Annotated in this window: 69 protein-coding genes (1 of these 69 cut by a window edge); 46 read left to right on the forward strand and 23 right to left on the reverse strand. The window is 39.1% G+C overall.

The window, feature by feature from the left end; all coding sequences use genetic code 11:
* Window positions 1-533 precede the first annotated feature (533 nt).
* The 6 genes from FHR85_RS10670 to FHR85_RS10695 all read left to right on the forward strand — a co-directional run bounded on the left by FHR85_RS10670 (window position 534) and on the right by FHR85_RS10695 (window position 5596).
* On the forward strand, window positions 534-902 hold the full coding sequence (locus tag FHR85_RS10670) for a DUF4181 domain-containing protein (protein ID WP_167263051.1): 369 nt from the start codon (window positions 534-536) through the stop codon (window positions 900-902).
* Window positions 903-1301: 399 nt separating this feature from the next.
* Window positions 1302-3119: a ribosomal protection-like ABC-F family protein gene (abc-f, locus tag FHR85_RS10675; RefSeq protein ID WP_167263053.1), complete on the forward strand. Its 1818-nt coding sequence runs from the start codon at window positions 1302-1304 to the stop codon at window positions 3117-3119.
* Between the two features lie 123 nt (window positions 3120-3242).
* Window positions 3243-3413 carry a hypothetical protein gene (locus FHR85_RS10680; RefSeq protein ID WP_167263055.1) on the forward strand — a complete coding sequence of 57 codons (171 nt, stop codon included), beginning with the start codon at window positions 3243-3245 and terminating at the stop codon, window positions 3411-3413.
* A 271-nt stretch (window positions 3414-3684) separates the two neighbouring features.
* Complete coding sequence (locus FHR85_RS10685) at window positions 3685-4527, forward strand: alpha/beta fold hydrolase (protein WP_167263057.1); 843 nt, start codon at window positions 3685-3687, stop codon at window positions 4525-4527.
* Between the two features lie 56 nt (window positions 4528-4583).
* A complete protein-coding gene (locus tag FHR85_RS10690; protein WP_167263059.1) occupies window positions 4584-5069 on the forward strand; it encodes a hypothetical protein in 486 nt (161 codons plus the stop codon).
* A gap of 125 nt (window positions 5070-5194) precedes the next feature.
* Window positions 5195-5596, forward strand: a complete 402-nt coding sequence (locus FHR85_RS10695) for a group-specific protein (protein ID WP_167263061.1) — start codon at window positions 5195-5197, stop codon at window positions 5594-5596.
* A gap of 47 nt (window positions 5597-5643) precedes the next feature.
* On the opposite strand, the gene FHR85_RS10700 is transcribed toward FHR85_RS10695, so the two are convergent.
* The 4 genes from FHR85_RS10700 to FHR85_RS10715 all read right to left on the reverse strand — a co-directional run bounded on the left by FHR85_RS10700 (window position 5644) and on the right by FHR85_RS10715 (window position 8279).
* Window positions 5644-5859, reverse strand: a complete 216-nt coding sequence (locus FHR85_RS10700) for a hypothetical protein (protein ID WP_167263063.1) — start codon at window positions 5857-5859, stop codon at window positions 5644-5646.
* A gap of 190 nt (window positions 5860-6049) precedes the next feature.
* Window positions 6050-7069, reverse strand: coding sequence for a type II toxin-antitoxin system antitoxin DNA ADP-ribosyl glycohydrolase DarG (darG, locus tag FHR85_RS10705; RefSeq protein ID WP_167263065.1), 1020 nt, complete (start codon window positions 7067-7069; stop codon window positions 6050-6052).
* A gap of 15 nt (window positions 7070-7084) precedes the next feature.
* Complete coding sequence (gene darT, locus FHR85_RS10710; RefSeq protein ID WP_167263067.1) at window positions 7085-7714, reverse strand: type II toxin-antitoxin system toxin DNA ADP-ribosyl transferase DarT; 630 nt, start codon at window positions 7712-7714, stop codon at window positions 7085-7087.
* 175 nt (window positions 7715-7889) lie between these two features.
* Window positions 7890-8279: a YhjD family protein gene (locus FHR85_RS10715; protein WP_167263069.1), complete on the reverse strand. Its 390-nt coding sequence runs from the start codon at window positions 8277-8279 to the stop codon at window positions 7890-7892.
* A 153-nt stretch (window positions 8280-8432) separates the two neighbouring features.
* Here FHR85_RS10715 and FHR85_RS10720 point away from each other — a divergent pair, with 153 nt between their 5' ends.
* From FHR85_RS10720 to addA, 3 genes are read left to right on the forward strand one after another with little or no spacing between them, the layout of a single operon-like run.
* Window positions 8433-9080, forward strand: coding sequence for a TVP38/TMEM64 family protein (locus FHR85_RS10720; protein ID WP_167263071.1), 648 nt, complete (start codon window positions 8433-8435; stop codon window positions 9078-9080).
* Window positions 9081-9095: 15 nt separating this feature from the next.
* Window positions 9096-12590, forward strand: coding sequence for a helicase-exonuclease AddAB subunit AddB (gene addB / locus FHR85_RS10725; RefSeq protein ID WP_167263073.1), 3495 nt, complete (start codon window positions 9096-9098; stop codon window positions 12588-12590).
* Window positions 12591-16352: a helicase-exonuclease AddAB subunit AddA gene (addA, locus tag FHR85_RS10730; protein WP_167263075.1), complete on the forward strand. Its 3762-nt coding sequence runs from the start codon at window positions 12591-12593 to the stop codon at window positions 16350-16352.
* Window positions 16353-16429: 77 nt separating this feature from the next.
* Here addA and FHR85_RS10735 read toward each other — a convergent pair whose 3' ends face one another.
* The gene (locus FHR85_RS10735; protein ID WP_167263077.1) at window positions 16430-16630 is read right to left on the reverse strand and encodes a hypothetical protein; all 201 of its coding nucleotides are present in this window, start codon (window positions 16628-16630) and stop codon (window positions 16430-16432) included.
* A 142-nt stretch (window positions 16631-16772) separates the two neighbouring features.
* Between FHR85_RS10735 and FHR85_RS10740 the strand changes: the two genes are divergently transcribed.
* From FHR85_RS10740 to FHR85_RS10755, 4 genes are all read left to right on the forward strand, one after another.
* Window positions 16773-18644 (forward strand): heavy metal translocating P-type ATPase, encoded by a 1872-nt coding sequence (locus FHR85_RS10740; RefSeq protein WP_167263079.1) that lies wholly within the window; start codon window positions 16773-16775, stop codon window positions 18642-18644.
* A 194-nt stretch (window positions 18645-18838) separates the two neighbouring features.
* Window positions 18839-19990, forward strand: coding sequence for a DUF418 domain-containing protein (locus FHR85_RS10745; RefSeq protein WP_167263081.1), 1152 nt, complete (start codon window positions 18839-18841; stop codon window positions 19988-19990).
* Between the two features lie 73 nt (window positions 19991-20063).
* On the forward strand, window positions 20064-20342 hold the full coding sequence (locus FHR85_RS10750; RefSeq protein ID WP_167263083.1) for a hypothetical protein: 279 nt from the start codon (window positions 20064-20066) through the stop codon (window positions 20340-20342).
* Between the two features lie 13 nt (window positions 20343-20355).
* Entirely contained in the window at window positions 20356-20601 is a 246-nt protein-coding gene (locus tag FHR85_RS10755) for a hypothetical protein (protein ID WP_167263085.1), read from the forward strand.
* Window positions 20602-20874: 273 nt separating this feature from the next.
* Here FHR85_RS10755 and FHR85_RS10760 read toward each other — a convergent pair whose 3' ends face one another.
* Window positions 20875-21879 (reverse strand): ABC transporter substrate-binding protein, encoded by a 1005-nt coding sequence (locus tag FHR85_RS10760; protein WP_167263087.1) that lies wholly within the window; start codon window positions 21877-21879, stop codon window positions 20875-20877.
* Window positions 21880-22062: 183 nt separating this feature from the next.
* Between FHR85_RS10760 and FHR85_RS10765 the strand changes: the two genes are divergently transcribed.
* Genes FHR85_RS10765 through FHR85_RS10780 form a run of 4 tightly spaced genes read left to right on the forward strand, consistent with a single transcriptional unit; the run spans window position 22063 to window position 25751 of the window.
* Complete coding sequence (locus tag FHR85_RS10765) at window positions 22063-23061, forward strand: FecCD family ABC transporter permease (protein ID WP_167263089.1); 999 nt, start codon at window positions 22063-22065, stop codon at window positions 23059-23061.
* Complete coding sequence (locus FHR85_RS10770; RefSeq protein WP_167263091.1) at window positions 23054-24106, forward strand: FecCD family ABC transporter permease; 1053 nt, start codon at window positions 23054-23056, stop codon at window positions 24104-24106. Before FHR85_RS10765 ends, FHR85_RS10770 begins: the two co-directional genes overlap by 8 nt.
* A 24-nt stretch (window positions 24107-24130) precedes the next feature.
* The gene (locus FHR85_RS10775; protein WP_167263093.1) at window positions 24131-24964 is read left to right on the forward strand and encodes an ABC transporter ATP-binding protein; all 834 of its coding nucleotides are present in this window, start codon (window positions 24131-24133) and stop codon (window positions 24962-24964) included.
* Window positions 24936-25751 (forward strand): IucA/IucC family C-terminal-domain containing protein, encoded by an 816-nt coding sequence (locus FHR85_RS10780; protein WP_167263095.1) that lies wholly within the window; start codon window positions 24936-24938, stop codon window positions 25749-25751. Before FHR85_RS10775 ends, FHR85_RS10780 begins: the two co-directional genes overlap by 29 nt.
* A gap of 287 nt (window positions 25752-26038) precedes the next feature.
* Here the strand turns inward: FHR85_RS10780 and FHR85_RS10785 are convergent, their stop codons facing one another.
* On the reverse strand, window positions 26039-27229 hold the full coding sequence (locus tag FHR85_RS10785; RefSeq protein ID WP_167263097.1) for an ornithine--oxo-acid transaminase: 1191 nt from the start codon (window positions 27227-27229) through the stop codon (window positions 26039-26041).
* 178 nt (window positions 27230-27407) lie between these two features.
* On the opposite strand from FHR85_RS10785, the gene FHR85_RS10790 reads away from it, so the two are divergent.
* Together FHR85_RS10790 and FHR85_RS10795 are read left to right on the forward strand one after the other, a co-directional pair.
* The gene (locus FHR85_RS10790; protein ID WP_167263099.1) at window positions 27408-27800 is read left to right on the forward strand and encodes a YisL family protein; all 393 of its coding nucleotides are present in this window, start codon (window positions 27408-27410) and stop codon (window positions 27798-27800) included.
* 61 nt (window positions 27801-27861) lie between these two features.
* Window positions 27862-29277 carry an alpha-amylase family glycosyl hydrolase gene (locus FHR85_RS10795; RefSeq protein ID WP_167263101.1) on the forward strand — a complete coding sequence of 472 codons (1416 nt, stop codon included), beginning with the start codon at window positions 27862-27864 and terminating at the stop codon, window positions 29275-29277.
* Between the two features lie 255 nt (window positions 29278-29532).
* Here the strand turns inward: FHR85_RS10795 and FHR85_RS10800 are convergent, their stop codons facing one another.
* A complete protein-coding gene (locus tag FHR85_RS10800; RefSeq protein ID WP_167263103.1) occupies window positions 29533-30399 on the reverse strand; it encodes a DegV family protein in 867 nt (288 codons plus the stop codon).
* A gap of 90 nt (window positions 30400-30489) precedes the next feature.
* Here FHR85_RS10800 and FHR85_RS10805 point away from each other — a divergent pair, with 90 nt between their 5' ends.
* On the forward strand, window positions 30490-31344 hold the full coding sequence (locus tag FHR85_RS10805; RefSeq protein WP_167263105.1) for a YitT family protein: 855 nt from the start codon (window positions 30490-30492) through the stop codon (window positions 31342-31344).
* Between the two features lie 49 nt (window positions 31345-31393).
* Window positions 31394-32293, forward strand: coding sequence for a BsuPI-related putative proteinase inhibitor (locus FHR85_RS10810; RefSeq protein ID WP_167263107.1), 900 nt, complete (start codon window positions 31394-31396; stop codon window positions 32291-32293).
* A 42-nt stretch (window positions 32294-32335) separates the two neighbouring features.
* Here FHR85_RS10810 and FHR85_RS10815 read toward each other — a convergent pair whose 3' ends face one another.
* Window positions 32336-32599, reverse strand: a complete 264-nt coding sequence (locus FHR85_RS10815; RefSeq protein ID WP_167263109.1) for a NifU N-terminal domain-containing protein — start codon at window positions 32597-32599, stop codon at window positions 32336-32338.
* A gap of 98 nt (window positions 32600-32697) precedes the next feature.
* On the opposite strand from FHR85_RS10815, the gene FHR85_RS10820 reads away from it, so the two are divergent.
* The gene (locus FHR85_RS10820) at window positions 32698-33162 is read left to right on the forward strand and encodes a hypothetical protein (protein ID WP_167263111.1); all 465 of its coding nucleotides are present in this window, start codon (window positions 32698-32700) and stop codon (window positions 33160-33162) included.
* Here the strand turns inward: FHR85_RS10820 and dat are convergent.
* The 13 genes from dat to FHR85_RS10880 all read right to left on the reverse strand — a co-directional run bounded on the left by dat (window position 33159) and on the right by FHR85_RS10880 (window position 42705).
* Entirely contained in the window at window positions 33159-34016 is an 858-nt protein-coding gene (gene dat / locus FHR85_RS10825) for a D-amino-acid transaminase (protein ID WP_167263113.1), read from the reverse strand. The genes FHR85_RS10820 and dat overlap by 4 nt on opposite strands.
* A 201-nt stretch (window positions 34017-34217) precedes the next feature.
* The gene (gene phnE, locus FHR85_RS10830) at window positions 34218-35015 is read right to left on the reverse strand and encodes a phosphonate ABC transporter, permease protein PhnE (protein ID WP_167263115.1); all 798 of its coding nucleotides are present in this window, start codon (window positions 35013-35015) and stop codon (window positions 34218-34220) included.
* The gene (gene phnE, locus FHR85_RS10835) at window positions 35015-35836 is read right to left on the reverse strand and encodes a phosphonate ABC transporter, permease protein PhnE (protein WP_167263117.1); all 822 of its coding nucleotides are present in this window, start codon (window positions 35834-35836) and stop codon (window positions 35015-35017) included. Before phnE (FHR85_RS10835) ends, phnE (FHR85_RS10830) begins: the two co-directional genes overlap by 1 nt.
* Window positions 35817-36605, reverse strand: coding sequence for a phosphonate ABC transporter ATP-binding protein (phnC, locus tag FHR85_RS10840; RefSeq protein WP_167263119.1), 789 nt, complete (start codon window positions 36603-36605; stop codon window positions 35817-35819). The genes phnE (FHR85_RS10835) and phnC overlap by 20 nt, the downstream gene beginning before the upstream one ends.
* Window positions 36606-36709: 104 nt before the next feature.
* The gene (locus FHR85_RS10845; protein WP_167263121.1) at window positions 36710-37606 is read right to left on the reverse strand and encodes a phosphate/phosphite/phosphonate ABC transporter substrate-binding protein; all 897 of its coding nucleotides are present in this window, start codon (window positions 37604-37606) and stop codon (window positions 36710-36712) included.
* A gap of 252 nt (window positions 37607-37858) precedes the next feature.
* Window positions 37859-38059 carry a DUF3813 family protein gene (locus tag FHR85_RS10850; protein WP_167263123.1) on the reverse strand — a complete coding sequence of 67 codons (201 nt, stop codon included), beginning with the start codon at window positions 38057-38059 and terminating at the stop codon, window positions 37859-37861.
* Entirely contained in the window at window positions 38059-38184 is a 126-nt protein-coding gene (locus FHR85_RS14515; protein WP_279588360.1) for a hypothetical protein, read from the reverse strand. Before FHR85_RS14515 ends, FHR85_RS10850 begins: the two co-directional genes overlap by 1 nt.
* Before the next feature lie 181 nt (window positions 38185-38365).
* A complete protein-coding gene (locus tag FHR85_RS10855; RefSeq protein WP_167263126.1) occupies window positions 38366-39199 on the reverse strand; it encodes a Cof-type HAD-IIB family hydrolase in 834 nt (277 codons plus the stop codon).
* A 227-nt stretch (window positions 39200-39426) separates the two neighbouring features.
* Complete coding sequence (locus tag FHR85_RS10860; RefSeq protein WP_167263128.1) at window positions 39427-40629, reverse strand: tyrosine-type recombinase/integrase; 1203 nt, start codon at window positions 40627-40629, stop codon at window positions 39427-39429.
* Between the two features lie 13 nt (window positions 40630-40642).
* Window positions 40643-41146: an ImmA/IrrE family metallo-endopeptidase gene (locus FHR85_RS10865; RefSeq protein ID WP_167263130.1), complete on the reverse strand. Its 504-nt coding sequence runs from the start codon at window positions 41144-41146 to the stop codon at window positions 40643-40645.
* A gap of 88 nt (window positions 41147-41234) precedes the next feature.
* On the reverse strand, window positions 41235-41633 hold the full coding sequence (locus FHR85_RS10870) for a hypothetical protein (RefSeq protein WP_167263132.1): 399 nt from the start codon (window positions 41631-41633) through the stop codon (window positions 41235-41237).
* 13 nt (window positions 41634-41646) lie between these two features.
* Entirely contained in the window at window positions 41647-42243 is a 597-nt protein-coding gene (locus FHR85_RS10875; RefSeq protein ID WP_167263134.1) for a hypothetical protein, read from the reverse strand.
* A 69-nt stretch (window positions 42244-42312) separates the two neighbouring features.
* Window positions 42313-42705 carry a helix-turn-helix domain-containing protein gene (locus FHR85_RS10880; protein ID WP_341770962.1) on the reverse strand — a complete coding sequence of 131 codons (393 nt, stop codon included), beginning with the start codon at window positions 42703-42705 and terminating at the stop codon, window positions 42313-42315.
* Between the two features lie 149 nt (window positions 42706-42854).
* On the opposite strand from FHR85_RS10880, the gene FHR85_RS10885 reads away from it, so the two are divergent.
* The 16 genes from FHR85_RS10885 to FHR85_RS10960 all read left to right on the forward strand — a co-directional run bounded on the left by FHR85_RS10885 (window position 42855) and on the right by FHR85_RS10960 (window position 51368).
* Window positions 42855-43094 carry a helix-turn-helix transcriptional regulator gene (locus FHR85_RS10885; RefSeq protein ID WP_167263139.1) on the forward strand — a complete coding sequence of 80 codons (240 nt, stop codon included), beginning with the start codon at window positions 42855-42857 and terminating at the stop codon, window positions 43092-43094.
* Window positions 43095-43319 (forward strand): hypothetical protein, encoded by a 225-nt coding sequence (locus FHR85_RS10890; RefSeq protein WP_167263141.1) that lies wholly within the window; start codon window positions 43095-43097, stop codon window positions 43317-43319.
* Between the two features lie 4 nt (window positions 43320-43323).
* Entirely contained in the window at window positions 43324-43635 is a 312-nt protein-coding gene (locus FHR85_RS10895) for a helix-turn-helix domain-containing protein (RefSeq protein WP_167263143.1), read from the forward strand.
* A 53-nt stretch (window positions 43636-43688) separates the two neighbouring features.
* Complete coding sequence (locus tag FHR85_RS10900; protein WP_167263145.1) at window positions 43689-44213, forward strand: helix-turn-helix transcriptional regulator; 525 nt, start codon at window positions 43689-43691, stop codon at window positions 44211-44213.
* A gap of 13 nt (window positions 44214-44226) precedes the next feature.
* The gene (locus FHR85_RS10905; RefSeq protein ID WP_167263147.1) at window positions 44227-44421 is read left to right on the forward strand and encodes a hypothetical protein; all 195 of its coding nucleotides are present in this window, start codon (window positions 44227-44229) and stop codon (window positions 44419-44421) included.
* Window positions 44421-44681: a hypothetical protein gene (locus FHR85_RS10910; protein WP_167263149.1), complete on the forward strand. Its 261-nt coding sequence runs from the start codon at window positions 44421-44423 to the stop codon at window positions 44679-44681. Before FHR85_RS10905 ends, FHR85_RS10910 begins: the two co-directional genes overlap by 1 nt.
* 95 nt (window positions 44682-44776) lie before the next feature.
* Window positions 44777-46759: an AAA family ATPase gene (locus FHR85_RS10915; protein WP_167263151.1), complete on the forward strand. Its 1983-nt coding sequence runs from the start codon at window positions 44777-44779 to the stop codon at window positions 46757-46759.
* The gene (locus FHR85_RS10920; protein ID WP_167263153.1) at window positions 46760-46951 is read left to right on the forward strand and encodes a hypothetical protein; all 192 of its coding nucleotides are present in this window, start codon (window positions 46760-46762) and stop codon (window positions 46949-46951) included.
* Window positions 46944-47861: a recombinase RecT gene (locus FHR85_RS10925; protein ID WP_167263155.1), complete on the forward strand. Its 918-nt coding sequence runs from the start codon at window positions 46944-46946 to the stop codon at window positions 47859-47861. Before FHR85_RS10920 ends, FHR85_RS10925 begins: the two co-directional genes overlap by 8 nt.
* Window position 47862: 1 nt before the next feature.
* On the forward strand, window positions 47863-48564 hold the full coding sequence (locus tag FHR85_RS10930) for an MBL fold metallo-hydrolase (RefSeq protein WP_167263266.1): 702 nt from the start codon (window positions 47863-47865) through the stop codon (window positions 48562-48564).
* Between the two features lie 16 nt (window positions 48565-48580).
* On the forward strand, window positions 48581-49303 hold the full coding sequence (locus tag FHR85_RS10935) for a DnaD domain-containing protein (RefSeq protein ID WP_167263157.1): 723 nt from the start codon (window positions 48581-48583) through the stop codon (window positions 49301-49303).
* A gap of 15 nt (window positions 49304-49318) precedes the next feature.
* The gene (locus tag FHR85_RS10940) at window positions 49319-50116 is read left to right on the forward strand and encodes an ATP-binding protein (protein WP_167263159.1); all 798 of its coding nucleotides are present in this window, start codon (window positions 49319-49321) and stop codon (window positions 50114-50116) included.
* A complete protein-coding gene (locus tag FHR85_RS10945; protein WP_167263161.1) occupies window positions 50109-50285 on the forward strand; it encodes a hypothetical protein in 177 nt (58 codons plus the stop codon). The genes FHR85_RS10940 and FHR85_RS10945 overlap by 8 nt, the downstream gene beginning before the upstream one ends.
* Entirely contained in the window at window positions 50286-50810 is a 525-nt protein-coding gene (locus FHR85_RS10950; RefSeq protein WP_167263163.1) for a RuvC family protein, read from the forward strand.
* 150 nt (window positions 50811-50960) lie between these two features.
* On the forward strand, window positions 50961-51185 hold the full coding sequence (locus FHR85_RS10955; protein WP_167263165.1) for a hypothetical protein: 225 nt from the start codon (window positions 50961-50963) through the stop codon (window positions 51183-51185).
* Between the two features lie 15 nt (window positions 51186-51200).
* Complete coding sequence (locus FHR85_RS10960) at window positions 51201-51368, forward strand: hypothetical protein (protein ID WP_167263167.1); 168 nt, start codon at window positions 51201-51203, stop codon at window positions 51366-51368.
* A gap of 41 nt (window positions 51369-51409) precedes the next feature.
* On the opposite strand, the gene FHR85_RS10965 is transcribed toward FHR85_RS10960, so the two are convergent.
* Complete coding sequence (locus tag FHR85_RS10965) at window positions 51410-51574, reverse strand: hypothetical protein (RefSeq protein WP_167263169.1); 165 nt, start codon at window positions 51572-51574, stop codon at window positions 51410-51412.
* Window positions 51575-51668: 94 nt separating this feature from the next.
* Between FHR85_RS10965 and ssb the strand changes: the two genes are divergently transcribed.
* The 8 genes from ssb to terS form a co-directional block, all read left to right on the forward strand.
* Window positions 51669-52124 (forward strand): single-stranded DNA-binding protein, encoded by a 456-nt coding sequence (ssb, locus tag FHR85_RS10970; RefSeq protein WP_167263171.1) that lies wholly within the window; start codon window positions 51669-51671, stop codon window positions 52122-52124.
* A gap of 146 nt (window positions 52125-52270) precedes the next feature.
* The gene (locus FHR85_RS10975) at window positions 52271-52441 is read left to right on the forward strand and encodes an XtrA/YqaO family protein (RefSeq protein WP_208379668.1); all 171 of its coding nucleotides are present in this window, start codon (window positions 52271-52273) and stop codon (window positions 52439-52441) included.
* A complete protein-coding gene (locus FHR85_RS10980) occupies window positions 52438-53235 on the forward strand; it encodes a DUF5677 domain-containing protein (protein ID WP_167263175.1) in 798 nt (265 codons plus the stop codon). Before FHR85_RS10975 ends, FHR85_RS10980 begins: the two co-directional genes overlap by 4 nt.
* 96 nt (window positions 53236-53331) lie before the next feature.
* Window positions 53332-53499 carry a hypothetical protein gene (locus FHR85_RS10985; protein ID WP_167263176.1) on the forward strand — a complete coding sequence of 56 codons (168 nt, stop codon included), beginning with the start codon at window positions 53332-53334 and terminating at the stop codon, window positions 53497-53499.
* Window positions 53492-53902: a helix-turn-helix transcriptional regulator gene (locus tag FHR85_RS10990; protein WP_167263178.1), complete on the forward strand. Its 411-nt coding sequence runs from the start codon at window positions 53492-53494 to the stop codon at window positions 53900-53902. Before FHR85_RS10985 ends, FHR85_RS10990 begins: the two co-directional genes overlap by 8 nt.
* A gap of 198 nt (window positions 53903-54100) precedes the next feature.
* Window positions 54101-55360 (forward strand): hypothetical protein, encoded by a 1260-nt coding sequence (locus tag FHR85_RS10995; protein ID WP_167263180.1) that lies wholly within the window; start codon window positions 54101-54103, stop codon window positions 55358-55360.
* A 55-nt stretch (window positions 55361-55415) separates the two neighbouring features.
* A complete protein-coding gene (locus FHR85_RS11000) occupies window positions 55416-55730 on the forward strand; it encodes a hypothetical protein (RefSeq protein WP_167263183.1) in 315 nt (104 codons plus the stop codon).
* Window positions 55731-55791: 61 nt separating this feature from the next.
* A protein-coding gene (gene terS / locus FHR85_RS11005; RefSeq protein WP_167263184.1) for a phage terminase small subunit crosses the window boundary here: on the forward strand, window positions 55792-56167 show its 5' portion. The gene runs 278 nt beyond the window's last position; only the first 376 of its 654 coding nucleotides appear in the window; the start codon lies at window positions 55792-55794; the stop codon falls past the right edge of the window.

A 56167-nucleotide genomic window follows, 5' to 3' on the forward strand; every position in this document is an offset into this window, starting at 1 on the left:
TACCAAGGAAATCCTTGAATTATAGAACGCCTATTGAGTGTTTCATGGATCACGTCGATGACAGTATGTTGTCTCGCTTAATTTGACAAATGAATATTAATATGATTTATCTTAATAAAAAAGGGGGGGATTATCTTGTTTACTAAGAGAAATTCTTTAATTTTGAGCATCATTGTATTTGTTTTAAGCATCTTAGTCATAAGCTCCAGTCCGAATTTCATCGCAACAGGACTACTTGTGATTGTTTCAGTCCTACTATTTTGTAATTATTTAAGGTTAAGGTTTGGCCTTAAAACCGCAGAACTTGCAGGTGTTTTTATTGTAGCTATTATTATCATATTTTCACTTTTTATATTAGTGTTATTGGCCGTGTTAAAATCCAATATGCAATGACGTATTTTGTGTTCAATATAACGATCATTAAACCACTTGATATTAGTTCAGGTTATCAATAAAAATCTAATAGAGATAAAGGGTTTATTGAGTATTACATAGATTATGAAAATAAGTTTTTAAAGTAAGGTTGTATTATGATGATACCTATTTTCTTCATTTTAATTTGTATCCTTATATTAGATCAGCTTATAAATAAAAATCTAATAAAAAGGAATAGTATTGAACAAACTGCTTCACGAAGTAAATATGTAAATAAGATCCATAAATATGGTGAGTTGATACTTTATGGGGCAACGATGATTGTGATGGTGTTATCAGTAATAGAGTTTTATTACCTTAGATTACTCATTTTTATTGGTCCAGGTATTACCTTTGCGTTTCGCACCATAATGAAATGGAAATTTACTAATCAAGATAAAACATATCTGCTAAGTGCAGTAACTTGTGGATTATTTATGATTGGCTCAATTGTGTATGGAGTGTTTGAGTACAATTTAATTGTTTAGAACCATTCTAGAAGCCTTGAACTTAAAATAATATTAATATGCTAAAAATTGAGTGATTTTTTACATAAAATCAAGTTGTTAGTTTGAGGAGTAGTTTTTAATACGTTTAGTTCAACCTAGTTTCTACTTGCTCTTCACACATGTATCAAGATATGGTAATCTTAGCTTAATTCAAGGAGGTATCGACAATCAAAATGGACAATTCCCTTATTTTTGCGTAATTAAATTTATTCAAAAAGTCTTTTGCCACGAGCAAAAGAAGGGGATACGTGTGTCTATTTTGACGGTTACTATAAAATAATCATTCCTTTTCGTCATATTGCTATATGATGGAAGAGTTTGTAACGGCACAGGGACCCTTCCTCTGTGCTTTTTTTGTGGCGAAATTGGAGTGATGTTATGTTTGTCATAAAAGCTGAAAATTTAACAATGGAAAAAGGTGTTCGGAAGTTATTTGAAGGCGTAACGTTTGATATTTTACCGAATGAACGTGTTGCCTTATTAGGCATGAATGGTGTAGGAAAGACGAGTTTGATTAATGGACTGCTTGAACTTGAGCCTATAGCTGAAGGTGACATTTATTATGGTGTAGACTGGTCGAATATTGGTTACATGGTTCAAGCGGAAGAAAGTCATACGGATTTACAACTCAGGAATTGGGTTGTAAGCGAACACCCTAAAGAACAACTAAGAAGAACGCTTATTCAATTAGAAAATCAATTAGAAAAAGATCCGAGCGATGCAGCTATTTTGAAAGAATATAATGAGGCAATATCACAGTATTTAGAAGTTGATGGCTATCAATGGGAAATGGAGATTGAAAGCAGATTATTAGAAATGGGATTAATAGAAGAAACATGGCATATACCTTTTAAACAACTGAGTGGTGGCCAAAAAACGCGGGCTAAACTTGTGAAGCTTATGCTTGAAAATCCACAGTTTATTATTCTTGATGAGCCAACTAATCATTTGGATTTAGAAACGATCGATTGGTTAGTTAAATGGTTGCAAGCGTTTCAAGGCACGGTTTTATTGGTTTCTCATGAACGTGAATTTATAGATCGGGTTGCAACGACAACTTTTGAATTAACACCTGAAGGACTGACCAGATATGAAGGTGGATACAAGGAATATGAGGCTCAGAAGGAAATCGAAGAAAAAACGCGAAAACAGCAATATGAGAATCAGGAAAAAGAACGACGGAAACTCAAAGAATTGATCCAACAATATAAAGGTTGGCATGCAAGTGCTAATGCTAAAGCCAGTGTCCGTGACCCATATGCGCAAAAGAAAGCGTCTAAGCAAGCATCAAAGCTTAAAGCAAAAGAGAGTGCATTAGAGCATTTGGAAAAAGAAGCAATTCAAAAACCAAAGCAACCAAGCAGAATAAATACACAAATACATTCAAGTGAGTTTACTGGTAAACGCATGGTTCACGTTGATCAGGTGTCTAAGTCATATGACGATAAAACCGTTTTAAAAGATGTGAACTTAGATATATTGAAAGGTGACCGTATAGGTGTGGTAGGTGCTAACGGCAGTGGGAAGACGACTTTGCTAGAATTAATATCTGGTCTTAGTGAGGGTGATCAAGGCGCCATTCATTATAATCCTCAGGTGAGTATCGGGCAATTTTTCCAAGAGTTCGAACAACTAAACGAGCAGAATACGATATTAGATGAAATCATGGAGCTTCCTAATATGAATCAAACTGATGCTCGTACGATCTTGGCATGTTTTTTGTTTAGAAGAGAAGAGGTTTTTAAAACGATTGGTAACTTGAGCGAAGGGGAAAAAGGGCGCGTCGCTTTTGTGAAGTTGTATTTTTCGGATGCTAATTTGTTAATTTTAGATGAGCCTAATAATTATTTTGATATTTCATCGAGAGAAATTATTGAAGATGCTTTAGTTAACTATCCGGGCTCTATCGTATTAGTGACTCATGACCCGTACTTGTTGCGAGCGATTTCGAATAAAATTATTTCATTAGAACAACAAACGATCCAAGTTTTCAATGGGACATATGGTGACTGGGTGAACCACGTTAATGTTGAATCAGAAGAGCAACAGCTGTTAAATCAATTAGCAGAATTGGAAGCGAGGTATTCTCAAGGCTTGCTTGAAGAGTTTGAGTCATCACAACAAGAAGAGGAGAAGGTTGAAGCATTAAAGGATTTGAAGGCTGAGATAGAGTGGTTGAAAGAACAAATTGGTTAGAAGAGTAACAATTGATTTAATATGGCTATATAGGGAAATAATTAGTGGGATGTGGTTTTAGATGTTTCATACAATGAAAAGCCACTTCCCGTATTGCTATGAATAGATTGGAGGTGCTCCCTGATGTCCAATCCTGATAAAATCATCAAAGAAATTGATATGTTGAATGAGGTGGATCGTCAGATAGTTCTTAGGAAAATCAAGGAGAAATATATGATGCAGGATAGTATCTTATTAAATAATAATTATGACTGGTGGGATAATGAAGCAGACGAAATCTATAATGACATGTAGGTTGATGAATCATATCTCTCCACCTTCTGCTGGTGGGGCATATCGATGTGACCTTGTTTTTACAACTTCCCGTTCGGCTTCATTTTCTTGTTCTTTTATAAGTGGGACTGCATGTATGGAAGTTGTCTCTCTCTTTTTATCTTGCTTGAAAACCCAAGTTACGAATAGTATCTTATTATGATTATAAGTAAGTCTTTATGTTGGCAGGTTTTTCCTCAGTCTGTATTGAATCACTATAATATTAGTTCATTTGTCTAAAGGGGATTTGAATATGTGGGATCAACAATTTGTTCATACAGAAAGAGGCGAGTTTGAGGTTTTCACTCAAGGAACTGGTGAGCCACTTTGTGTTACACATTTATATAGTGAATTTAATGAACTGGGGAGTTATTTTGCTGATGCTTTTGTAAATGATTTCAAGGTTATTTTAGTAAATTTAAAAGAAGCAGGTCATTCTTGTAGAGCTAATACTGATGCAGAATTGAGTATGAAAGAAACGGTTAAAGACTTAGATGCGATTAGAGATGCATTGAATTATAAGTCGTGGGGATTTGCGGGTCATTCAACTGGAGGAATGCTAGGATTAGTTTATGCTCTAAGTTATCCTGATTCCCTAACAAAGTTATTAATTGGTGGAGCAACTGCAACCAAAGCGTATATGAACCATGAGGGAAGCATGTATTCATCCAATAGTCCCTTAAATAATAAATTAAAAGAAATCTTTTCAGTATTAAAATCTCCTGATTCGACTAAAGAAGAACGAAGAGAGGCTAGTAGAGAATGGGGTAAGATGTCCCTGTATAATCCTGATCGCTGGGATGATTATTTTTCAAAACCAAGTAGTGGAAAAGTTGTTCAACAAAGATTAGATTACTTTTCATTTAAGGAATTACCAGATTACGAAATTCAAGATCAGTTACATACTATTTCAGTTCCTTCTATTGTGTTTTGCGGGAGATATGATGCGCAGTGTCCGGTAGTTTTTTCTCAAGAAATTAGCAAAGGATTGCAAAATTCAAAGTTGTATGTTTTTGAAAAAAGTAACCACTTTCCCTTTGTAGAGGAAAAAGATCATTTTGCAGATATGGTTATAGATTTTAAAAGGCTAGAGTAGTTTTAAAAATTAACTAATTGTGAGTTAAAATTGTGGCATAAAAGGAGTGATTGAAGTTGATGAAGTTTGTAGTGTCGTCATTGCTAATTTTTGTGTTGTTGATTGGGATTATATTAGGATTCAGTCAAGTTAGTGCAGATGAAGAAAAACAGGTGAGTGATTATCAGACCATAGAACAATTAACGAGTTATAAAAACAAGCCTTTAGAAGATTTTGTTCCTACTCAACACAAGGCATCAAAAGGTATGATTACCCATCCAGAACATGATTCTGTTGACGAATTCATGGAAAGTTTGAAGCGTGGCGTTAATGGTAAAGAAGATTATGCTAAAAAAGAAAGAGATTTAAAAGGACATATTGGGGATTCTGCTTATAATTATGCTGAATACTTCTTAGATCAGACAAATGAGCATGATGATTTATTAAAAGGTTTATTAGAAAAAGCTCAACCGTTACATGGAACAGGAGTTCATTCATTAACAGATGAAGAATTGAATCAAGTGTTTAATGAACTGAAAGAGTATGTGAATAGTTATGACTAAGCCTGAGAATTCGGGCCTGTTTTCGTTGTGAATAATGAAAAATAACTCAGATTAGTTATAATGATTCTTTTAAGTAGTCCTATCATTATTAAAACTGTTTTAATTGGTCGAAGGGGAATAAACTAATGAAAAAGTTTTATGTCGCATCAAGTTTTAAAAATAAAGATGCAGTCCGTTTAGTTAGTAATAAGTTAATCAATAAGGGCTTTGTTCAAACTTATGATTGGACGAAAAATGAGAGAGCTTCAACTTTTGAGGATTTAATGGATATAGGGCAAAAAGAAAAAGATGCTGTGATGGAAGCAGATTTCATTATTGTGTTATTGCCTGCAGGAAAAGGGAGTCATATTGAGTTCGGGATCGCACTTGGACAAGGGAAAAGAATTTATCTTTATTCATCAGACGAATCAGTCAATCATCTTGAAACAACAAGTACGTTTTATCATTTATCTGAGGTAGAACAATGTGTTGGGTCTATTGATGATTTAATAGAAACTGTAACAAATAGCCAAGCGTCATTTGACTAATGAGGTGCGTTGGACATCAAAAAGATGGTTAATTTTATTTGGGCTTATCACAAGCCTCCAGGTCCGCCGCTTGCTGGTGGGCCATTTCGACGTGATCTTGCTTTTTCAACTTCTCGCTCGACTTCTTTTTCGTTTTCTTTTTCTTGCTGGGTTTTCAGGTGATGTGGTTTCGTGTAGCGCTTTTTCTGCTTTCGTTTATCTAGAATGATCATAAGTGCAATGGCTGCGACTAGGAATAAGCCCCATAAGATGTTGGATAACATACAATCCACCTTTATACCTTGACATATCAATAAGAAATAGTAACCCCTACTGATTGAACTTAGTAGGGTGATTTAGCCCCTGACTAGAGGGGCAATGTGTGACTTTAAACCTTTAAGAGAATTATAAGATTGTTCGTGCTAGAAGTAAAATATTGATGGTGTATTAGTGATGCGTATGACAGAGTTAACTTTATACTTCCAACCGTCTAAGGTGTTCTGCTGCTTTTAAAATATGCTTCTCAGGAAACAGATTTCTTTTTCGTTCGTTCCAATTGTGTACTTCTGTTATGAGTGCTTCTGTTGTCGTTGGGTTCACTGTTTTATGGATCCAATCAACTGTGGCTAATAACTCCATTCCATAAGGGTTTTCAAAACCATTTATGATATGACGTAATTTTTCAAGTCTCATAGTGTACTCAGTGTTTTTTTCTAAAAATTCATATGCCTGTTCGCTAGCTGAATTGATAAGGTGAATTTCTGCATCTCTGCTACGGTCACCATATCCTCGAATGAAATGACCTTCTAATCTCTGCAAAACGAAATTTAGATTTTCGGCGTAAGGTCCATATTTCCCTTTAACAAAGTTTAGATTCAATGGTTCGCCGACTTCTTGTAAAAAGTAAGCAATCTTTTGTGCTTCTAAGAGTGTCAAACGATAATCAGGTTCTTTATAATTATTTAATGAAGCAAGCAATAGTGCTCTGGCTTCTGTCATTTTAGGTTGCTTAGTGCCTATCTTCATATTTTCTGGGGCAGGACTCCCAGCTGGTTCATAGACATAAACTTCAATCGGTATATCTTGAAAGGCATTTTCTATTAATGGTTTTACTTCTGACCATTCTAGTCCGCCATTACCACACCCGAGGGGAGGAAGTGCTATGGACTGTATGTTTAATTCTTTAATTATTTTCACAAGATCATTTAATCCTTCTGTTATATAATTAATTTTTGATTTTTCTTTCCAGTGCTTTTTGGTAGGAAAGTTTATAATATATTTCGGTCCTATTATTCCGTGAGTAGGTACTACATGCATGTAACCAATATTGATTTGGCGGTTTTTGCATGCTTTCTCATATTCACGAAATACTTCAGGGAAAGCTTGTTTAAATTGTAATGCAATTCCTTTACCCATTACTCCAACTGTATTAACAGTGTTCACAAGTGCTTCCGATTGATCTTCTAATAAATTTCCTTTTTTATACTGAATCATTGCTTCCACCTCCCATTAAAAATAAAATTCTGGTTTTATAAGTACGGTCATATCTTCTTTGTGTTCTTGTAATATGTTATTCACTCTGTTTTTCATGTCGCTGTTAAATACCCCGATCCCTAGAAATGATTCGAGTTCAACAGTTTGATGTACCAAAAATTCAGCTTGACGCCGCCATTTGCGGTCAGGGAATTCATCTGTATCATGCCAATAAGTGTTTTCCATGACGTCCCAATCGATTTTATCAAGGTCATTTAAATCATTATAGAAATCGGTTAATGCCATAATAGCGTGCCCATTTGTGAAAACAAACTTTTTATTTGCCTGAATTATTTTTTCTGTGTCAGTAACAAAATAAATGATATCACTTTGTTCACCTTCAAACCCTTCAACTCTATTATTCTTTATAGCATAAAGCATTGGTGAACGAGGAGCAAAATAAAAAGGCACATAATCGTGTAATCTTCCGAAAGGAGATGCATTCACCGATGTAGTTGAACGTCTGTCTTGAATTCTTTTGTGGGCAATGTCAGAGTGTGAAAATTCTCCATCTTTCACAAGGGAATGAGCCAATATTTGTCCGCTTTTTAGTATTGAAGGAAGGTTTTTGTAGCTTGTAATATGGTATAAAAGTTTTCTTTCCATAAATCTACTCCAACTTTATATAATAATAAATACTGTAGTATAAAATTAATAACTAATTAAAAAGTCTTCCTTCATTATAACATTTTGCAAGGTTAAAACATAAACAGAGCGCATCTTTTAGTATTAAATATTCAAAAGAATATAATTTGTGAAGTCAATCCGTTTCATATCATCTTCATGCAAAATCTGGCGCGGGTTTGGTAACGCTTGTTGTGATGTCGTACATGAGTTCATTTAGGATGTTTTCGACTTTTTTGCGGACGGCGGGGTTGAAGTAGCGCCGTTCTTCTTCGTAACCACGGGCCAGGAATAAATAGGTTGAAAAGGTGTCGTTTTTTTCGATGAAGACGACGTCGATTTTTTTCTGGTCCATGGTTTTGCGGAGTTCGCGTCGTTCGGTGCGGGCTTGGTGGATCATGCGCCGCAGTAGTTCTAGATATGGTTCTTTGATTTTATATGGGCCGTTTTCAACGGAGCGAATATCTTGTTCTAAGACGACGATGGTCATGGATAAGAATAAATAACGTGATGCCATGCGTCCTTCTTCTTCATTTAAATAAGGCATGTCGATCCCTCCAGTTGCATTTATCGAACGTTTGTTCTATTATATGAAATAACCTTATAAAAATCAAATCCTTAATGACAAATTGGTAAAAAAGTAGGCAAACGGGTGATTTTTTTATAAAATGAAGGGAGAGATTTAGAAGGAGTTAATGCTATGAATGATGATGCAACGAACCTCGATGAACTAAAGGATTTAATATCAGATAATGTTATTGGTGGATTTATAATTCGTTTGCTTGAATTCTACGGTAGTTTTGGCCCGCTTCCGGGGGTATTATTACCGTTTATTGAAGCGTTTTTACCCTTTTTGCCGAACTTAGTATTTATATTGGCTAACTCGATTGTGTACGGGCTTGTTTTTGGATTTTTATATTCATGGATTGGTGCGTCGGTCGGGGCGGTTGTTGTTTTTATCCTTGTGCGTAAGAGTGAGCGGTTTAATTGGGTACGACGAATTAAGTACCAGCGCCATATTCAGCGGATTACGAATTTTTTCGACCAACGCGGATTTGGACCAATGTTCTTATTGTTATGTTTCCCATTTTCACCGTCAGCATTAATTAATGTGGTGGCGGCGTTCACGAAAATGTCGTTACAATCGTTTGTTTTAACGGTGGGGCTTGCAAAGGCAGTGATGATTTTTTCAGTGTCGTATGTTGGTGATAGCTTGGCATCGTTTGCGACTGAGCCGATTAAAACAGTTGTTGTAGGTATTGTCGTTGGGCTGTTTTGGTTGATTGGGAAGTTTATTGAAAAACGGATCACGTCGAAAGCGGACCGTGATGATGGTGAGACGAATTAAAAGGGGGAGACGCGTGTGGCCTTACAATTTATCTTGGGACGAGCCGGTGCTGACATCGGCTCGTATTGTTTAGAGGAAATCGAGGAGGCCCTGCAGCATGATCCCGCGGGAGATCCGATTTTGTATATCGTGCCGGATCAGATGGCGTTTCAGCAGGAGTATGGGCTGTTGAGTGAGAGTGATTTGCCTGGGTCGATGCGGGCGCAAGTGTTTAGTTTCTCGCGACTAGCTTGGTATGTGTTTCAGGCGGTCGGTGGAGGCACGAAGCCGTTTATTACATCGACTGGGATTCAAATGTTGCTTCGGAAAATTGCGGAGGAGCATGAACAGTCGCTCGAAGCGTTTCAAAAGGCGATGGATAAGCAAGGATTCATCGATCAACTTGAGGCGATGATTACAGAATTGAAGCGTTATCGAGTGACCCCAGAGTCGCTGAATCGAATGGTCGAGGAATTGAATCAGAGTGCGCATTTGACGCCGAGTGAAGCGGCGCTAAAACGTAAGCTGGATGATTTGTTGTTGATTTATGACAAACTTGATCAGCAGTTGGCAGGGCATTACGTTGATAGTGAGGATCAGCTGGAGATTATGGTTGAGAAAATCGCGACGACGAATGTGTTACGCGATGCGACGATTTATATTGATGGGTTTCACCGGTTTACGCCGCAAGAGTATTACGTGATTGAAGCGCTCATGCGCCATGCGAAAGATGTGAAGATTGCCCTTACATATGATGGACGCGGGCAAGGTTTGGGCGAATTGGATTTATTTTATCAGACGAAAACGACGTATGAGACGTTGACGGAGATTGCTGAGCAGGCGGAAATCCCGGTACGTGAGCCGAAGATGCTTTATCCTGATGAGCGACGGTTTCAAAATAATCCAGCGATGAATCATTTGGAACGTCATTTTACCGATCAACCAGCACCCGTTTATGAAGGGGAAGCGCCGATTCAAATTGCTGAAGCGGTGCATCCACGTGCGGAAGTTGAAGGTGTGGCGCAAGAGATTGTGCGGTTGACGCGTGAAGAAGGTTATCGTTATCGAGATTTGGCTTTGTTAATCCGTGATGACGCGACGTATCATGATTTGATCGAAACGATTTTTCAAGATTACGGGGTGCCGGTCTTTTTAGATGAGAAGAAAACAATGCTCAATCACCCGTTTATTGAGTTGATTCGAACAGGGCTTGAAGTAATCGACCGTGATTGGCGTTATGATGCTATCTTTCGTTTGCTTAAAACTGGATTCATTCAGGCAACGGATGAGACGTATCCCCTAACGCAAGATGCGATTGATTCGCTTGAAAATTATGTGCTGGAATATGGTGTTCGGACGCGGGATGCGTGGCTTTCGGACCGTGATTGGCGTTATCAGCGGATCTTCGGTTTAGACCAACGTTCGCAGACGGATGAAGAACGCGAAATCGAACGGCAAATGAATGCGTATCGTAAGCAAGTGGTCGATGCGCTTAAAGATTTTGACCGTGATGTGCGTGAGGCTGAGACGGTTGGTGCGACGTTAGAAGCGGTTTATACGTGGCTTGGACGAATTGGTGCGCCTGAGCGATTAGAAGCGTTGCGTGACGGGTTTGACGATGACGGTGATGTGGAAACGGCACGCGAGCAGGAGCAGGCGTGGCAAGCAGTCATGCAGTTGTTTGATGAAATGGCAGACATGCTTGGTGATGAAGAGATGTCGTTACCGTTATTCCGAGATGTGTTGGATGCGGGGCTTGAGACGTTAGAGTTTTCCCATGTGCCGCCAACGATTGATCACGTCATTGTTGGTAATGTCGAGCGTTCAAGGATTGCGAATGTGAAGGTGAGCTTTTTACTTGGTGTAAATGATGGCGTTTATCCAATGAAGCCGCCACAAGAAGGACTCGTGTCGGATGATGAGCGGGCGTGGTTAGAAGAGCGAGGTCTATTGCTGGCTGACCCTGCTGAACGTGTGCTGTTGGATGACCGTTTTTATATGTATCTGGCGTTTACGCTTGCGAGTGACCGAGTTCATGTGAGTTATGCGCTCAGTGACGAAGAAGGAAAACAGAAGATGCCAGCTGCAGTTGTGAAGCAGTTGAAAACGATGTATCCGCAGGCGCGTGAGACGTTATGGCTTGATGATGAAGATCACGAGGATCCGTTAAGGTTCGTGACAAATCCAGAAAAAACACGGTCGATTTTAACAGCTGAGTTGTCGAAGTATTTACGCGGTTATCCGATTGATCGCGTGTATTGGGATGCGCTTCATTGGTTTATGGCACATGAGTCAGCTGATGACACGGCGCGGCAAATTTTAAGCGGATTATTTTACCGAAATGAACCAGAGTCATTAGGCAGTGATACGGCGAGTGCGATGTTTGATCAGACGATGAAGTCGAGTGTATCACGACTTGAGACGTATCATCAGTGTGCGTATCATTATTTTGCCAAATATACACTTGGGCTTGAAGAGCGGCCACTTTATCAATTGGAGGCACCTGATATTGGGCAGTTGTTCCACGAATCGCTCCGGTATATTACGGAGTGGGTGTTCGCGGAAGGGCGAGCGTTTTTCGATTTAACGAATGACGATATTATTCAGTATGCGCGCCGAGCGGTTGAGCAGTTAGCGCCGCTATTGCAGCATCAGATTTTGTTCAGTTCGAATCGTTATCAGTATATTTTGCGCAAGTTAGAACATGTCATTATTCGGGCAACGACGGTCTTAGCACGGCAAGCGAAGCAGTCGGATTTTCAGCCGGCAGGAATTGAGCTTGGTTTCGGTCAAAAAGAAAAGCTCCCACCGCTTCAGCTCGATTTAATGGATGGCTATCAGCTGGAGTTAAATGGCCGGGTGGACCGAGTTGATCAAGCAGAGATCAATAATCAGCTGTATTTACGTGTGATTGATTATAAATCGAGTGCGAAGGATTTGAAGCTCGTTGATGTGTATTATGGTTTGGCGCTGCAGATGTTGACGTATTTGGATGTCGTGCTGACCTATTCGGATCGTTGGTTGAATCAGCAAGCGGAACCAGCAGGCGTCCTGTATTTCCACGTGCATAATCCGACGTTGAATGATGGTGATTTGAAGGCGTTTGATGATGACGCGGTTGAAGATGCGTTATTGAAAGAATATAAGATGAACGGTTGGTTGTTAGGAGATGAACAGGTAGCCGGAGCGATGGACCGATCACTTGAGACGGGGACGTCGAAAATTGCGCCGTTTGGTGTGAAGAAAGATGGCTCGTTTAATGCGAGTTCGAAAACGGTGGATGAGTCGTTGTTTCGCTATATGAATCAATATGTGCGCGGGTTGATGCAACAGGCGGGTAGTCAGATTGTAAGCGGTGATGTGTCACTTAATCCAGTTCAGACGAAGGATTATACAGCGTGTACGTTTTGTCCGTATCGATCGGTTTGTCAATTCGACCCGACGCTTGAAGAAAATGATTTTGTTCGGATTAAAGATGAGAAAGATGATGCGATTTTACAGCGTATGATGGCGCGAGAGGAGGATGCTTAAATGGCATGGACAGAGGAACAGTCGTTAGCAATTCATGAAGACGGGCGTGATATTCTCGTGTCGGCTGCGGCCGGTTCGGGTAAGACAGCGGTACTAGTCGAGCGGATTATTCAAAAGATGGTGCGCGACGAAGATCCGTATAATATTGATGAGATGTTAGTCGCGACGTTTACGAATGCTGCAGCACAAGAGATGAAGACGCGTGTTGGTCAGGCACTTGAGCAGGCTTTAGAAAAGCATCCGAACTCGCATCATTTGAAGAAACAGATTGCGCTGTTGCAGCGGGCTAATATATCGACGTTGCACGCGTTTTGTATGGATGTGACGCGTAAATATAGTTATGAGCTTGATATAGACCCGAGTTTTCGGATTTTGGATCAAATTGAAGCCGATATGTTAAAGCAAGATGTCCTGCAAGATGTATTTGAACGTTGGTACGGTCAAGAAGGAGAAGAGCAAGAGGCGTTTTTCCGCTTTGTCGATAGTTTTTCAGGCGACCGAAATGATGAAGCAGTTGAATCACTTGTCTTACATGTGCATGAATTTGCGTTGCAAAATCCGAAGCCGTTTGCATGGTTGGAATCACTCGTTGAGGCCGTTGATGTAAGTGATGAGACGACGCTTGATGAGTTGAAATGGATGCCGTACGCACGGTTTGATATTCGTGAGGCACTTGAAGCAGCGGTTTTTGATATCAAGCAGGCGATGGATGTCGCGCAAGATGTGAATGGTCCGGAGCACTATCTGGAGACGCTTGAGAGCGATTTGGAACAAGTAAATGCGATGTTAGATTACGCAGATGCGCCTTGGGAAGCATTGCGTGATGTCGTGTTAGAACGGCAGAAGTTTCAGACGTTATCTCGGAAGAAATTTGAGTGCGATGAAGATTTAAAAGAGCGCGTGAAAGATATTCGTAAGCGTTATAAAGATAAAGTGTCGGCGATGATTAGTCGTTGGTTTGAGCGAAAGCCAGAATCATTGATCAATGATTTACGCCAGTTAAAGCCTCATCTAGAGCAATTAGTCGAGCTAGTGAAAGACTTTCATGCTTCACTTGATGCAGAGAAGAGAACGCAGGCAGTGCTTGAGTTTTCGGATTTAGAGCATTATTGTTTAGAGGTTTTAATGAAAGAGGGTTCGACGATGGATGCGCTTGAGCCATCAGATGTGGCGAAGCAGTATCAAGCGCAATTTCGTGAAGTGTTGATTGATGAGTATCAAGATACGAACCAAGTGCAAGAGACGATTTTGCAGTTGTTAACAGGTGATGACTCGAATCATTTATTTATGGTTGGCGATGTGAAGCAAAGTATTTACGGTTTCCGTCACGCGGAGCCGACCTTGTTCATGGAGAAATATCGCGCGTTTCAGGCGGATGATGGCGATGAACTACGTATTGATTTGGCACAAAATTTCCGGAGTCGGCATGAAGTGTTAGCGGGGACGAACTATATTTTCCGGCAGTTGTTAGATCCGCAAGTCGGTGAGATGGATTATGAGCCGGAAGCGGAATTGATTTATAGTAACCGAGTTTACGAGACGCTCACGGAGACAGATGTGGACACAGAGATGCATGTATTATCGCGTGAAGCGGATGATGAAACGGATCCGGATGACGAGTGGCAGTATTTAGAGAAAGCGCAGATCGAAGCACGGGCGTATGCGAAGAAGATTCAATCTTGGCTTGGCACGGATGGTAGTGAGCCGATGCAAGTGATCGATAAAGAAACAGAGAAACCTCGCCCTGTTCGCTATTCAGATATTGTGATTTTGATGCGGTCGAAGACGTGGTTCGGAACCGTCGTTGAGGAATTAAAACAGCTTGGGATTCCTGTTTATGCTGATTTGTCATCAGGTTATTTGGAAGCAATTGAAGTCCAAGTGATGCTTAATGTGCTTAAGGCAATTGATAATCCGAAGCAAGATATTCCACTTGCTAGTGTCTTGAAATCACCGATTGTCGGCTTAAACGAAGATGAACTGGCGCAGATTAGGTTGCACGGCCGGAAAGTGAGCTTTTATGAAGCGGTCAAACAGTATATGAGAGCGGGTGAGGACCGTGATTTAGTGAAGCGGTTGGAACGCTTTTTCGGACTGTTTGAGGCTTGGCGTGAGGAAGCGACTTATGGCGCATTGTCGCAATTGATCTGGCGTGTATATCGTGAGACAGGATATTACGAATTTGTCGGGGGCACACCTGGTGGTAAGCAACGTCAGGCGAATTTACGCGCGCTTTACGATCGTTCTCGTAGTTATGAAAAGTCGGCTTATCGCGGGTTGTTCCGCTTCTTACGTTTTATTGAAAAGATGGAAGAGCGCGGTGAAGATCTAGGCGCGGCGCGTGCGTTAGGTGAGCAGGAAGATGTTGTGCGCCTTATGTCAATTCATACGAGTAAAGGCCTAGAGTTTCCGATTGTGATTTTAGGCGCGGCCGATAAGCAATTTAACACGCAAGATTATAAGAAACGCTATTTATTGCATAAAGATCTAGGCTTAGGTGCCAAATATTTAGACTTGGATAAACGGATTATGTATAAGACCTTTCCGTTTGAGGCTATGTCAGTTGCGATGAAACGCGAGATGTTAGCTGAAGAGATGCGGATTTTGTATGTCGCGTTGACGCGGGCGAAAGAGAAATTAGTCGTGGTTGGAACAGTTGGAGATGTTTCGAAACGCTTGGAGAAATGGCGTGAAGTGAGTGAGCACCCGAATTGGGTGTTGCCCGCGCATATGCGAGCGGATCAGGCAAATTACATGAACTGGGTCGGCATGGCGCTTGTTCGTCATGAAAAGGCAGATGAATTGCGTGAGGGTCCCGTATCTAATCGTGTGCCTGAGGTAATTCAGGCAGATGATTCGTCGTGGCGTGTCGTAGTTGAGCATGCATCGGCTTATGAAGATCCGGAATGGGTAACGGTTGAACGGAATGATGCGCTTGAACGTGCGATTACCGATTGGGACCGTGATGCGATTGAGACGCCATCTGAGTCATATGCGGAAGTGGACCGACGCCTTCAGTATGCTTACCCGTATGCAGGAAGTGTGTCACGCCGGGCGAAGCAGACTGTGACGGAGTTGAAGCGAATCAGACAAGAAGCGGATGCTTATAGTGCGACAGATTTTATCAGGAGTCGTAGTGGTTCTGGTGCTGGAAACGGAAGTGGGGCATCATCGCTTGAAAGGCCGCGTTTTATGAAAGAAGATGCGACAACGCTTACGAAAGCTGAAATTGGTAGTGCGATGCATACGGTGATGCAGCATTTACTGTTTGAATCAGCTTGGGATGAAGCTTCATTAGAGGAGTTCGTGTCAGGGCTAGTATTTCGTGATATTTTAACGGAAGAAGAAGCTGAGGCCATTGATTATGATGCGATTTTACAACTAATGGCGACTGAGATAGGCAAGTCGTTACAGCAGTCGGCAGATATTCGGCGTGAATTACCATTTACGATGGAATTGTCAGCTCAGGAAGTTTATCCAGAGTGGGATGACCCGACGGATGAAAGCGTATTGATTCAAGGTGTGATCGACTGCTTGTTTGAAGTTAACGGGCAGTGGTACTTATTAGATTATAAAACCGATACAGTGAATGGTGAAGTAGATGAAAAAGTTCGCGAACAGTTAGCCAGTCGCTACGCCGTTCAAGTCGACTTGTACCGACGAGCGATCGAGTCGATTTGGCAGATTGAACTTGCTGGCGTGTATTTATACTTCTTTGACCAAGCATTTGTTGTGGATATGACCGAAAGAGAGCACTTCTGATAGTCAGAAGTGCTCTCTTTTTTGTTGGTGTGAAACGGTCATTTGCTTGATCATCAGTTCATATTTTAATTGAGATTCTATTTCTGATTGGATTTCGGGGTGAGGGCGTTAATAATACCAAGCAGTAGGCCGATCACAATCATGCCATATGTAATAAATGGAGCGATACTCGTTTCATATAGTGTAGGAATCCACGGTTGATCACCGAAATAATTGATCGCAAGGCCATGTAAGATGCCGCCTACAATTAGTGAAAATTCGATTAAATTAGGTTTCAAAACGATCATCCTTTAATATGATTTAGTTAGAGTATATCGTGACTTGATTAAAGTGACAAATTAATTGGAATAGGAAATAATCTATGATACTATTATTTATAATGATTCTAAATTGATATAAATTATAAATAGAGGTGAGAAGATGGCGCAAAAGTTACGGCAGCATCGTGAAATAATCATGGCTTTACTTGGTGGAGTATTGCTTGTCATCGCGTTTTTATCAGAATCTTGGGGAAGTCCTGCTTTGACGGCGGTGCTATATTTATTAACATTTGCAGTCGGTGGCTATTATAAAGCGAAAGAAGGTATTTTGGATTTAATCTATGATAAATCGTTGAATGTAGAAATTTTAATGATCATTGCAGCACTTGGGGCAGCATCGATTGGCCATTGGCATGAAGGTGCGATTTTAATTTTCATCTTTTCAGTTAGTGGTGCGATGGAAACTTATGCGAATCAAAAGAGTGAGCGTGACTTGTCAACATTGGTGGAAATGGCACCAGATAAAGCCAATCGATTGAATAATGATGATTCCGTAACCGTTGTTGCCTTAGAGGATTTAAATGTAGGTGATCGTGTCCTCGTTAAAGATGGTGAACGAGTGCCGGTGGATGGCGTGATTCTAAGTGGGCAAACAACAGTAGATGAGTCGCCCATTACAGGGGAATCGATGCCTGTTGATAAAGCCTCAGGGGATGATGTTTTTAATGGCACAATGAACGGAACAGGATCTGTTGTGGTTGAGATGACAAAGCCGAATGAGGATTCGCTTTTTCAGAAGATGATTCGACTTGTTGAAGAAGCGAAGGAAAATCGACCGCCGACGCAGCAATTAATTGAGAAGATAGAAGGCCCTTACGTGGTGACAGTGCTTGTGGTTGTTGGCTTGATGTTATTGTCACCGTTTGTATTCGGTTTTAATTTTGAAGATGTATTTTATCGTGCGATGGTGTTACTTGTCGTTGCTTCACCGTGTGCGGTTGTCGCATCGATTATGCCGTCATTATTGTCAGCAGTGAGTACGGGGGCTCGTAAAGGTGTCCTGACAAAAGGTGGCGTTTATCTCGAACAATTGTCGAAAATGGCGGTTGTCGCATTGGATAAAACAGGGACGATTACGAAAGGCGAACCCGTTGTAACGGATTTTATGACGGCTGATGGGTTTGATGATCGTGATGTGTTGCGTCATATTGTCGCAATTGAAAATCAATCGAGTCATCCACTGGCTGAAGCGATCGTACACTATGGTGATACTTATAATGTCCATGCCGATTTGGAAGTTGCTTATACTGAGAGCATCACAGGTCACGGCATTCAAGCAGGCGTGGCTGATGAGACTTGGTATGTCGGGAATGAAACGTTAATTGATAGATTAGGCCTAGTAAAAGATGATTTTCTAAACAGGAAAAAGACATTACAACAGGAAGGTAAAACGGTCATGTTTATCGCCAATGAGAAGGTGATAGCAGGTATGATTGCGGTGAAAGATGAGATTAGACCAGAAGCTAAGCAATTAATCGAAACCTTGAATGAACGTGGCGTTAAAACGGTTATGATTACGGGTGATAACGATCAAACAGCACAGGCAATTAGTAAGGAAGCAGGGATTCATGAGTGGATTAGTGAATGTTTACCTGAACAAAAAGTACATGAAGTCGAACGGTTGCGAGACACATATGGCTCGATTGCGATGGTCGGCGACGGCGTGAACGATGCACCAGCGATGGCAAAAGCTGACGTCGGAATTGCGATGGGCTCCGGTACAGATGTCGCAATTGAAACGTCGGATATTGTTTTAATGAATAATGAACTGAAAAATATTTCGATGACTTTTAAATTGTCGACTCGCTTGAATCGTATTGTGAAACAAAATCTTGTATTCTCTGTTACGGTGATTTTACTACTGATTGTCGCAAACTTTTCGCAGGGGCTGACCTTACCATATGGTGTCGTGGCACATGAAGGCAGCACAATTCTCGTCATTTTAAATGGTCTGCGTTTATTAAAAGAATAAGAGATTAAGGGTTGGATAATAGGAGACGTTTGATTTCAAGTTTTCCATCGACTAGTTAAGGGATTCCATCGAGTTATGGATGTTTACCATCGACTTCAAATCGTTTTCCATCAAGTTATGCTAATTTACCATCATTTAGTCAGTTATTGGTAATGTCGTGTTATAATGAACTCAAAAAAAGGGGAGCGAAAGTTATGGAAGCGACGGGGAAACGTATTCAGGCGATTGATGCGATTCGAGGGTTCGCATTATTTGGGATTTTAATGGTCAATGTGCTGTCATTTAACTCACCCCATTTTTTGTATGGTGGAATTGATCGGTTTTATGATGGTGCAGGTAGTGGTTGGATTTTGGCAATCATTGATATGTTGTTCCAAGCGAGTTTTTATCCATTATTTGCGTTGTTGTTTGGACTTGGTCTCGCGTTGATGGCGAGGCGTCTTGAAGAGCGACAACCTGATCAGACGAAAAAGGTGCTTACGAGGCGAATGTTAGCTCTTGGATTATTTGGTTTATTACATGGGCTGCTTATTTGGTATGGCGATATTTTGTTAACGTATAGCATTGTCGGTTTATTAACCATTCCATTAATACATAAATCAATTCGCACGCTTGTCACGTGGGCTGTCTCGATGCTGGGTAGTATCACCATTTTAATGACGCTTATGAACTATGGCATGCGTGATTATTTAAGTACCTACCGTGATTCGCTTGCTATTCATCAGTCGATGACATTTTATAACGGCGATTACTCAGATATTTTTTCCCGTAATTTAACCGATTGGCTTCTGATGTTTAGTCCGATACAAATTATTATTACGGTTCTCACGATTATGCCGATGTTTTTGCTGGGTGTGATCGTTGTGAAAGCTGGGTGGATTGATCAGCCACGGGAGAATATGAAGGCAATTCGTCAATGGTTGCTCATTTCAGGAATCATTTTCTTCCTATTTAAGATTGCACCACATTTTATAGGGAACCCAGAATGGTTTGATTTCACGAAACAAAGTATTGGTGGATCGTTCTCGAGCTTCTTTTACTTTTTAGTTGGGATTGTAATCTTGCCTAAGTTAACAGTGACTTGGCTTGCGGCTGTTGGCAAATTATCGTTGACGAATTATCTAATGCAGTCGATTATAGCCTTCTTAGTCTTTTATGGTGTTGGACTTGGCTTTTATGGTGACTTAACATTATGGCAGTTGGTCCTGTATGTACTGATCGTTTATAGTGTACAAATCTTGTTTAGTGTATGGTACGTGAAGCGGTATCGGTTTGGACCTTTTGAATGGATTTACCGTTCACTAACATATGGTAAAGCACAATCTATGAAACAATCTTCTTCATAAGTTTATCATGGTATTTTAAGTGAAAATTCGTTACAATATATGACGGAAAGATTGAAAAGAGTAGAGGTGCTTTATGGCTGAAGTCAAGGGAAATGAAATGCTATCACGATTGTTTACATTATTGATCGGTATTATGATTTTTGTCATGCTTAATATGAATGGAGAAGTGTTTCACCCGTTAATGACCGGTGAAGTCATGGAATTCTTTATTATATTACTGCTAGTTTGCGGAACTATGTACATGGCAGTATTTATTGGAGATTTAGTTTCGAAAACAAAATATAACAAGATCATTCAATCGGTTGGTAGTATTACGATCGCTATATATCTTGTTTATCTATTAATGACATAAAGGAGCGAAGTTAATGTCTGAATCAGCTCGAAAACTACTTATTTCAGAAATTATATTCTCATTTGGAACGATGTTATTTATCATTCTATATTTTATTGCTAGTAATGATTGGTATATGACGATTGCGCTACTGACAGGAAGTGTCATGCTTGGTTTAATGTCAGCACGCCGTCTTGTTGAAGGAAGGAAAGGATTTGGGGCACTGATTGCAGCATTAGCTGTGTTTGTGTTCTTTAGTGCAATATTAGATTTTATTTAAAATGGTAGGGGCGCCTGAGTTAGTTAACTCAGGCGTTTTTTAGGTTGGGTTGATATATTGATTGTTCGTATATACGGCGAACTATCTAGTTAATACGGCGCGATTATCATGGTATACGGCGGGACGTGCTGTTGATACGGCTCTTTTTAATTTTATACGGCGCTAGAGTAGTTTCATACGGCGCGATTGCTATTGTTTACGGCGAAAATAAAAAAGCATTGAATCGGGGGTCTGATTCAATGCTTTTTCATTATATGTCATGTATTTGAATGCTTAGTTTAAAAGGTGTTCTTCTAAATCTTCGAGCATCAATTTAGCAGCGCGAACGCCACCTGCTGTGTTCCAAATCGTGTCACTAACTTTATAAGCTTTATCGTTTTGAACAGCTTCTAAGTTGTTCCAAAGTGGATCATTAATCCATTCTTCTTCGACAGTCGATGCTTCACCATCACCTGTTTCGTAGGTGAAATAGAAGATCGCATCTCCATCCATTTCATCAATCCGTTCTTTCGTGACGTTTTTCGCTGCGAAGTCATCTTTATCCTGTGATTCAGGTCGCTCTAAGCCAACCTCATCAATGATGATGCCTGAGAATGAATCTTTATGATAGATACGAACATCTCCAGCCATGAAACGCACAATCGATACTTTGGTGTCTAGTTTATCATTAGCTTTTAAGTCTTCTGATAATTGATCAACTTTCTGGTTGTAATTATCAAGTACTTCTTGACCTTTTTCAGGCATGCCAACCGCTTCAGCAATTAGTTCAAAGTTGACTTTCCAATCACCGCGTAGGGTTTCTTCAAAGACAGTAGGTGCAATTTGACTTAATGACTCATATTGGTCTTCTTGACGCATTTTATTACCGATAATTAAGTCTGGATCTAACTCGGCAATGCTTTCAAGTGAAATATCATTTTCCATACCTACGACATTAACGCCTTCCATGTCTTCTTCGATATGGTCATACCAAGGGTCGCCTGTCCATGATTGGACTGCTCCAACTGGTGTTATACCTAGTGCAAGCAGTGCTTCTGTACCATGATTGGTTAAAATCACGATATCTTCTGGTTGCCCTTCAATTTTAGTTTCACCCATAGCATGCTCGACAACGTAAGAATCGCCACTTCCTTCTGAGTCATTGTTGCCTTCTGATTCTTCAGATGATTCACTATCTCCGCCTTCATTTGTCGTTTCTTCTTCAGAATCCCCGCCTCCACAAGCAGCTAAGAAGAGTGTTAATGACACAAAAGCGAACAAAATAAGTAATTTCCTCATGTGATAAACCCCTTTATATGTTGTTTTGATGATAATGATTATCAATTACATCTATTATCATATATGCCTTTACTTAACCTGTCAATAAATAATTGAAAATGACTTTCAATTAAATTGACATTCATTATCAATTAACGTAATATAGGACGTGAAAGAGAAGAGTGAGAAAGGTATATCTTCACGATGTTAAAAAGCAATGCACTTAAAGGATTAGGACTTATTATTGGTTTGGTGATCGTGCTCATACTTATGTGGGCGAGTGTTTTATATGGGTATACCGATATTACATCTCAAATGATCATCGATTCATTCACAAATTTTGATGAATCAAATGAACATTATATTATACAGGATAACCGAATACCTCGGTCTTTAATCGCTGCAGCTGTTGGTGCAAGTCTTGCCATTGCGGGAGCGATTATGCAAGGACTAACGAATAACCCACTTGCTTCACCGACCATTTTTGGTGTGAACGCAGGAGCTAGTTTCTTTGTAGTATTCGGTGTAACCTTTTTAGGCATTACATCATTACAATCATTTGCTTGGTTGGCATTTGCAGGTGCTGCAGTCGCATCGGTAACTGTTTATCTTTTAGGATCATTAGGTAGTGATGGGTTAACACCGATTAAAATCACGTTAGCAGGTGCTGCGATTGCAGCGTTATTCTCATCCATGACGCAAGGGATGCTAGCGATGAATGAGACCGCGCTTGAACAGGTATTGTTTTGGTTAACAGGATCTGTCCAAGGTCGTAGTTTAGAAATCTTAATGTCTGTCTTGCCTTATCTAATTGTCGGCTGGTTTGTCGCCTTATTATTAGGAAAGCATTTGAACGTCCTGGTTATGGGTGAGGAATTAGCTAAAGGGCTAGGCCAAAAAACGTACTTGATTAAATTAGCTGGTGCACTTGCCGTTGTTTTGTTATCTGGCGGTGCAGTGGCAATTGCTGGTCCAATTGGATTTATCGGAATTGTTATTCCCCATATTGCGCGGTGGTTTGCCGGCATTAGCTATTCATGGGTGATTCCATACAGTGCAATAATCGGTGCGATGTTACTTTTATTGGCGGATATTGCAGCACGATATGTTATTTATCCGCAGGAAGCCCCTGTTGGTGTGATGATCGCGCTTGTTGGCGTTCCCTTCTTCATTTATATAGCAAGGAGGGGCATCAATGAATAACAAACAATTTCCGGTTCGATTAGGAAAAGTATCCTTTTTAATTGATAAAAAATCATTCTATATTATATCCTTGCTAACAGTCTTAGCTATTGTGCTTATGATTGTAAGCTTAGGAATTGGCCAATTATTTATTTCACCAGTCGATGTCATTCGAGCAGTTATCGGCCAAGGCACAGAAATGGAAAACTTAGTTGTTAATTCATTTAGGATGCCGCGAATATTGCTTTCGATGTTAGCAGGTGCTGCACTTGCGATGTCAGGTGCGATTTTACAAGGATTGATACGTAACCCACTTGCATCACCCGATATTATTGGAATCACAGGTGGTGCCGCGTTAACTACGGTGATCTTTTTAGCGATTTATACTGACCGTAGTAATACGTTAACAATGAGTATTCAGTGGTTACCGCTAGCCTCGTTTATTGGTGCAGTCGTTATTGGTTTCCTTGTTTATTTCTTATCTTGGAAAAACGGCCGCATCACGCCATTTCGCCTCGTTTTAATTGGTGTTGGTGTAGCAGCCGCAGCTGATGCTGTGACGTCTCTTGTCATGATCTTAGGTCCGATTCATTCAGCTGCGAAAGCAACGATCTGGTTAACAGGTAGTGTGAACGGGACAAATTGGAATGAAATCGCGACAATTGCACCTTGGGTTTTCGGTATTACCTTTATCCTGTTTATTTATGCTAGACGTTTAAATATGCAAGAACTAGGTGAGGACTTAGCAAAAAATGCTGGTCAATTAGTGCAACGTGATCGCTTCATGTTACTGCTATTAAGCACATCGCTTGCTGGTGGTGCGGTAGCGTTTGCTGGTGGTATTGGGTTTGTAGGTTTAATGGCGCCACATATCGCACGGAAGATCATTGGTTCAGCGTTCGGCGCTTTAATTCCAGTCTCGGCTTTAGTTGGTGGAATGATTGTTGTCTTAGCTGACATTTTAGGGCGTATGTTGTTTATGCCACTTGAGGTGCCAGTTGGTGTATTCACATCATTAATCGGTGCACCTTACTTTATATATTTATTATTTAAGAGCCATAAATAATGGTTTTTGAGAGGGGTTTGTCTGATGAAAGCCATTCAAACTGAACAGTTGTCACTCGGGTATAAAGATGAACTGGTAATAGAAGAGTTGGATCTAACCATTCCAAAAGGTGAAATCACTGCTTTTATTGGGAGTAATGGTTGTGGAAAGTCAACATTATTAAAATCACTTGCACGTTTATTAAAACCGAAAGATGGATCGGTAGAACTAGCGGGTAAAGATATCGATAAGACATCAACTAAAGAAATCGCACGTCAATTGGCTATTATGCCTCAGTCACCGCAAGCACCAGAAGGTTTAACGGTTTTACAACTTGTGAAGCAAGGTCGTTATCCTTATCAAAGTTGGTATAAACAGTGGTCTGAAGAAGACGAAGATGCTGTTCAATATGCGCTTGATGTGACAGGTATTAAAGAATTTGAAGATCGTACGGTAGATTCTCTATCTGGTGGTCAGCGTCAACGTGCATGGATTGCGATGACTTTGGCTCAAGATACAGATATCATTTTGCTCGACGAACCGACAACGTTCTTAGACTTAACGCATCAAATTGATATCTTAGATTTGCTTAGTGAACTTAATGAGCAAGAAGGTCGTACGATTGTAATGGTTCTACACGATTTGAATTTAGCTTGTCGTTATGCGGATCATATCGTTGCTATTCAAGGTAAAAGTGTTTTTGAGCAAGGTGATCCTGATGAAATTATTACGCCACAGTTGATTCATTCAGTATTTGGCTTACAATGCCAAGTAACGTGTGATCCAATTTGTGGTTCACCAATGTGCATCCCGTACAGTAGACAACGGCAGGTGAAAGGTGCCAATCGTTATGCCGCACAACAAGTTCAAGCCAATTGACACAACTACTTTATCAGAACGATTTCGTGTTGTGACAGAACAACCGCAAGACGAAATTTATGTATCTGATTTATTAAATGAAATTTATCTGCGTAACGTGATTGAAAGTATTAAACCTAATTTTGCTACAGATCGTGACTTTGTTATTGGTTCACAATTAATAAAGCGATTAGGCTTCTTACTTGTCGTACCGTCGTTATATACGTTTTCGACGGATCGCATTGCTATGTCATTAGATTGGTCCAGAACAGCAATTGTACCAAAAGTGAAGGATGGACTGTGGTTACCCGATTTATATTTAGAAAACGTAGTTGGAGAAGATTGTTCTGATGCATTGGAAGAGAAAAGACAGGCATTTTTTGAGCAATTATTTCAGCAATTAGCTGATTTGGTCCAAGCTGTTTCCCAAGCCACAGCAGTACCTCGCCCGATTTTGTGGGAAAATATTGTGGTCTATATCTATTGGGTATACGAAACGGTTGTCGATTGGCATCATGATCCTACGATTACGAATCAGTTTTATGAAGATTTCAATGTCTTAATTCATCAACTATCGCCCGAGTTATTTGGTGAACGGTTTAATCCGATTCAACGGTTCTATAATGGCTATCATTACATTGCCCCTGAACAAACATTTAGACGCGTTCGGACAACTTGTTGTTTTAACTTTGAAGCTTCAAGTGATGAAAAGTATTGCGGTGGTTGTCCCCAATTAGCGGTTAATAAAGAAGCTTGCCGTGCTACGCATGAAGCAATGCGTCAACAAACAAATAGTTATTCTTTATAAAATGAACGCATTTCTTATGGAGAAGTGCGTTTTTTGTATGAGTACGGTTATGGGTTTATCATCGAGTTAATGCGGTTTACCATCCCGATTTGTGATTTTCCATCGAGTTAACATAGCTTATCATCGAGTCAGATTCTTTTACCATCGCCATTTCACGAATACCATCGAGTGAGTGCCACTTACCATCGCCCAGTGCAGTTTTATCATCGAGTTACAACATTGATCAGTGACCTCTTTAATATAAAAAGCTCAATGCCGAACTCTCGACATTGAACTTTTTTTGAATCTTATAGGACTTCTTTAATTTTATCAATCGCCCATTTTAGATCTTCTTTTTCGATGATGAGCGGTGGGGCGAAACGGATCACGTTATCATGCGTTTCTTTACATAATAGTCCTTTTTGCTTGAGTTGTTCACAATATGGTCGAGCATGTTCGGTTAGTTCAACGCCAATAAATAGGCCTTTACCTCGTACTTCTTTAATAATAGGGTTATCAATTGATTGTAGTTCTTCCAACATATAAGATCCTAGCTCTAATGAACGTTCGGCGAGCTCTTCATCTTCTAATACTTCAAGTGATGCCACTGAAACAGCGCTTGCTAGTGGATTACCACCGAATGTGGAACCGTGTGAACCTGGGTTAAATACACCAAGAATATCCTCATTCGCCACAACACATGAAATAGGGAAGACCCCTCCTCCAAGCGCTTTTCCAAGAATAAGAACATCAGGCTCAACATTTTCCCAATCACAAGCAAACATTTTTCCTGTTCGACCGAGTCCTGCTTGAATTTCATCAGCTATGAATAAAACATTGTTTTCTTGGCAAATGTCATAAGCTTCTTTTAAGTAACCTTCAGGTGGCATGATGATACCAGCTTCACCTTGGATTGGTTCAAGTAGGAAGCCAGCTGTATTTTCAGTGATGGCTTCTTTTAATGCTTCAGTGTCTCCATATGGCACGATTTTAATGCCAGGTAACAGAGGTCCGAAACCACGTTGATTCTCTTCTTCTGATGATAAAGAAACAGGTGTCATTGTTCGGCCGTGGAAATTACCGACACAAGCGATGATTTCAGCTTTATTTTCTTCAACACCTTTTACGTCATAAGCCCAGCGACGTGTTGCTTTGATGGCTGTTTCTACGGCTTCAGCTCCAGTGTTCATCGGAAGAGCCATCTCTTTATTAGTTAGCTTACAGATTTTTTCGTACCATGGACCGAGTTGGTCGTTGTGAAAGGCACGTGATGTTAATGTCACACGGTCAGCTTGGTCTTTTAACGCCTGAATAATTCTTGGGTGGCGATGACCTTGGTTAACGGCTGAATAGGCACTTAACATATCTAAATAACGGTTGCCTTCAGGGTCTTCAACCCAAATACCTTCTGCTTGTGAAACGACAATCGGCAGTGGCTTGTAATTGTTAGCGCCAAAATAATCAGTTTGTTGGATAATGTCTTCACTACTACGTGTCATGAAATCCCTCCTAATAATAAATGCGGTTCATAAGGTTCTTCCCGCGAATGATAAGGCTTACACTAATTGCTATTATACCTGTTTGGGTTGATTGTTTCAAAGTTGTCAACAAATTAATCGCAACTATTTTCAAAACATGATAAGATGGGGATAGATATTTTTGAAGGAGGTATGATGAATGGACGCAACACAAATGGCACTTATACATATTGTTTCTTGGAGCATCGGACTCGTCCTATTTTTCATCGCTTATTCCATGATTAAGCAAGGTAAAGGTGAAAAGCCGATTAAGATCACACAAATGGTATTACGCGTATTTTACTTATTAATCGTCGCAACAGGCGCTGATTTATTTTTCAATCATTATGGTATGAATCTAGAAGACACACAATTCGCCGAGTATATTGTGAAAATGGTTGGTGGAATTTGGGTCATTGCAGCAATTGAAATGACGTTAGCGAAAGCTAAGAAAGGAAAGAAAGAATTCTCTGGTTGGTTACAACTGGTCATAGCACTAATTCTTGTCTTAGTTTTAGGCTTTGCCCGTTTACCATTCGGATTCTTACCTTAAGACAAAGTCCCGTTTCGGGGCTTTTCTTATGTGCAAAATGTTTTAAAGTGAGGGAGCAACGATGAAGCGACTGATGACAGGCCTAGGGTTACTCATATTATTAACCAGTTTAGTTCCAATTAATAGTCATGCTGATGAAGAAGATGAACGGCACCAATATTATTATGTCTTGGTAGATCGTTTTCAAAACTCTAATGAAGTCACAGAAGAAGGGGTTAACCGTGATGATCCCAATGCGTTTCATGGTGGTGATTTAATTGGTTTACAAGATCGTGTCGATCACATTGCAGAATTAGGAATCACGGATGTCGTTTTGTCTCCATTATTTGCAAGTGAGCATTATACAGGCTCGCCTGTGTTTAATTTTGAACAAATCCAATCGACTTTTGGATCAGCATCTGATGTTCAAGATATGGTACAAGCATTTCATGATCAAGATATAAACGTTATTGTACAAGTTCCTTTTAATTCTGTTAGCTCTAACAGTCCACTAAGGAGTGAAGACTGGGTGAGTGAGAATGGTGAAGTCGATCTAACGCAAGATGGCGCAACAGACTATTTCATCGAGTTATTACAAAGATGGGGAATGGATTACAACGTGGATGGTTTTTATGTTCCTGAAGCAGATCAATTACCACAATCCTTTTTAGAAAGCGTGACTGCTGAAGTTGATCGTTTTTGGCTAGGTGAAGTGAATGAGATTAGTAACGCCGACATGGAAAGTTTTAAAGGTTTAGGATTTGACCGTATTGTTAATGGTTCATTTCATGAGAAAGCAACTGATTACTTTTATGATATCGAAACGGACTCGTCGCTTTTGTTAGGATCTAATTTAAAAAACAGGGAAGACGTTGTTCATTATATGGATTCCTATATGACAGACCGCTTTACACGATCGATGGAAGAAAGTGGACTGCATCCGATCACGCGCTGGAAGATGGCCTTGACTTACATGTATACAACGCCAAATGAGCCATGGCTTTATCAAGGGACAGCGAACCCAACAGATGGCGTGGTAGAAGATGGTTCACACCATGATATGATGAACTTCTTAGCTGGAGATGAGCAGCTGAATAAACATATTGAGCAGTTATCGAGTATTAATGAGAACTTTGATTCTATTCGAGATGGCGATATGAACGTTCTTCATGACGAAGATGATTTTATTGTATACGAACGAGTTTTAGACGATGAACGTATCATCATTACGATTAATAATAGCCCTGGATTTCGACACATGGAATTAGATCATTTAGAAGATAATCAAGAATTACGGGGGCTTATCCGGGATGATCTCGTTAGGCAAAATGACGACGGCAGTTATACCGTTAGTCTTGAAAGGGAATCAACGAATGTGTACAATGTGCGAGAAGATACAGGCGCTAATTGGCTCTTGATTTCAATTTTCGGTAGTGTCATGGGAGTCTTTGTCGTGTTTGCGATTATCATTTATCGGAAAAATGCTAAAGAGCGGTAAAAAGCAGCCCTATTCATGCGAATAGGGCTGCCTTTTATATGTTTTGGTTGAATTAATGAGATAATTGCTTGCAATTATCTCATTAATTCGTCTAGTTATTTAATTAGTTATAGCAGTTATCTCATAAATTAGAGTATTTATTTGAAAACTGAAGTGGAGGAGAATGGTGTACGGCTATCATTTAGCGTGTTAAGATAAAATAAATACCCGAACTGACGGTTACATTCCGTCTGCTCCGGGTATAAAATAACTAAGTCATGAATTTTTAGGGGCATCGTCTAAAAAGAATAATGCGATTGTACCAGGGCCAGCATGAGCTCCAATGGCAGAACCAATAGGGTGAATAATAATATCTTTCGGATTATATTGTTCACGAATTTGATTGGCGAGTTGTTGCGCGCGTTGTTCGTCATCTCCATGAGTAATCGCAATGGTTTGTTGTTCAAAATGTTGGCCGCGTTCTTTCATCAAATCAACCATGCGTCCGATTACTTTTTTCGAACCACGGATTTTTTCGAGTGGGACAAGTTTTCCATCTTCTACATGAAGAAGAGGCTTGATTTTTAGCATACCACCAACGAAAGCTTGTGCTTTACTCACACGACCACCACGTTGTAAGTACTCTAAATCATCTACTGTAAAGACATGAACCATATGATTTACATAATAATGTGCGGTATCTAACACGTCTTGTACAGTTTGACCTTCTGCTATGGCTTGGGCAGTATAATAGGCGATTAAGCCATGTCCCATCGAAGCAGCCCTTGTATCGATCACGTAAATTTCAGCATCTGAGTTTTGGTCCTCAATTTGTTGTTTAGCAATCATGGCACTTTGGTAAGTACCTGATAATTCAGACGAAAACGCTAAGTAAATAATGGGTTGACTTTGATCTGTATATTGCTTGAATAAATTATAAAAGGTATCAGGCGATGCTTGGGCAGTCTTAGGAGCTGATCCCTGACGCATGGCTTCATATACAGCTTGAGAATCAATCGATTCCCTATCGTGGTAATCTTCGCCATTCAGGTGAACAATGAGCGAAGCAAGATCCATGTCATATTTCTCTAATAAATCTTTTGGTAAATCGGAACCTGAATCGACAATTAATTTCATACTCATAGGTTTCCTCCTCATATTTTCTTACGATCATCATTATATTTCAGTTTAATAGGACGACAGGCATACGTCAATGTCAGACAGGAGGCTATTATGTTTATATTCGAAGCAAAACGTTTTATTATCGTCATTATCGGCGCAATTTTCAACGCCATATCCCTAAACCTCTTCTTAGAACAAGCAAATGTGTTCGCTAGTGGTTTCACAGGGGTTGCACAAATTTCCGCAAGTATTGCGACGGATTTTTTTGATATTGATTTAAGTACGGGTGTGCTTTTATTCCTACTTAATATACCAGTTGCTATTCTCGGTTGGATTAAAGTCGGACGTGGCTTTACTATTTACAGTATATTATCGGTTATTTTTATGACCATTTTTTTAGAAACGATTCCGATTCAGTCATTATCCGATAACATTATCTTAAATGCCGTGTTTGGTGGTATATTCGGTGGCTTTGGTGTTGGAATCACACTGAAGTGGGGGGCATCAACAGGTGGTATGGATATTGTTGCCATGGTGCTCTCACGCATGAAAGACCGCCCGATTGGTATTTATTTCTTAACTTTAAACGGCGCAATCATTGTTCTTGCAGGTATGGTTTATGATCCTGAAAAGGCGTTATACACACTCGTTACCTTATATGTGACGACACGAGTGATTGATGCTGTTCATACACGCCATGAAAAGTTAACAGCCATGATCATAACCGCTAAAGGTCAAGAAGTAACGAAAGCCATTCATGCTAATATGGTACGAGGAATTACACGTATTCCAGCTCGAGGAGCGTTTACAGATGAGGACCGTGAAATGTTAATGATTGTTGTGACGCGTTATGAATTATATGACTTAGAAAATATTGTTAAGGAAGCAGATCCGAATTCCTTTACGAATATCGTGCAAACTACTGGTATATTTGGTTTCTTCAGACGCGAAGATGAAAAGGTGTAACAATCACTTTATTACCAGCGTCTGATTAATAAAAAACGAGGTGACAACAATGAGACGATGGCTGTTTGTATTATTGATCATTAGTTTCGCTGTTGGACTGGTAGCTTGTAATGGAGAAGCTGCTGGTGACAGCGAGGAATCAGAGAACGAAGGAAACGAATCAAACAATGAAACGGGTGATTTAGTGGATTCATTTTCTTTTGATGGAGAGTCACAAGTGGAAGACGAGCGAGTCGTATTCAATATGACATTAACGTATGAAGGAGATGAACCTGTAGAATTAACATTTCCTTCTGGTCAGAAGTTCGACGTTAATGTCACACAAGCTGATACTGAAAAAAGCGCGTATCGCTACTCAGCTGATAGATCATTCACACAAGCTATTCAAACAGAGAACCTAGAATCAGGTGATACACTGGAGTATAAGGATACATGGGAAATTAGTGAATCGTCTAATACTGTAGAATCTGGAAAATATCAAGCAGAATTATGGCTAACAGCAAACCAATTAAATGGTGAAGAATTGAGTGAACGCGCGTTTTCAAAAACGGTAGAGTTTGAATTAACCAATGGAACTGAAGACGCTGATGATCATCAGCCAGGTGAAGATGGTGATGGAGAAAAAGGTAATGACGAAGAGGCATCAGGGGCGTCATCTGATTTTATTCATAATTTAGAAATTGAAGGATCAGACGGCTCTTATACAATTTCGGGCGAAGTGAATTCGACGACTCAAAAATTGAATTATTATGTAGAAGATGGACATTATGTTTACAAAGATGAATCTTTATCTCTAGATGATGAGAGTGGTTGGCAGTCGTTTGAATTTAATGTTGAAATCGAAGAAGATATGCCAGATTACGGTACACTGACACTATATTTATTTGAAGAGAATGAATCAGGATCACCAAAGCGGGAACATGTAGCTACCTTAGAAACGTTTGAATGAAGATCTAAAAAATTGGCTTAGTTTTAACTAAGCCAATTGTTTTTAGTATCCGTAACTTTCGATTAATTGCTCTACTTTAGGTGAAAGCTCGTCCCAGTCAGCGTCGAACTGTTTATTAACGGTAATAAAATTATAATATCCGAATACATTGTCGACACCATCCATGCTCATTAAATCGTTCATGATGTCAAAATCACTTGATTCACCTTGCATGACAGAGATGCTATCATCACCTTCAAAAATCACATTATCAACAGTGAATTTCATTGCATTTGGGTTTGGTGTTGGTTCAGCAATTACAGCCATAGTTAATCCCTCCCTGAATATCTCATCTTTATATTAGCACGAATTGAAAGTTAGAAAAAGTCATAGCCCAAAACAGAATCGAAAGTGAGGTAAAATTATTGCGTTATTTATATATTGCATTATTAGTCGGGATCATTTCATCGACGGCGATGAGCTTGTACTTATATATCATTGAAACCTTTACTGGTAAGCAATTGTATACTTTATTATTAAATATTGATTTTATTTATACACCAAGTGAAACAGTTCCTGAAAATTTTTATTTAGCATTTGAATATGCCTTGCATGTTATTGTAGCAACGGTCATTGTCACGTTTTATTTATACTTAATTACAAAAAAAGAATCTTTTTGGAATAAACGGATGGAAATTGCCGCAATTTTATCGTTTATGGCGTTTTTAACGTACTTTCCATTAACGATTTTAGCAGTCACTGAGACACCAGGTGTATTTGATATTATGGCCATTTTTGATTGGTTTATTGCTCATGTCATATTTTTCTTTATGATGTATTACATAAGTGAATGGCTATTAGTTCGAAATCACTCAAAACAAGACCATTAAACGTGATCAGGTAATTTGGTAATAGATAAATGATCAAAGTAATGTTCTAATAAATTGTTGGTAATTGAACCTGGTTCTCCGTTACTGATGATTTGATCATCAATGGAGACAACAGGTTTAATTTCAGCTGATGTTGATGAGACAAATACTTCATCAGCATTTTTTAATGCCTCGAGTCCGAAAACGTCGATTCGATAAGGAATGTTCAGTCGTTCAGCTAAATATAACAAATGACGGCGTGTAATACCGTTTAAAATGTAATGATCAGCTGGGTGTGTGATAAGTTCACCATTCTTAACGATAAATACATTCGTTGAAGAACCTTCTGTCACATGTGATTCATCTCGGTAGAAAATGGCTTCACTCGCTCCCGCATCAATTGCTTTTTGCTTCGTCATGACATTCCCAAGTAGGTTCAAACTCTTAATATCGCAGCGGAGCCAACGGAAATCTTCTGCTGTGATCGTATGAATGCCATGAGTTTGATCATGTGCTGGGCGTTTTAAGTTAAGGGGATAAGCGGTTAGTGTCGGTTGTTGGTGTTCTGGATATGGGTGATTACGTGGGGCGAAACCACGTGTTACTTGTAAATAAACACCACCATCTTGTACTTGATTCTGTTCCATTAAATCATTTAGACGGGCTTTAAGCTTTTCTTCTTGGACGTTATAGTCAATTTCAGCTTCATTCAAGCTATATTTTAAGCGTTCTAGGTGGTCATCTAATAAAAACCATTTCCCGTCATAATAGCGAATCACTTCATAAACACCGTCTCCAAATTGGTAACCACGGTCTTCAATATCGATTACAGCATCATTTCGGTTAATTAAAGTCTCATTCATTAGTACAAGCATTTGGTCATCTCCTTAAATATCTAAGCTGGTTTATGTATATCCTAGAGTAAAATAAAGGGGATGTAAATATGGCAGACGGCTTAGATTTGAAAGAAGAACAGAATTGCGGATAAGAGCGAATTTATTTCTATGACATCATACATGAAAAGTTATTGGAATAAAAAAACGTCACAAGGAAAACCTTGTAACGTTTCGTGAAAATTAAACGATGCGTTTTCGAATATACGTACTACCATAATCAATAAGTGTAACGACCACGATAATGACAAGTAAAATCATCCCCATATCGCTCCAATTACGGTTACTGTAAGCAAAGAATATCATGGTTCCAATACCACCAGCCCCGACATAACCGAGAATGGTGGAGGCACGGACGTCGATTTCGAAGCGATAAATAGCATAAGATAAAAATTCTGGAATCACTTGTGGGATAATTCCGTGAAACATAATTTGAATTTTGTTAGCCCCGTTTGCTTGCATGGCTTCTACGACGTTCATATCAATTGATTCGAGAACTTCGGCGTATAGTTTTCCAAGCATACCTGTAGACCCAATTGCAATCGCTAAAATACCAGCGAATGGGTTTGGACCAACCACAACCACGAACATAATAGCTAAAATAATCTCTGGAAACGCACGAACAGCACTTAAAACCCATTTGCCTATAGTTGATAAAATACGACTGTTTGTCATATTAATGGCTGATAAAAAGCCGAGAGGAACAGCTAAAATAGCAGCCGCCAATGATCCAACGTAAGCAATAAAGACTGTTTCTACCATTTTCTCAATTACTTCACCAGCCCGCGCCCAGTTTGGGGAAAATAATTGAGGTACAACAACGTTATAGTTAGATGCGAATCGGTTGAACGCCTCTTTCCATTCGATATCAATAGACATAAATGTCCATATATACATGGCTAATATGACTGTTGCAATTGAAATACGCTTAACTTTTTTCTGAGTGGGTACGTGTTTTTTTGGAGGTTGTTCATATGTCATTAGATAATCGCCTCCCTGATCTTCGTGCTAATATATTCGATTATAACGACCACAACAAAAATAACTAAGATAATTGTCATAACAGCCCCGTAATTATTGAAGCTAAATTGACTCATTAATAGTTGACCTATACCACCTGCGCCAACTAAACCAATTACGACTGAGGCTCGAATATTAATTTCAAATACATATAACGCAAAAGATGTAAATTGTGGTGCCACTTGGGGCATAACACCATATGCAATAGACTGTATCGTGTTTGCACCAGAAGCACGCATCGCTTCGATCGGTTGCATATCAATGGCTTCAACAGTTTCACTAATTAATTTGGCTAAAATACCAAGTGAGAATATAAACAAAGCTACAATACCACCGATTGGACCTGTTCCAAAAATACCGACGAAAATAACTGCTAAAACAACGTCAGGTATTGTACGTAAAATATTCATTATTAAACGAGTTGCATTGTAAACGAACCAGTTATGAGTAATATTATTTGCTGCTAATAAACTTACTGGAATGACAATAATTGTTGAGAATGTTGATGCAATAATCGCCATATGAATGGTTTCAATAAGACGATCGAATGCTGGTGCCAATACGTCCATATTGATTGGGAATAATTTGTCGATAATTTGTCCCATGTTCGTGAACCCCATAATGAGGTCACCGAAATCTACACCCGTAGTACGTGAACTGTACCATAAGAAAAACAAAATAATAAAGAAGACGAGAGATAGCTTTGCTTTAGCCCGCCAAGGTGATAAAAGAGGGGCGTAACGGTCATCATTTAGACTAGGTTTATTGATGTTGTTCGCCATCTTCTGCACCTCCGCGTAAATCATCTTCACGGATTGAACGACCATATATTTCTTCAAATGTTGCTTCAGACACCTCGGAAACAGGTCCATCAAATACAACTTCACCTGATCTCATGCCAATAATACGATCGGCATACTCCATCGCCATATCAATGAAGTGTAGGTTTACAATGGTTGTAATATTATCTTCTTTATTAATTCTACGTAAGTATTTCATCACTTGATGTGAAGTGGGTGGGTCTAGAGAAGCGACTGGCTCGTCTGCTAATATATAATTAGGTTTCTGTGTTAAGACACGCGCTATACTAACCCGTTGTTGCTGACCACCCGATAATTGATCGGCACGACTATAAATTTTTTCATCGATATTGACGCGTTTAAGACTTTCGTAAGCGAGTGCTTTGTCCTCTTTACTGAAAAAGTTGAACACAGATCGAACCGTCCCGGTATGGCCGAGTCTTCCAGCTAAGACGTTACGAAAGACGCTATTACGTTTAACTAAGTTATAACTTTGAAAAATCATGCCGACTTTCGTTCGCAAGTCGCGTAAACCTTTACTTTTATAGTTTAAAATATTGTCACCACCAACTTTTAACTCACCTGCTGTTGGTGTAACAAGACGATTAATACTTCTTATGAAAGTTGATTTGCCTGCGCCGGATAAGCCGACAATCACGACAAATTCACCATCCTCAATTGTTACATTGACGTCTTTAAGTCCCTGATGTCCATTAGGATAGACGAGGGATACATCATTGAATTCGATCATGTCTTTTCACCTCATGTCAACCAAAAGTATGTATAAATAGATTGAAATTGTTAAATAGTAACGTAAAAGGGAGGTAGACCCTCCCTTTTCGTTACAAGGTATTATTATTCAAGGCTGATACTATCTTGGAAACGTTCGTACGTATCTTCAACAACTTTATAATCTTCGTGCTCAGCTTCGACGATCGCATCCCATGTATAGACGTCATTCATGACTTGAAGCATTTCTTCATCTTCATTAAATGATAAGAACGCTTCACGAATGTCACTGACAAGTTCATCATCTAGTTCAGAGATGACGGATACTGTATCGTTGGGGATTTCTTCCGTGTAGCCAAGTACGCGTGTTTTGTCTTTAATATCAGGATAGTCTTCTTCTAAATTATCGCGGACATCATCAAAAGTTGTTGCGACATCAGCTCCGCCTTGATAAACTTCTAAAGCGGCTGTATCATGCGCACCAACAGCGTTTGCATCGCTAAAGAATTCACTTGTTAATTCTGCTTGGGATTCTAAGTCGTATTTGTCCATAAGTTGAGAAGCAGGGAATAAGAAGCCTGATGTAGAGGCGGCATCACCATAAACCCATGATTTGCCTTTTAAATCATCGAGTGATTCAATATCTGAATCTTCTTGTACGAGGTATTGTGCTTTGTAGGTTTCCGATCCGTGTCTTACGGATTTCAAAATAACTTCAACATCATAATCTTGATGGGCCATCACATAGCCGAATGCTGGGATTAAGCCGATATGTACTTGGCCAGAACCCATCCCTTCAATTACTCCGTTATAACTAGTCATCGTGCGAGGTTCCACTTCTTTGTCCAAAATGTTACCTAATTCTTCTGCTAGCGGTTCAACTGTGTCGGCAATGGTTTCAGAATCTTGTGATGGAACGAAGCCCATAACCAGTGTGTCAGGGTTACCTTCATCTCCGCCACTTCCACATGCCGCTAAAAATGCTACTACTGCTAAAGCCATCAATCCAAGTAACTTTTTCAAAATAATGCCCCCTTAATGTATTAATATTGAAATCAACTTAATTATAAATAATTTGTGACATTAGTACAACACAATTTTAAGATTTTGATACAATTTTACGAAATCTTTACAAAGAGTATGACATGAGTCGAGAATTGTTAAAGTTTCGGTGGGTAGAGTTGCCCAAATCATGATAATAATGAACCTCATTCTTATCAGATTTTATTCCATAAAAAATACCGAAAGCGTGTTAATCACGCTTTCGGTAAGGGATTACTGTTGATATTGATTTAATTCTTGTTCGAGTTGTTTTAATTCTTGTTCTTCTTCTGGTGAACATTGTTCATAAGCTGATTGAATACATTGTTGAACGGCTTGAATATCTTGGTCACTAGCTTCGAATGATTGATGTTGCTTTCGTTTGTTTGTTAAGTTTTCCATCGCATGACGAGCTTGGTTCATTAAATTTGCCATTAAAATCCTCCTCGGTTAAACGTATTTTGTTCTTTACGTTTTCGATCTTGGTCGGAAAAAGCACGTCGACCTTTTTTCGCCTGTGGATTGACTTTGCGACCCGGATGTGGCTTTTTTTCGCGCATGGAAGAAACCTCCTCAGTTAATTGACGGTTGGCCAAGTCGTCGTAGTTGAACACCTGATTAAGTGCTCATTTATAGTGTGGAGGGATAAGGCTTGTTTATGTTGATATAAAGTTGGAAAATGAGGGAGAGGTGGACAAAATAAAAATTGACCACCCTAAAGTAAGGATAGTCAATTGAGAATTATTTAGATAAGACTGTCTGTGGTAAACCTAAATACATTTCTAAAAAGCGGGCAACACCGTCATCGTGATTGGTATGTGTAATTTCATTAGCCATTGATTTCAGTTCATCAATTCCATTATCCATTGCCACGCCAATTCCTGCATAATCGATCATTTCAAAATCATTGTCCTCGTCACCGAACGCAATGATTCGTTCTTGAGGAATATCATATTCTTTGGCGATTTTTTGCACACCTATGGCTTTATGCAAGTCTGAACGAATAACTTCAATGACATGGAATGGCGCGCCCCATTTGCGATGGTCAACGATTGAAGCGTGACGCTCAGTCAACGTATTACGAATTGCATCGATACGATCGTCGTATGGATGAATTAGAACTGATGAAGGATCAGAAGCTAAGTTATGTTTCATATTACCAAAAATAGCAGGTGATTCCGTACCAGCCTGGAAGAATTTCGTGATGTCATGGTCGTTTTTAAATTCAATATACACTTGATCCAAAATTTCCGCTAAAATATTTTGCACTCCAACGTCGTAACAAGTATCGACAATATCGTAAGCGACATCTTTAGGTAAAGGCGAATGCAGATGATCCCAATTTGGTTGTTGTGGATGGTGGACAAGTGCACCGTTCATATTAACAATAGGTGTATCTAAGCCAAGTTGTTGATAAAATTGGCGGCTAACACGATAAGGTCGCCCAGTCGCAATAGCAACAATATGCCCAGCTTTTCGTGCAGCTTCAATTGTCTTCATTGTTCTACCTGAAATGATTTTATCATTATTTAACAATGTCCCATCTAAATCTATACATATTAGATGTTGTTTCATTTTCTCACCTCGTTATTCCGCGTTTGCTTCATTTCTAATTCAATTATAATACCACATTTTGCATCGATTGTCACTTCGTCAATAGTCATTGGTATTTGTATGAAAACGAATTTTAATTTATTATATTTATAAGATGAAAGAACATACTAAAACCCCTTGTAATCAACATTTTCAAGGGGTTTGATTTGTTTAAAAAGCCAAAATATCACGTAAATATCACATAATGATTAGGAATTGATTTTTTGCAGCGTTTTTTGATACAACGATTTGACTTTAGCAGACGATTCTTTTTTCATTTTATTCGTAACATGCGTGTAGACTTTCAATGTTGTGTCTGGACTATCATGACCAACACGTTCCATAATATTAGGGAGCTCGTCACCTTCTTGCGTTAACATGCTTATGTGAGTATGTCGGAAAATGTGAGGTGTTGCACGTTTTTGAATTGATGTCATGCCTATAATGCGTCGCATGCGATGCCATAAATGATTAGGCGAAAATGGATAACCATTTGTGCGGCAAAAGACAAAGTCATCATCGAGATAATCATCAAATTCCGTTCGGTATTTTAGCTTTTGCTTTTTGTTTTCATTGATCACATTGGCCAACATATCCATAAGATCTTGTTCAACTTCTATAACACGTACTGACCCTTTCGTTTTAGGTGGTGTCAGTTCAAATTCACGCATATTATTGTTAGGGCTAAAAATCGTTTTGGATATATCAATTAAATTCCTTTCAAAATCTAAGTCCGATCGTTTTAAAGCACACATTTCTCCTGGTCGCATACCGGTGAAAGCCAAAAGAAAAAAGCACTCACGATCTAAAGGGCGACCATGTTTTGAAACAACATCTAGAAATTCGTTTAATTCATGTGATTCCAAATACTTTTGATCAATGTTGTCACTCTTTATTTCATCAACGGTTTTTTGCTTTTTAGGCAACTCAATATCATCACCAGGATTATCCTTTATCAATCGAGCTTTTCGAGCATACTTAAAAATCATGTTAGCACATGCATGAATACTTCTTAATGAACTTTCTGCGTATATTTGATGCAATTCATACAAAACCTTTTGATATAAACGAAAGTCGATTTTTTCGATTTTAGCTTGTCCAAACTTACTATTTAATACATCAATCTCATGTCGACGTAAGCGAATAGAGGTTTCTTTATTACCCGATTGTTGATAAACCGCAAACCATTCGCTAGCCACTTCTTGAAAGGTTATGTTCTTAGCTCTTTGAACATCAATGTCATTCATCTTGATTGTATTTAGAGCCTTTTCAATTTTTTGTTTCACTTCACGCTTCGTCTGGCCACGTCGTCTGATTTGCTGACGTTTGCCAGTAGCTGGGTTCGGTGGCCCTTCCGCATAGCCTTCCCAACGAACATTACCTGATGGCAACGTCACTTTTTCATATCTCATTGTACACACCTCCTCATCGGTAGCTTAAACCATTTTCGGCAGTCAAAAGGGTAGACTTTTGGTTACGATAGATCTGATTAAGCCGATCATAAACTAATGATTGCCTGATGCAGAAGGTTTCGGCTAATATACCGATAATATACGGGTCGCTAAAATCGAAATGTTGAAGCATGTGATACGGTAATGCTGCGTACATCGCAAAAGCTTGAGCGTCTTGTTCTTGTAATTCTCGGAATGCTCTAGGCATTAAGGACTGATGGCCTGCATGTCGTAAAATGTGGCATAGTTCATGAAAAAATTGTTCGCGCTGAATTGACTTGGGTTCTCTCGAATCGACGATAATCCCACGATATCGAACAATGACATCAAAACGAGGGGGCATAGGTTTACGGTTCGTGTGGATATAAAAAATGCGACCGATGCGGTCGATGTCTAAGTCTTGAGGTCTCATGATCTTGTGGCGTAAATAAATGTTTGTGACAAAGTCTTCAAGTGCAGTCGTTTGATAATTGATCATATTTTCACTCTCCCTTATCGACATTATACGAACAAATGTTCTGTTTTTCAACATAAAAAAGACACCTCTTTACAAGGTGTCTCAAAATTTAATCGCTAATATGAAGTTCTTCTGTCTCATCCAAACCAGTAATAGGTAGCCCTTCACTTCTATACGCTATTTTAGAATCAAGTAATAAAGCTCCAAATTCATCATTCTCCACATCTTCATGAATTCGTATGTAGGCAGCGTATAAGTTTAGGCCATCAAATGTATCAGTGTCTCTAACCTCTTCTGATAAATGTTCTGCAAGATTTTCTAATTGTTCAGGATCGTCGCTGTCTGTTACTGCTCGCACACGTAATACATTTTCTCGTTCGTCATCTTCCTCAACAATTTCATATTCAGGTATGTTCTTACTGTCCTCAGTAACACCAACAATGACAATGAAAGCTAATAATACAACAAAAATTCCTGCAATAACTTTGAAAGTTTTGCTTCTAAACATTATATATTCTCCTTCACGTATTCAGCTTTTTTTCTAACCTTTTCCTTCTTCCCTCAAAACCACCTTTTGTTCCATCTTTCAGTTGTAGTGATAATGCTATGTCGCAGATTTCTATAGCTTCTTGATATCTTTCTTGGTTCTCGAATATTATAGATAATCTTTTGAAAGACGGTATACTTGGAGGAACGAATTCATTGGTATGTTCCAGTATCTCGTAATGTTCATATTTCATTTCTTCCAATACATCCGGTGCTAACCTAATACTCTCTTTACACAATTCAATACAATCATCCAATGCATCATCATCGCTGTACCTTAAACCGTAATAGTAATCTATCATCATGTTTAAAAGAAAATGTTTGCGAATTATAGTATTTTTACATAATTCATAAGCTTTGGCTAGATGGTCTTTTGCGATACGTTCATTTACGTACATATTCTCTTGCGCAATTCGCTCATGTTCTAGATATTTTTCATGCCAATCAGGTCTCTTGTTATACTCAGAAAATTTTCTGGTTTTTCTAAGACTATCATCTAGGTGGCTATCCTTATTTTCTTGTGTCTTGTTTGATTCTTGAATCAGATTCTTTATAAATTTAAATAACCCCATTTTGCTCCCTCCCTGTTTATGAAAAATAAACACACTAGCTATAGTGTGTTTTGGTTAACTAATAAAACATTATTCCTCATTCTTCTTCTGAGACTGCTCATATATAAATTGAAAATATGATTCCAGTTGTTTCATTTCTTCTGGACCCATCTGCTTCCACTTCTCGATATCGAAGAAACCCGAATCCTCAATGCCATATTTCTCTAGCAAACGATTGTGTTCTGCTATGGGATCGAAGTCATTACCCTGTTCTTTATCAGTTTTCCCTAAAAGGTAATCGACAGTGACATCTAAAACACTGGACAATTTCTCTAACGTCGAAAAATCGGGTTCTCTGACACCACTCTCATATTTAGCGATAGTTGAATAAGATACACCGACTTTGTTAGCTAAAATTTCTCTAGACATTTTTTCTTTTTCTCTTAATTTTTTTAGTCTGTGACTAAAGTTATTCATTTTCATGCCTCCATTAAGGCTGATTTTACACTATTTGTCCAACTCCTAAAATATTTTTGGACAAAATGGGTAGAAAAGTGTTGACTTTGGACGTTGTGTCCATTATAGTATTAATTAACAGGACAAAACGTCCAAATGTTAGGGGGGGTGTGAACATGCGCGTCAACTTAAGGAACACACGAATCAAGCAAGGTTACAAGGATGTTGACAAGTTAGCTAATGCTATTGGAATATCAGCATCTTATTACTACAAGATAGAGCAAGGTAAAAGAACACCAGGGATTGATTTAGCGAAAAAAATTGCCGATGTATTAGATCAAACAGTCGATGATCTTTTTTTAAATCAAAACTTGGACGAAATGTCCAGAAAACAAAAAGAACAGGAGGTGTGTTAAATGGACCACGATGTAGATCATGCAATCTTTTTCAACAAAGTCAAGAAAGCTAGAGACTCTTTAAATGGATTAACTAAAGAAGAAAGAAAGTTAGCCATTAGTTTTCTGCAGCAGACTTTAGATCTTGAAGAAAGCGATTGTTCAGCCACTGTTGAGTTTAAACCTAGTGGCGAAAAGATAGCCCAAAATGTTGAAAAAATTCATTCACAAATTTCAAGGAGGTGAAATCATGCTCTCGATCGACACCAACGAATTAGAACAATCCATTGAACAGATCATCGAATCATCAGTCAACAAAGCAATTGAAAAACACGCATTGAAAGAACAATTACCACCGATTTTAACACGAAAAGAGTTTATGGAACTGGTTGGGATTAGCAATACCAAATGTAACGAACTGTTTCATCGTGAGGATTTCCCAGTTATTCGAGATTTTGGTCATCCAAGAGTGCCAACAAAAGAGCTTATGGAATGGATATCTTTCAACACAGAGTGGAGCCGAAAACATTTTACCAATCAAGACTTCAAATCCGTGATCTAGTTTCATCTTATCAATCAATCAAATCAAAAAAGGTATAAGGGAGAGGAAAATTTATGGCACAAGGTAGAGGAAGATCTGCTAAACGCTTGAGGGAAGCACGTAAAGAAAAAGGACAAACACAGCTACAACTATCGCTAGATACTTACCAATCAAGAGAGTCGGTAACTAAGCAGGAAAACGAAGAGTTCAGAGTGCAACCGCATTTAGCGAAATATTTCACTGAAGAATACAACGATCCACGCGTAGCTATCGAGGCGGCTCATGAGTACACCGGTTGGGGAACGCCTTGGCTAGACGGTGCAGCGTTTGATGATCATCGAGCATCAGTGTTGTTACAAACCAAACGAGAAGTTCAAGAAGCTCTAGACAAAATAGACGACGTTAACGTTGCTAAGAATCCAAATACCATAGCTGAATATGAGCGAAGCGAAATACGAGATTTGCTAGTTGAGTCAGCTGAGGCTATGACATTTATCAAGCAAGAAATAGCAATCATGTGTAAGGACTATCGATTTGACTGGATGGAGCTTTGGGATGAGGTTAACAACCGTCTTAAGTCACGCCAGTACATTAAATAAAGGAGGCATTCAAATGAGTTTAGGTGAGTTGTCGAAATGGGAGAAGCGATTAGAAGAGGCGTTGAAAAGTCCATTTAAGATTTATCGATTAGATAACATTTTGAGAGATATGAGAGACGCTTACGATTTGCAGAATCCAAAGAATCATCGTGAATTGAAATTCTATCGCAAGGTTGAACAACACTTACTAGATGCGGAGGTAGCCTAATGGAACGTGAACAACAATTAGAAGCAGAGATCAGAAAAGAAGAAAGCTGCATTGATTATTTATTTAGCCGACTAGATATCGAACTTGACCATCGGAATTACGATAACGCATTAGCACTTAATGAAGATCTAATCAAATCTATGCAGCGTGCTCGTAAGTTAAAACATGAATTTAACTACATGAAGCATCTACAAAGCGTAGCACAACAAATGCAAGCCGATGGCATCAACGCACAAATAATCTTTTGGCCAAAAAAATAACCGCTTGGCAGAGCGGTCATTAGAAAGACTGGATAAAAAACTTCTATCACGTCTATTATAACTTTTTGACGTGACGGGAGCAAGGAGGAAAAAGCATGGATATTAAACTATTGAATTTGAAGTTAGTTAACTTCAAAGGTGTTAAAGAATTCGAGCTCAACGCAGAAGGGCAAAACGTGAAAGTTTATGGTGATAACGCAACTGGTAAAACGACGATTGCAGATGGGTTCCAATGGTTACTATTTGATAAAGACAGCAGCAACAAGAAGGATTTTCAGATTAAGCAAGTTGATGAACATGGACAAGAATTACACAACTTAGATCACGAAGTTGAAGCAACCTTCTTAATTAACAATCAAGAGTTAACACTGAAGAAAGTTTACAAAGAGAAATGGACTAAAAAACGCGGTTCGGTTAACAAAGAGTTCTCAGGTCATACAACCGACTATTTTATTGATGGTGTTCCAAGCAAAAAGAAAGAATTTGCCGACAAGGTCGCTGAGATTATCGATGAAGACGTATTTAAGCTTTTAACGTCACCAAGTTACTTTAATGAACAACTTCACTGGAAAGATCGTCGTAACACTTTATTAGAAGTTGCTGGGGACGTATCGGATGAAGAGGTCTACTCATCCAACCATGACTTAGAAAAGCTTAAAGACATCTTAGACAATCGTTCAGTCGATGATCATAAGAAAGTGATTGCTTCCAAGCGTAAAGAGATCAACGAAGAATTAGAACGCATTCCCGTTCGGATTGATGAAATTAACCGCAATTTACCTGATGTAAACGGATTAACAAAAGAAGGTATTCAACAATCACTAGACAGCTACCAACAAGAGATTGATCAATACCAATCGAAAATCAATGATATTCTAAACGGCTCAGACATTAACAACTTGAAAAAGAAATTAAGTGACATTGATTTAGAAGTATCCAACCTTAAAAACGAATACGAGCAGCAAGGACAGGCTGAACTAAATAAGACGAAAATTTCGAAGCAAGAACAAGAGTCTAACAAGTCCATTATTCAATCCAAAATCGACACAGCAGAGCAACAAATTGAGCGTAAAAAGAAAGTCATCACTGATAACGAAGCTGAGATGGAACGTTTAAGAAACGATTATCACGAGGTTAGTCAGGAAGAATTCGAGCATGACGAGGAATGTGAATGCCCAACATGTGGTCAAGAGTTGCCTGAAGAACAAGTTGAAGCTTCTCGTCGAAAAGCTGAGGAAGAATTCAACAAACTCAAGTCTAGAAAGCTTGAGAAAATTCAAAGCGATGGCATAGCGCTAAAACAAAAAAATGACAATCTGAAAGTCGAAATTGAGAACCTTCAGGCTGAGATTAATAAGTACCAAGAGCAAATAAATGAGATTGATAAGCTCATCAAAAAGTGTGACGACAAGATTAGTGAACTTGAAAATCAAGTTGTAGATGCGACGGAAACGAAAGCGTATCAAGAGAAGATGAAAGAGCGCCAAGACATTGAAGCTAAGATTGCTGATTACCAATCATCTATAGAGCCATCAATCCAAGAGAATGAAACCAACATCCAAGACTTAAAAGAAAAACAAAAGGGGCTGCAAGCTGATCTAAGTAAATTAGAGCAAGCTGAAACAAGCCAAAAACGGATAGCTGAATTGGAACAACAAGAGAAGGATTTAGCAGCTGAATTTGAACAGCTTGAAGAAGAGTTGTATCTAGCAGAAGAGTTCATTCGAACGAAAGTGAACTTGCTGGAAGGTAAGATCAACGACAAATTCAAGTACGCACGCTTCAAGCTATTTAAAGAAAACATTAACGGCGGTTTAGAAGAGACGTGCGAAACACTTTATGAAGGTGTTCCGTATTCAAGCGGATTGAATAACGCAGCGCGAATCAATGTTGGATTAGACATTATCAATACGCTATCTGATCACTACGGCTTCAATGCCCCAATTTTTGTTGATAACGCAGAAGCCGTTACAGAGTTAATTGACACAAACGCTCAAACGATTAGCTTAGTCGTTTCTGAACAAGATAAAGCGTTACGAGTAGAACAACCTGAACAAAATCAAAAGGAGGCAGTTTAAATGGGTGAACATGTGATTGTCTTAGAAATTTCAAATGCAACAGAAGAGCAAATCCAAACGGGACTAGGAAAAGCTTTTGCAGACTTTTGTTCCGAAAATATAGGAACTGGAATTAAAGCCAATGTTCTAACAGAAAAAGCTGCCGAAGAAGTAACAAATATCATTCATGAGGAGGAATCTTACAATGAGTAACAATCAAAATCAACTGGCATTAGTTAAAAAGGACACGGTAGACGTTGTAGCAGATAAGGTTAAAACATTCCAAGAGCAGGGTGAGCTTCATTTCCCTGCTAACTACAGTCCAGAGAACGCTATGAAGAGCGCTTGGCTAAAAATGCAAGAAGTTAAAGACAAGAGTGGTAATCCTGTTTTAGAAACATGCTCACGCGACAGTGTCGCTAACGCATTGCTCAATATGGTCGTGCAAGGACTTAACCCATCTAAAAATCAAGGTTACTTTATTGCTTATGGAAAGACGCTGACATTCCAACGCTCATATTTCGGTACGATGGCGGTGACTAAGCGCGTAACAGGGGCTAAGAGCATTGACGCTAACGTGATTTATGACGGTGATAAAGTCGATTACGAAATGAAGAATGGTCGAGTGAAGAACCTAGAGCACAAACAAGAATTCGGCAACATCAACAAAGATAATATTATCGGTGCTTACTGCATGATTGATCTGGGCGATGGTGATGTTTATACAGAGCTCATGACGATGGACGAAATTCGTCAAGCTTGGAGCCAATCGCAAATGTGGGGCAAAGGTCAACAAAAAGAAAAAGAGGGTTCGACACACGATAACTTCAAGCAGGAAATGGCTAAGAAAACGGTTATCAATCGTGCTTGTAAGAAGTTCATCAATTCTAGTGATGACGGTAGCCTCGTGATCAATCACTTTAATCAAACGGATGAAGCGGTTGAAGAAGCGCAGCTTGAACAAGAACTAGAACAGAATGCCAATTCAGAGATTATCGATATTGAGTATAATGAAACGCCACAAAACGATCAACAAGAAGACCAGTCGGAAAATGAAGCTATTTACGATGCGGTTGATCAACAGGAAGAGCAAGCGACTGGAACAGACGGACCAGGGTTTTAACATGATTGATATTCAAGTAGTTGGTTCAAGTAGTAAAGGCAACGCCTATCTTATTACAGATGGGCGTACGCCGATACTTTTAGAATGTGGCGTTAAATTCAAGGATATACAGCGAGCCATAGGCTTTAAAACGAGCGATTTAGCAGGGTGCTTAATCACACATGAACACAACGATCACTGTGCAGCACTCAAAGATGTAACGAAAGCAGGCATTGATTGTTATATGAGTCCAGGAACAGCCGAAGCAATCAATCATAACCATCACAGAGTTAAAACAGTAACAAACAAACAGGCTTTTAAATTAGGCACATGGACCATTTTACCGTTTGATGTGCAGCATGATGTATCAGAACCATTAGGCTTTCTGTTGGCTAATCAAGACGGTGAGAAACTGTTATTTGCAACGGACACCTATTACATCAAATACAAGTTCAAGGGGCTTACACACGTCTTAGTTGAATGCAATTACAGCCTAGATATCCTAAACGACAATATAGCAACTGAAAGAGTACCTAAGTTGATGAAAAAGCGTCTACTACGATCGCATTTTAGTCTAGAGAACGTGAAGGGCTTTTTAAAAGCCAACGATCTATCAAAGGTTCAAACGATTTACTTGCTGCATCTCAGCGATAACAACAGTGATGAACAACGGTTTAAAGAAGAAGTACAAGCCTTAACTGGAAAGCCAGTTTATGTAGCGTAAAGAAGGTGAGTAATTAATGAATTATTTAAAGGAGATTAATGCATTTTATGATCAGCTCGAACTAAACCCACTTTCATCATCCGCAATTGCTTTATGGCACACATTGATGCACATAAACAATAAGGCAGGATGGAAAGAACAGTTTACGGTAGCTGCATCAGTATTATGTATGAAATCCGGTTTAAAAGAAGGAACCTTCAAAAAAGCACGTAATGAATTAAAGCAGAAAAACTACATTGATTTTATGTCTCGAAAAGGAAATCAATCGGCAATATATATTATCCATTCTAATTTGTCGTCAAATAATGACCGCAGTATTAGCCATAATAGTATCGGCAGTAGTGACCACAGTGATAGCCACAATGGTAGCGCATTAGTTAAACAGAAACGAAACGAAACTGAAACGAAACATAATGAGCTAGCTAGCGCGCGCGTATACCAACAAGCTCAAAAGTATTTTTTAAACATCAATGCCAAAGATCAAGATCTGCTAGATAGCTATATTGATGACTTAGGTGGCGAATTGGTACTCGAAGCTATGGATCGTGCTCATCAAAATGGCGCAAGACTTAAATACGCTGCAGGTATTATGAACGACTGGTATCGGAAGGGCATTACGGACATGGACGCAGTAAGGCGTGATGACGAAAAATTTGAGTCTTATAAACAACAACGTCAATCACAGCCTAAAACGGCTAACGGAATGCCTGACTATGATCCACAAATTGATGGATTTTAAGGGGGAGTGAAAGACGTGGAAAAGGTTAATCAGCATTTGAGTTCAATTGAACAAGCAGGCGAACGCGAATGCTCGAATTGTGGGAACATATATCCGGTTTACAAAACACCAAAAGGCATATTGGGAGCCTGCAAACCTTGCGAAGATCAAAAGTTAAAAGAGTCACTTGATTTACCCAAACAAGAAGATTTGCCAAGTATCAAAAAGCACCGCTTTATCAATAGGTTCATGAGCCACCCAGATCAATTAGAAGGCGCTACGATTAGGTCATATCAAGCGGATAGTGACTCACAAAAAGCTTTGCGTGAATGGGTGATTGACTTTATTAAAAACTTTGGTGCCAAAGAAGGCGATTCACTTGTTGTCAGTGGACAAGCAGGACTAGGTAAAAGCCATGTTGCCTATGCAACGGCAAAAGCGCTGCGTAGTCAATATTATAAAGTGCTCTATATCGAAACACCAAAACTATTAAACTACTTTCGTGAAGCTTATAACGATTGGACGAACTACACGCATGATGATTTGTATGCCATGCTCAAAGGTTTGGATTTGTTGATATTAGATGATATCGGCGCTGAATATATCAAAGACAGTCAACATGGAGCGGAGTCTTGGGCTTCTGAAATTTTATATAATGTGCTCGACGATCGACAAGGTAAAAGCAAAATCATTACAACGAACTATACAGAGCGCCAACTAGCACACAAATACGGATTTCATGGCGAGCGCATTACATCACGTATGTATGACGGTGCTAAAACGATACGGCTTGAAGGTCAAGACTTTAGACGAAAGGGTGATGATGATGTGTAACGGAAGTGGTATTAGCAATCAAGAAGTTATGCCAGGGGTTTACGAAGTAACGAAATGCTATTGCGAGCAATGCAAAGGGCTTCGATTACGAGAAGAACCAATCGAGCAAACATTCAAGAAGTGGGATGCATACATCGAACAAGAGCAACGAATGAAAGGGGCTGTTTAAATGCGATACATCGGTCTAGATCCAAGCACGAAAACAGGATTTGTGGTGATGGACGAGCAAGGCGAAGTGCTCGACATGAAAGAAATTAAGCCAAAATCAAAACAGGATCCAGAACGGTTTGGGGAATTAGCTGAATTGGTTGGCATGGAAATTGAGCAAGGTGACAAAGTGATTATCGAAGGCTTTTCTTACGGTTCGAAAGGCGCTGCGGTGTCAACGCAATACGGTATCGGTTGGCTCCTACGGTCAAAGCTCGTTGAGTTAAGCAACCTAGACGTGATTGATCGTTACGTGGAAGTTACGCCAAGTGGACTTAAGAAGTTTGCGACAGGCAAGGGCAACACAAAAAAAGAGGATATGATCTTGCCTATATTCAAGCGCTGGGGCTTTGAACATGACTCGGATAATGTTCGTGATGCGTTTGTGTTGGCGCAGATTGGGCGCTATTTGGACGGACATAAAGAACCGACATCATTTCAGCAAGATGTGTTAAGCAAGCTACAAGCAAATGAGGTAGCGTCATGAAAAAGCTATACGTTCGAGAAGAGAAATGGCGCAATGCTGAAGGGGAGCGATTGGTTGATGTTGAGACATTTTTCAGTCAGCCGAAGCGGTTTGATTATATCTTGTTTATTTAATGAACATGAGACTGATGATGCGAAGGAGGAACTTAAAATGACTAAGTATGAATGTATTAAGGGATTAGTTGTTCCAGAGTTAGAAGACTACGAAGGAATGGAGACAGGTAATGATTTTATAGTTAATGTTGGAACAATATGGCTACAAGAAGATAAAGATTCGCCTATGTTAACTCAAGAAAATGGTAACTGGTTAGACATTGATGAACAAACGCTAGATGAACACTTTATAGAAGTTCCTTTGTACAAAACAGAAGGCTGAGAAAGGGTGGTAGATATGGAATTAGATATTACTGAATTGCAGTATTTAAGAGGGTTAATTATGAATGACAAGATTGTTAATGACTATGAAAACAACCCTAACGTAGGGATTTCACAAGTAAAATCTATGCACACCTTTACAGATGATTTATTAGAGAAACTTGATGAAGAAGAGCCGTCTTAATGGCGTATACCGACCAGGTTGTGCGGTAGTAAAGAGCCACTCTAGGGCTCCTTACTATTAAAAGATGTCACATTAAGTTCCCGTAACTCCGTTGAAATATTTAAGAGTGTACCAAGGATTAAACCAAGAAATGCACCTAAAGGACCGTATAAGAAAAAGCCTAAGATACCACCGACCATTAGTAATAGAAATAGATAGTAAGTCATTTTATCCCTCCAAAGTTATTTTAGCACAGGGGTAGATGTTAAGAAATCAGTACATGGAACTTCGGATATAAAACGAATTAAAGGAGCTATAAGCATGTTAAATCGATCAGTACTAGTTGGACGTCTTACCAAAGATCCAGAATTAAGATATACCAATAATGGCGTGGCGGTCGCCAATTTTACGATAGCTGTAAATCGTCCATTTAAGAACCAAGATGGCGAACAAGAAGCGGATTTTATCAACTGCGTGATATGGCGCAAACCTGCTGAAAATCTAGCAAGCTATATGAGTAAAGGTAGCATGGTTGGTGTTGATGGACGTATTCAGACACGCAGCTACGACAATCAAGAAGGCAAGCGCATCTTCATAACAGAAGTGGTTGCAGAGAGCGTCCAGTTCCTTGAAACAAAGCAAAGTAATCAAAATCAGGGCAATAATAACCCTCAACAACCAAAACAAAGCACACAGAGCCAAAATGAAAGCTCTAAGCAGTCGTTGGAAGAAGCGGGCGAGCCAGTAGATTTACAAGATGATGATTTACCATTTTGAAGGAGTGATAGACATGAGGTTTAACTGGGCATGGTTGATGCTAGGTGCTTATACACTATCGATTATTGGACTAGCGTTAATAGTTTATTTGCTTTTTGTAATCGCAGTATAGGGGGCAGGTGAGAGTGAAAAAATTACCAATAGATATGGACAATCGTCAAATTTCTGTCAATATAGAAGGTGATGAGCCTTTCTGTATTGTATATTCAGACGGAAAGGCCAAAATCACAAAACTACCGACTCACGGTGAAACAAAAGTCATCACTCATCAGGGAAAAGTGAAGCGGGTGAAGTTTGACGAGGGGGAAGAGTTTTGAAGTTTTTAAATAAGTTATTGAGCGTAACTGAGAACACTTCATCATTAATAATTGAAGAATATTATGGAAATGAAGTAGGCGAATTCACAATAGAAGGTGCAGTCACTATTGGATTGTTTGAGGATATGAGAGATAAAATTGAATCGATTATTAAATTAATTGATTCAAAACACTATCCTGGCATTGAAAGCATTAGTAGAGGTGTCGTTGAAATTTATTTTTATATGCACGTTATATTATCAAAGGAACATTCGATTTATTGTAGATCATATTACGTTGATCAAAAACTAAAAGATGTCAAGTTCTTCAACAAACTCTTAGACAAATCTCCTAAAGGTAATAACTTGAGAAATTTATTAAACAAAAATATTAAGGATATTCAAGAGGATAAAAAGAAGTTTGGAGACCCTGCAGAAATTAAAAAAGATTTACTAGAAAATTACTCTGATGTATTTGAAAAAAGAAAAGAGAGGGACAATTGGTATAACTTAGATGGTAGATCTAACAATTTACATGACTTGTGCGTTAATAAACTTGATAAAGAAGCAGAGTATGAACTAATCTACAGGGTATTATCGAGTGAAATCCATGCACAAGGAGTTCTTACTAATTGGGAGTTTAAGAAAAACGAAGCTAAATTAAAAACAAGCTCCAATAACTATGATATGGTGATTAATACTATAGGTCTATTTTTCCTGGAAATAATTAGAAGGATTTATGATTTTTATGGATTTACAAAAGAATTAAAAGATATTAATACTAATCTAAGAATAAATTATAAGTTTTTACAATAGTTCCTACCAGCCAACTGGAGGACACTGATTAAGTAAGTTGCTACAAGCAGCTACTTGATTGGTGTCCTCTTTTTTATTCAAAAGGGGTGAAAGACAGTGCGAAAGATGAAATACACAATCAAGCATAAAGTGAGCAAGCATCGTAGAGAGAAGCGTTCGGGTGTGCTGAATCCAGTGAAGCCGAGTAAGTATTTTAAATATTTAGCGGGTGAGCTTGAAAACGGAAAGAATGAGAGTGAATCTAAGGGGGCTAACAATGAATGAAAATAACCACTATTACACAGTCGAAAAAGTCCTTTATATCATCAAAAATTATCATGCTAATCAGAAGTTGATTAATGAGGTTGTGCAGCAATCCTTTAAAAGTGTAGGTGTTAGCCAGTATGGAATTCAAGCAGTTATGCCAAAAGCGGATGACAATACTGGCACGGTTGAAAAGCAGGCCATTTTAACAGAAAAGGCTATCAAGCGTTACTCAAAGATTAGTACCGACTTAAAATATATTCAAGATCGTTGGTATCGCATTGAAGATGATACTGAAGCCATGATCCTTAGCTTAATATTGAGTGGTTACTCGATGCAGAAGGTAGCTGATATTTTGAACGTTGATCGAACAACCGTTACTAGAAAGCTAGAAAGAATCGCTTATAACCTAATTGAGATTTAGTTATCCACAAGATAGTGCACGAATGTCACGGTATTTGGTGCATGGGGGTCGACATCAGTTAAACTTGAGTTAAGCGATAGTTAAAAAACATATTCGCGACATAACATGCCTGGTTCTCGATGTGCTGATTTTCACTCTCCCTTAATGATGCACACTCGTTGGCTGGGCATTTGTTATATATGAATACGAGGTGACAATATGCCAAAGGCGAATCAGAGTACAACACCTTGGAATCAAGACACCATAGATCGATTATTCGAACTTAAACAATCTGGCGAAGGTTTCTCAGAGATAGCACAAACACTAAGCCAGGAATATAATAGACGGTTCACAGAAGTCTCTGTTAGACGTAAATATCAGCGTATGAATAAACATAGTCAGTCAGCTAGTAAGCCAACCAAGCAAGCGAGTCAGCAGACGAGCAAGCAGCAACAAGAACCTACTGACTATAAAGAGACTGTTGAGATTAATCAAGACGGCACCCAAACAAGTGACAAATTAGTCGAGCTATCCGAGATGGACATGAAGGACGAAGAAGCGGTCCTAAAAGCACATGGCTATGATCCAGTCGAATGGCAAATCAGCAAAGCGACTTCAAGTAAGTGGCATCATCACAATAAGCAGGACGGCACTAAAACATTGTATGCATCTAAAGTGGTTGTTAAGAAGCAGCGTGAGCAATTTGATTTTGATAAGTTAATTGATATTGTAACGCAAACACCGCAAGTCACTGTTAAGCCAAAGTACATAAACCATTATTCGCATTATCTCAACATTCCGCTATTCGACATGCACTTTGGCGTTTCAGATTATGAGCATTACAAATCAACGCAAGCTAAAATATTAAACTTACTTAATCGCCAGTACAAAGAAGTGTTGCTGTTGATTGGCAGTGACTTATTTCATCACAATGATCACCGGAACCGGACGGCAAGCACCAGAGAGATTGAACATGCTGACATGGTGGAAGCGTGGCAAGATGCAATCACATTCTATGACCCTATTATCAAAGAAGCTATTAAGCGATCAGGTAAGGTTACGGCCATGTACATCAAAGGCAATCATGATGAGTCGCTATCCTGGGGCTTTATCAAGTACCTAGAAGCAAAATATCCGCATCTAGAAGTTGATGCTGATTTTAGAGAGCGTAAGGTTCATATGCTCGGTAATAACTTTGTAGGCGCTAATCACGGCGATAAGAAAAAAGAGAAGGATTTAGCTGAGAATTTTGCAACGGAATTCGCTGAGCAATGGGCTAAAGCCAGTAACCGTGATGTATTTGTTGGTCACTTGCATTCAGAGTGGGTATTAGATAAAGGTGGCGTGATGATTAGGCGTTTACCGACACGTAACAAGATAGATCAGTGGCACGATGATCATGGATATACAACAGCTCATAAGCGATTCCAGGTTTATGAATATACTGAGAATGACTTAGAGACGATTTATTATGTTTAATGCAGGATTTCCCTCTTAATTGTCGAATATTGGTAATTAAGAGGGAGGTGATAAAGTGGACAGTCTAGAAAGAGAAGCGAAGAGAGAATGGTTAGATGAATTGAATTCTCAACTTGATGATGAAAAGAAAAAGCAAAAAGAAATGGAAAAACAGCGAGAAAAATTAATCGTTAAGCTAGATACGATTTATAGTCTTACTAGTGGAACTAATGATAAAAAAGCAGCAGAAGAATTTAAAAAGTTCCATAATGTTGAGAAAATCGAATCCGAAAAAGAACGTGCTATTAAAGACGTTGAAGATTCAGAGAGAAAAGAGAGAATTCGTTTTCTAGAGATTACTATCGAACAGCTAGAAAAGGAATTAAATTAAGCTAAGCACCCACTGCGGTGCTTTTTTATTTGGTTAAAACAGGGAGGTAGGTGCTTATGTAATGACGAAACAACCCCATGCAAACTTTTGTGGTTCAAAAACAAGAGGCGGTAATCCTTGCAAAAACAGAGCTATGGCAAATGGTCGTTGTAGAATGCATGGCGGTAAATCAACAGGTGCCCCAAAGAAAAACGATAATGCTAAATCACATGGCTTATTTTCGAAATATCTGCCTCAAGAAACCTTAGAAATTGTACAGGATATGGATGATATAAAACCGATTGACATACTTTGGATGAATATCAAAATGCAGTTTGCTTCGATTATGCGAGCGCAGCAGATCATGTTTGTTGAAGATAAAGACGATATGAGCAAGGAAGTTAAGAAGAAAGAGTCTGTTGCCGGAGAAAGTATGGATGTCGAAAAAGAAGAATATG

It is taken from the genome of Alkalibacillus almallahensis (genome assembly GCF_011761495.1).
Lineage (GTDB): Bacteria > Bacillota > Bacilli > Bacillales > Alkalibacillaceae > Alkalibacillus > Alkalibacillus almallahensis.

Excerpts from the sequence above, each read along its gene's own strand:
- FHR85_RS10780 (WP_167263095.1), top strand. The coding sequence starts at position 24,936 with ATGCCGCACAACAAGTTCAAGCCAATTGACACAACTACTTTATCAGAA.
- phnC (WP_167263119.1), bottom strand. The coding sequence starts at position 36,605 with ATGATCGAATTCAATGATGTATCCCTCGTCTATCCTAATGGACATCAG.
- FHR85_RS10910 (WP_167263149.1), top strand. The coding sequence starts at position 44,421 with ATGGAACGTGAACAACAATTAGAAGCAGAGATCAGAAAAGAAGAAAGC.
- FHR85_RS10750 (WP_167263083.1), top strand. The coding sequence starts at position 20,064 with ATGGCTGAAGTCAAGGGAAATGAAATGCTATCACGATTGTTTACATTA.
- FHR85_RS10920 (WP_167263153.1), top strand. The coding sequence starts at position 46,760 with ATGGGTGAACATGTGATTGTCTTAGAAATTTCAAATGCAACAGAAGAG.
- FHR85_RS10775 (WP_167263093.1), top strand. The coding sequence starts at position 24,131 with ATGAAAGCCATTCAAACTGAACAGTTGTCACTCGGGTATAAAGATGAA.
- FHR85_RS10760 (WP_167263087.1), bottom strand. The coding sequence starts at position 21,879 with ATGAGGAAATTACTTATTTTGTTCGCTTTTGTGTCATTAACACTCTTC.
- FHR85_RS10935 (WP_167263157.1), top strand. The coding sequence starts at position 48,581 with ATGAATTATTTAAAGGAGATTAATGCATTTTATGATCAGCTCGAACTA.
- FHR85_RS10855 (WP_167263126.1), bottom strand. The coding sequence starts at position 39,199 with ATGAAACAACATCTAATATGTATAGATTTAGATGGGACATTGTTAAAT.
- FHR85_RS10915 (WP_167263151.1), top strand. The coding sequence starts at position 44,777 with ATGGATATTAAACTATTGAATTTGAAGTTAGTTAACTTCAAAGGTGTT.
- FHR85_RS10700 (WP_167263063.1), bottom strand. The coding sequence starts at position 5,859 with ATGTTATCCAACATCTTATGGGGCTTATTCCTAGTCGCAGCCATTGCA.
- FHR85_RS10740 (WP_167263079.1), top strand. The coding sequence starts at position 16,773 with ATGGCGCAAAAGTTACGGCAGCATCGTGAAATAATCATGGCTTTACTT.
- darG (WP_167263065.1), bottom strand. The coding sequence starts at position 7,069 with ATGATTCAGTATAAAAAAGGAAATTTATTAGAAGATCAATCGGAAGCA.
- FHR85_RS10795 (WP_167263101.1), top strand. The coding sequence starts at position 27,862 with ATGAAGCGACTGATGACAGGCCTAGGGTTACTCATATTATTAACCAGT.
- FHR85_RS10680 (WP_167263055.1), top strand. The coding sequence starts at position 3,243 with ATGTCCAATCCTGATAAAATCATCAAAGAAATTGATATGTTGAATGAG.
- FHR85_RS10965 (WP_167263169.1), bottom strand. The coding sequence starts at position 51,574 with ATGACTTACTATCTATTTCTATTACTAATGGTCGGTGGTATCTTAGGC.
- FHR85_RS10925 (WP_167263155.1), top strand. The coding sequence starts at position 46,944 with ATGAGTAACAATCAAAATCAACTGGCATTAGTTAAAAAGGACACGGTA.
- FHR85_RS10955 (WP_167263165.1), top strand. The coding sequence starts at position 50,961 with ATGACTAAGTATGAATGTATTAAGGGATTAGTTGTTCCAGAGTTAGAA.
- FHR85_RS10790 (WP_167263099.1), top strand. The coding sequence starts at position 27,408 with ATGGACGCAACACAAATGGCACTTATACATATTGTTTCTTGGAGCATC.
- FHR85_RS10975 (WP_208379668.1), top strand. The coding sequence starts at position 52,271 with ATGGACAATCGTCAAATTTCTGTCAATATAGAAGGTGATGAGCCTTTC.
- FHR85_RS10870 (WP_167263132.1), bottom strand. The coding sequence starts at position 41,633 with ATGTTTAGAAGCAAAACTTTCAAAGTTATTGCAGGAATTTTTGTTGTA.
- FHR85_RS10875 (WP_167263134.1), bottom strand. The coding sequence starts at position 42,243 with ATGGGGTTATTTAAATTTATAAAGAATCTGATTCAAGAATCAAACAAG.
- FHR85_RS10865 (WP_167263130.1), bottom strand. The coding sequence starts at position 41,146 with ATGATCAATTATCAAACGACTGCACTTGAAGACTTTGTCACAAACATT.
- FHR85_RS10785 (WP_167263097.1), bottom strand. The coding sequence starts at position 27,229 with ATGACACGTAGTAGTGAAGACATTATCCAACAAACTGATTATTTTGGC.
- FHR85_RS10860 (WP_167263128.1), bottom strand. The coding sequence starts at position 40,629 with ATGAGATATGAAAAAGTGACGTTGCCATCAGGTAATGTTCGTTGGGAA.
- ssb (WP_167263171.1), top strand. The coding sequence starts at position 51,669 with ATGTTAAATCGATCAGTACTAGTTGGACGTCTTACCAAAGATCCAGAA.
- FHR85_RS10885 (WP_167263139.1), top strand. The coding sequence starts at position 42,855 with ATGCGCGTCAACTTAAGGAACACACGAATCAAGCAAGGTTACAAGGAT.
- FHR85_RS14515 (WP_279588360.1), bottom strand. The coding sequence starts at position 38,184 with ATGCGCGAAAAAAAGCCACATCCGGGTCGCAAAGTCAATCCACAGGCG.
- FHR85_RS10880 (WP_341770962.1), bottom strand. The coding sequence starts at position 42,705 with ATGAAAATGAATAACTTTAGTCACAGACTAAAAAAATTAAGAGAAAAA.
- FHR85_RS10945 (WP_167263161.1), top strand. The coding sequence starts at position 50,109 with ATGTGTAACGGAAGTGGTATTAGCAATCAAGAAGTTATGCCAGGGGTT.
- FHR85_RS10810 (WP_167263107.1), top strand. The coding sequence starts at position 31,394 with ATGAGACGATGGCTGTTTGTATTATTGATCATTAGTTTCGCTGTTGGA.
- FHR85_RS10995 (WP_167263180.1), top strand. The coding sequence starts at position 54,101 with ATGCCAAAGGCGAATCAGAGTACAACACCTTGGAATCAAGACACCATA.
- FHR85_RS10805 (WP_167263105.1), top strand. The coding sequence starts at position 30,490 with ATGTTTATATTCGAAGCAAAACGTTTTATTATCGTCATTATCGGCGCA.
- FHR85_RS10850 (WP_167263123.1), bottom strand. The coding sequence starts at position 38,059 with ATGGCAAATTTAATGAACCAAGCTCGTCATGCGATGGAAAACTTAACA.
- FHR85_RS10770 (WP_167263091.1), top strand. The coding sequence starts at position 23,054 with ATGAATAACAAACAATTTCCGGTTCGATTAGGAAAAGTATCCTTTTTA.
- FHR85_RS10670 (WP_167263051.1), top strand. The coding sequence starts at position 534 with ATGATACCTATTTTCTTCATTTTAATTTGTATCCTTATATTAGATCAG.
- addA (WP_167263075.1), top strand. The coding sequence starts at position 12,591 with ATGGCATGGACAGAGGAACAGTCGTTAGCAATTCATGAAGACGGGCGT.
- FHR85_RS10755 (WP_167263085.1), top strand. The coding sequence starts at position 20,356 with ATGTCTGAATCAGCTCGAAAACTACTTATTTCAGAAATTATATTCTCA.
- FHR85_RS10960 (WP_167263167.1), top strand. The coding sequence starts at position 51,201 with ATGGAATTAGATATTACTGAATTGCAGTATTTAAGAGGGTTAATTATG.
- FHR85_RS10720 (WP_167263071.1), top strand. The coding sequence starts at position 8,433 with ATGAATGATGATGCAACGAACCTCGATGAACTAAAGGATTTAATATCA.
- phnE (WP_167263117.1), bottom strand. The coding sequence starts at position 35,836 with ATGGCGAACAACATCAATAAACCTAGTCTAAATGATGACCGTTACGCC.
- FHR85_RS10685 (WP_167263057.1), top strand. The coding sequence starts at position 3,685 with ATGTGGGATCAACAATTTGTTCATACAGAAAGAGGCGAGTTTGAGGTT.
- FHR85_RS10715 (WP_167263069.1), bottom strand. The coding sequence starts at position 8,279 with ATGCCTTATTTAAATGAAGAAGAAGGACGCATGGCATCACGTTATTTA.
- FHR85_RS10745 (WP_167263081.1), top strand. The coding sequence starts at position 18,839 with ATGGAAGCGACGGGGAAACGTATTCAGGCGATTGATGCGATTCGAGGG.
- phnE (WP_167263115.1), bottom strand. The coding sequence starts at position 35,015 with ATGACATATGAACAACCTCCAAAAAAACACGTACCCACTCAGAAAAAA.
- FHR85_RS10900 (WP_167263145.1), top strand. The coding sequence starts at position 43,689 with ATGGCACAAGGTAGAGGAAGATCTGCTAAACGCTTGAGGGAAGCACGT.
- darT (WP_167263067.1), bottom strand. The coding sequence starts at position 7,714 with ATGGAAAGAAAACTTTTATACCATATTACAAGCTACAAAAACCTTCCT.
- FHR85_RS10950 (WP_167263163.1), top strand. The coding sequence starts at position 50,286 with ATGCGATACATCGGTCTAGATCCAAGCACGAAAACAGGATTTGTGGTG.
- dat (WP_167263113.1), bottom strand. The coding sequence starts at position 34,016 with ATGCTTGTACTAATGAATGAGACTTTAATTAACCGAAATGATGCTGTA.
- abc-f (WP_167263053.1), top strand. The coding sequence starts at position 1,302 with ATGTTTGTCATAAAAGCTGAAAATTTAACAATGGAAAAAGGTGTTCGG.
- FHR85_RS10765 (WP_167263089.1), top strand. The coding sequence starts at position 22,063 with ATGTTAAAAAGCAATGCACTTAAAGGATTAGGACTTATTATTGGTTTG.
- FHR85_RS10800 (WP_167263103.1), bottom strand. The coding sequence starts at position 30,399 with ATGAGTATGAAATTAATTGTCGATTCAGGTTCCGATTTACCAAAAGAT.
- FHR85_RS10895 (WP_167263143.1), top strand. The coding sequence starts at position 43,324 with ATGCTCTCGATCGACACCAACGAATTAGAACAATCCATTGAACAGATC.
- FHR85_RS10695 (WP_167263061.1), top strand. The coding sequence starts at position 5,195 with ATGAAAAAGTTTTATGTCGCATCAAGTTTTAAAAATAAAGATGCAGTC.
- FHR85_RS10890 (WP_167263141.1), top strand. The coding sequence starts at position 43,095 with ATGGACCACGATGTAGATCATGCAATCTTTTTCAACAAAGTCAAGAAA.
- FHR85_RS10990 (WP_167263178.1), top strand. The coding sequence starts at position 53,492 with ATGAATGAAAATAACCACTATTACACAGTCGAAAAAGTCCTTTATATC.
- FHR85_RS10905 (WP_167263147.1), top strand. The coding sequence starts at position 44,227 with ATGAGTTTAGGTGAGTTGTCGAAATGGGAGAAGCGATTAGAAGAGGCG.
- FHR85_RS10815 (WP_167263109.1), bottom strand. The coding sequence starts at position 32,599 with ATGGCTGTAATTGCTGAACCAACACCAAACCCAAATGCAATGAAATTC.
- FHR85_RS10930 (WP_167263266.1), top strand. The coding sequence starts at position 47,863 with ATGATTGATATTCAAGTAGTTGGTTCAAGTAGTAAAGGCAACGCCTAT.